The organism is Nocardia jejuensis NBRC 103114 (assembly GCF_001613145.1).
Lineage (GTDB): Bacteria > Actinomycetota > Actinomycetes > Mycobacteriales > Mycobacteriaceae > Nocardia > Nocardia jejuensis.
The window spans coordinates 57,672-111,752 of the sequence record NZ_BDBU01000018.1; the positions used below are offsets into that span (position 1 = coordinate 57,672).

The 54,081-nt window shown below is 66.4% G+C and carries 61 protein-coding genes (2 of these 61 running past the window's edge); 21 read left to right on the forward strand and 40 right to left on the reverse strand.

Annotation, left to right across the window (positions count from 1 at the left end; all coding sequences use genetic code 11):
- Both NJ1_RS13880 and NJ1_RS13885 read right to left on the reverse strand, forming a co-directional pair.
- Nucleotides 1–422, reverse strand: partial view of a hypothetical protein gene (locus tag NJ1_RS13880; protein WP_157573948.1) — the 5' portion only. The gene continues 160 nt to the left of window position 1, outside the view; 422 of the gene's 582 nt are visible here — the first part of the coding sequence; its start codon is at nucleotides 420–422; its stop codon lies beyond the left edge, outside the window.
- Nucleotides 423–536: 114 nt separating this feature from the next.
- Complete coding sequence (locus tag NJ1_RS13885) at nucleotides 537–1,187, reverse strand: TetR/AcrR family transcriptional regulator (RefSeq protein ID WP_067693098.1); 651 nt, start codon at nucleotides 1,185–1,187, stop codon at nucleotides 537–539.
- Between the two features lie 108 nt (nucleotides 1,188–1,295).
- On the opposite strand from NJ1_RS13885, the gene NJ1_RS13890 reads away from it, so the two are divergent.
- Entirely contained in the window at nucleotides 1,296–2,441 is a 1,146-nt protein-coding gene (locus tag NJ1_RS13890; protein ID WP_067693101.1) for an acyl-CoA dehydrogenase family protein, read from the forward strand.
- A gap of 68 nt (nucleotides 2,442–2,509) precedes the next feature.
- Here NJ1_RS13890 and NJ1_RS13895 read toward each other — a convergent pair whose 3' ends face one another.
- Nucleotides 2,510–3,253: an AAA family ATPase gene (locus NJ1_RS13895; RefSeq protein ID WP_067693103.1), complete on the reverse strand. Its 744-nt coding sequence runs from the start codon at nucleotides 3,251–3,253 to the stop codon at nucleotides 2,510–2,512.
- A gap of 192 nt (nucleotides 3,254–3,445) precedes the next feature.
- The gene (locus NJ1_RS13900; RefSeq protein WP_169813136.1) at nucleotides 3,446–4,465 is read right to left on the reverse strand and encodes an FAS1-like dehydratase domain-containing protein; all 1,020 of its coding nucleotides are present in this window, start codon (nucleotides 4,463–4,465) and stop codon (nucleotides 3,446–3,448) included.
- A gap of 284 nt (nucleotides 4,466–4,749) precedes the next feature.
- Between NJ1_RS13900 and NJ1_RS13905 the strand changes: the two genes are divergently transcribed.
- Nucleotides 4,750–5,889 carry a lipase family protein gene (locus NJ1_RS13905; protein WP_067693872.1) on the forward strand — a complete coding sequence of 380 codons (1,140 nt, stop codon included), beginning with the start codon at nucleotides 4,750–4,752 and terminating at the stop codon, nucleotides 5,887–5,889.
- A gap of 115 nt (nucleotides 5,890–6,004) precedes the next feature.
- Here NJ1_RS13905 and NJ1_RS13910 read toward each other — a convergent pair whose 3' ends face one another.
- Nucleotides 6,005–6,613, reverse strand: coding sequence for a TetR/AcrR family transcriptional regulator (locus tag NJ1_RS13910; protein ID WP_067693109.1), 609 nt, complete (start codon nucleotides 6,611–6,613; stop codon nucleotides 6,005–6,007).
- A 167-nt stretch (nucleotides 6,614–6,780) separates the two neighbouring features.
- On the opposite strand from NJ1_RS13910, the gene NJ1_RS13915 reads away from it, so the two are divergent.
- A complete protein-coding gene (locus NJ1_RS13915) occupies nucleotides 6,781–7,797 on the forward strand; it encodes a DUF6670 family protein (RefSeq protein WP_067693112.1) in 1,017 nt (338 codons plus the stop codon).
- 124 nt (nucleotides 7,798–7,921) lie between these two features.
- Here the strand turns inward: NJ1_RS13915 and NJ1_RS13920 are convergent, their stop codons facing one another.
- From NJ1_RS13920 to NJ1_RS13930, 3 genes are all read right to left on the reverse strand, one after another.
- Entirely contained in the window at nucleotides 7,922–8,497 is a 576-nt protein-coding gene (locus NJ1_RS13920; RefSeq protein WP_067693114.1) for a dihydrofolate reductase family protein, read from the reverse strand.
- Between the two features lie 62 nt (nucleotides 8,498–8,559).
- Nucleotides 8,560–9,768 carry an alanine--tRNA ligase-related protein gene (locus tag NJ1_RS13925; protein WP_084478166.1) on the reverse strand — a complete coding sequence of 403 codons (1,209 nt, stop codon included), beginning with the start codon at nucleotides 9,766–9,768 and terminating at the stop codon, nucleotides 8,560–8,562.
- 304 nt (nucleotides 9,769–10,072) lie between these two features.
- Entirely contained in the window at nucleotides 10,073–10,279 is a 207-nt protein-coding gene (locus NJ1_RS13930; protein ID WP_067693117.1) for a hypothetical protein, read from the reverse strand.
- Nucleotides 10,280–10,558: 279 nt separating this feature from the next.
- On the opposite strand from NJ1_RS13930, the gene NJ1_RS13935 reads away from it, so the two are divergent.
- From NJ1_RS13935 to NJ1_RS13945, 3 genes are all read left to right on the forward strand, one after another.
- Complete coding sequence (locus tag NJ1_RS13935; RefSeq protein ID WP_067693120.1) at nucleotides 10,559–11,020, forward strand: DUF4189 domain-containing protein; 462 nt, start codon at nucleotides 10,559–10,561, stop codon at nucleotides 11,018–11,020.
- A gap of 186 nt (nucleotides 11,021–11,206) precedes the next feature.
- Nucleotides 11,207–11,656 (forward strand): DUF6924 domain-containing protein, encoded by a 450-nt coding sequence (locus NJ1_RS13940; RefSeq protein WP_084478168.1) that lies wholly within the window; start codon nucleotides 11,207–11,209, stop codon nucleotides 11,654–11,656.
- Between the two features lie 123 nt (nucleotides 11,657–11,779).
- Nucleotides 11,780–12,259 (forward strand): DinB family protein, encoded by a 480-nt coding sequence (locus tag NJ1_RS13945; protein ID WP_067693123.1) that lies wholly within the window; start codon nucleotides 11,780–11,782, stop codon nucleotides 12,257–12,259.
- Here the strand turns inward: NJ1_RS13945 and NJ1_RS13950 are convergent.
- On the reverse strand, nucleotides 12,249–13,136 hold the full coding sequence (locus NJ1_RS13950; RefSeq protein WP_218025191.1) for an EamA family transporter: 888 nt from the start codon (nucleotides 13,134–13,136) through the stop codon (nucleotides 12,249–12,251). The genes NJ1_RS13945 and NJ1_RS13950 overlap by 11 nt on opposite strands.
- 113 nt (nucleotides 13,137–13,249) lie before the next feature.
- Here NJ1_RS13950 and NJ1_RS13955 point away from each other — a divergent pair, with 113 nt between their 5' ends.
- On the forward strand, nucleotides 13,250–14,083 hold the full coding sequence (locus NJ1_RS13955; RefSeq protein ID WP_084478170.1) for an ATP-grasp domain-containing protein: 834 nt from the start codon (nucleotides 13,250–13,252) through the stop codon (nucleotides 14,081–14,083).
- 11 nt (nucleotides 14,084–14,094) lie between these two features.
- Here the strand turns inward: NJ1_RS13955 and NJ1_RS13960 are convergent, their stop codons facing one another.
- The 4 genes from NJ1_RS13960 to NJ1_RS13975 are packed head-to-tail and all read right to left on the reverse strand — an operon-like array spanning nucleotide 14,095 to nucleotide 16,863.
- On the reverse strand, nucleotides 14,095–15,009 hold the full coding sequence (locus NJ1_RS13960) for an alpha/beta fold hydrolase (protein WP_157573949.1): 915 nt from the start codon (nucleotides 15,007–15,009) through the stop codon (nucleotides 14,095–14,097).
- Between the two features lie 59 nt (nucleotides 15,010–15,068).
- A complete protein-coding gene (locus NJ1_RS13965) occupies nucleotides 15,069–15,779 on the reverse strand; it encodes an HAD family hydrolase (RefSeq protein ID WP_067693129.1) in 711 nt (236 codons plus the stop codon).
- A complete protein-coding gene (locus tag NJ1_RS13970) occupies nucleotides 15,779–15,988 on the reverse strand; it encodes a DUF397 domain-containing protein (RefSeq protein ID WP_067693132.1) in 210 nt (69 codons plus the stop codon). Before NJ1_RS13970 ends, NJ1_RS13965 begins: the two co-directional genes overlap by 1 nt.
- Nucleotides 15,985–16,863 (reverse strand): helix-turn-helix domain-containing protein, encoded by an 879-nt coding sequence (locus NJ1_RS13975; protein ID WP_067693135.1) that lies wholly within the window; start codon nucleotides 16,861–16,863, stop codon nucleotides 15,985–15,987. Before NJ1_RS13975 ends, NJ1_RS13970 begins: the two co-directional genes overlap by 4 nt.
- 427 nt (nucleotides 16,864–17,290) lie before the next feature.
- Between NJ1_RS13975 and NJ1_RS40190 the strand changes: the two genes are divergently transcribed.
- Both NJ1_RS40190 and NJ1_RS13985 read left to right on the forward strand, forming a co-directional pair.
- A complete protein-coding gene (locus NJ1_RS40190; protein ID WP_084478178.1) occupies nucleotides 17,291–17,473 on the forward strand; it encodes a hypothetical protein in 183 nt (60 codons plus the stop codon).
- Nucleotides 17,474–17,567: 94 nt separating this feature from the next.
- A complete protein-coding gene (locus tag NJ1_RS13985; RefSeq protein ID WP_067693141.1) occupies nucleotides 17,568–18,050 on the forward strand; it encodes a type 2 periplasmic-binding domain-containing protein in 483 nt (160 codons plus the stop codon).
- A 112-nt stretch (nucleotides 18,051–18,162) separates the two neighbouring features.
- Here NJ1_RS13985 and NJ1_RS13990 read toward each other — a convergent pair whose 3' ends face one another.
- The gene (locus NJ1_RS13990) at nucleotides 18,163–19,002 is read right to left on the reverse strand and encodes a LysR family transcriptional regulator (RefSeq protein WP_067693895.1); all 840 of its coding nucleotides are present in this window, start codon (nucleotides 19,000–19,002) and stop codon (nucleotides 18,163–18,165) included.
- A gap of 105 nt (nucleotides 19,003–19,107) precedes the next feature.
- On the opposite strand from NJ1_RS13990, the gene NJ1_RS13995 reads away from it, so the two are divergent.
- Together NJ1_RS13995 and NJ1_RS14000 are read left to right on the forward strand one after the other, a co-directional pair.
- A complete protein-coding gene (locus NJ1_RS13995; RefSeq protein WP_067693898.1) occupies nucleotides 19,108–19,833 on the forward strand; it encodes an SDR family oxidoreductase in 726 nt (241 codons plus the stop codon).
- 67 nt (nucleotides 19,834–19,900) lie between these two features.
- Nucleotides 19,901–20,824, forward strand: coding sequence for an NADP-dependent oxidoreductase (locus NJ1_RS14000; RefSeq protein ID WP_067693145.1), 924 nt, complete (start codon nucleotides 19,901–19,903; stop codon nucleotides 20,822–20,824).
- 107 nt (nucleotides 20,825–20,931) lie between these two features.
- On the opposite strand, the gene NJ1_RS14005 is transcribed toward NJ1_RS14000, so the two are convergent.
- Complete coding sequence (locus tag NJ1_RS14005; RefSeq protein ID WP_084478180.1) at nucleotides 20,932–21,834, reverse strand: AraC family transcriptional regulator; 903 nt, start codon at nucleotides 21,832–21,834, stop codon at nucleotides 20,932–20,934.
- A gap of 131 nt (nucleotides 21,835–21,965) precedes the next feature.
- Here NJ1_RS14005 and NJ1_RS14010 point away from each other — a divergent pair, with 131 nt between their 5' ends.
- Nucleotides 21,966–22,700, forward strand: coding sequence for an SDR family oxidoreductase (locus NJ1_RS14010; protein ID WP_067693148.1), 735 nt, complete (start codon nucleotides 21,966–21,968; stop codon nucleotides 22,698–22,700).
- 47 nt (nucleotides 22,701–22,747) lie between these two features.
- On the opposite strand, the gene NJ1_RS14015 is transcribed toward NJ1_RS14010, so the two are convergent.
- The 3 genes from NJ1_RS14015 to NJ1_RS14025 form a co-directional block, all read right to left on the reverse strand.
- Nucleotides 22,748–23,314: a hypothetical protein gene (locus NJ1_RS14015; protein WP_067693151.1), complete on the reverse strand. Its 567-nt coding sequence runs from the start codon at nucleotides 23,312–23,314 to the stop codon at nucleotides 22,748–22,750.
- Between the two features lie 280 nt (nucleotides 23,315–23,594).
- Entirely contained in the window at nucleotides 23,595–24,032 is a 438-nt protein-coding gene (locus tag NJ1_RS14020) for a DUF4267 domain-containing protein (protein ID WP_067693154.1), read from the reverse strand.
- A gap of 113 nt (nucleotides 24,033–24,145) precedes the next feature.
- On the reverse strand, nucleotides 24,146–24,526 hold the full coding sequence (locus NJ1_RS14025; protein ID WP_067693157.1) for an antibiotic biosynthesis monooxygenase family protein: 381 nt from the start codon (nucleotides 24,524–24,526) through the stop codon (nucleotides 24,146–24,148).
- A gap of 78 nt (nucleotides 24,527–24,604) precedes the next feature.
- Between NJ1_RS14025 and NJ1_RS14030 the strand changes: the two genes are divergently transcribed.
- Both NJ1_RS14030 and NJ1_RS14035 read left to right on the forward strand, forming a co-directional pair.
- Nucleotides 24,605–25,093: a MarR family winged helix-turn-helix transcriptional regulator gene (locus tag NJ1_RS14030; RefSeq protein ID WP_067693160.1), complete on the forward strand. Its 489-nt coding sequence runs from the start codon at nucleotides 24,605–24,607 to the stop codon at nucleotides 25,091–25,093.
- Between the two features lie 158 nt (nucleotides 25,094–25,251).
- The gene (locus tag NJ1_RS14035; protein ID WP_067693163.1) at nucleotides 25,252–25,857 is read left to right on the forward strand and encodes a dihydrofolate reductase family protein; all 606 of its coding nucleotides are present in this window, start codon (nucleotides 25,252–25,254) and stop codon (nucleotides 25,855–25,857) included.
- 209 nt (nucleotides 25,858–26,066) lie between these two features.
- Here NJ1_RS14035 and NJ1_RS14040 read toward each other — a convergent pair whose 3' ends face one another.
- On the reverse strand, nucleotides 26,067–26,663 hold the full coding sequence (locus NJ1_RS14040; protein WP_067693166.1) for an NADPH-dependent F420 reductase: 597 nt from the start codon (nucleotides 26,661–26,663) through the stop codon (nucleotides 26,067–26,069).
- Between the two features lie 31 nt (nucleotides 26,664–26,694).
- On the reverse strand, nucleotides 26,695–27,516 hold the full coding sequence (locus NJ1_RS14045; protein ID WP_067693169.1) for an inositol monophosphatase family protein: 822 nt from the start codon (nucleotides 27,514–27,516) through the stop codon (nucleotides 26,695–26,697).
- Between the two features lie 136 nt (nucleotides 27,517–27,652).
- Between NJ1_RS14045 and NJ1_RS14050 the strand changes: the two genes are divergently transcribed.
- Nucleotides 27,653–28,564, forward strand: coding sequence for a LysR family transcriptional regulator (locus NJ1_RS14050; RefSeq protein ID WP_067693173.1), 912 nt, complete (start codon nucleotides 27,653–27,655; stop codon nucleotides 28,562–28,564).
- A gap of 397 nt (nucleotides 28,565–28,961) precedes the next feature.
- Here NJ1_RS14050 and NJ1_RS14055 read toward each other — a convergent pair whose 3' ends face one another.
- Nucleotides 28,962–29,393: a hypothetical protein gene (locus tag NJ1_RS14055; RefSeq protein WP_157573951.1), complete on the reverse strand. Its 432-nt coding sequence runs from the start codon at nucleotides 29,391–29,393 to the stop codon at nucleotides 28,962–28,964.
- A 355-nt stretch (nucleotides 29,394–29,748) separates the two neighbouring features.
- On the opposite strand from NJ1_RS14055, the gene NJ1_RS14060 reads away from it, so the two are divergent.
- Entirely contained in the window at nucleotides 29,749–30,669 is a 921-nt protein-coding gene (locus NJ1_RS14060) for an NmrA family NAD(P)-binding protein (RefSeq protein ID WP_084478182.1), read from the forward strand.
- Here NJ1_RS14060 and NJ1_RS14065 read toward each other — a convergent pair.
- Nucleotides 30,641–31,057 (reverse strand): hypothetical protein, encoded by a 417-nt coding sequence (locus NJ1_RS14065; RefSeq protein WP_067693179.1) that lies wholly within the window; start codon nucleotides 31,055–31,057, stop codon nucleotides 30,641–30,643. The genes NJ1_RS14060 and NJ1_RS14065 overlap by 29 nt on opposite strands.
- A 364-nt stretch (nucleotides 31,058–31,421) precedes the next feature.
- Between NJ1_RS14065 and NJ1_RS14070 the strand changes: the two genes are divergently transcribed.
- A complete protein-coding gene (locus NJ1_RS14070; protein WP_157573952.1) occupies nucleotides 31,422–31,832 on the forward strand; it encodes a hypothetical protein in 411 nt (136 codons plus the stop codon).
- 492 nt (nucleotides 31,833–32,324) lie between these two features.
- On the opposite strand, the gene NJ1_RS14075 is transcribed toward NJ1_RS14070, so the two are convergent.
- The 4 genes from NJ1_RS14075 to NJ1_RS14090 all read right to left on the reverse strand — a co-directional run bounded on the left by NJ1_RS14075 (nucleotide 32,325) and on the right by NJ1_RS14090 (nucleotide 34,521).
- Nucleotides 32,325–32,777: a DUF4279 domain-containing protein gene (locus tag NJ1_RS14075; protein WP_157573953.1), complete on the reverse strand. Its 453-nt coding sequence runs from the start codon at nucleotides 32,775–32,777 to the stop codon at nucleotides 32,325–32,327.
- A gap of 4 nt (nucleotides 32,778–32,781) precedes the next feature.
- Nucleotides 32,782–33,345, reverse strand: coding sequence for a hypothetical protein (locus NJ1_RS14080; protein WP_157573954.1), 564 nt, complete (start codon nucleotides 33,343–33,345; stop codon nucleotides 32,782–32,784).
- 195 nt (nucleotides 33,346–33,540) lie between these two features.
- Nucleotides 33,541–33,741 (reverse strand): hypothetical protein, encoded by a 201-nt coding sequence (locus tag NJ1_RS14085; RefSeq protein WP_218025194.1) that lies wholly within the window; start codon nucleotides 33,739–33,741, stop codon nucleotides 33,541–33,543.
- A 318-nt stretch (nucleotides 33,742–34,059) separates the two neighbouring features.
- A complete protein-coding gene (locus NJ1_RS14090) occupies nucleotides 34,060–34,521 on the reverse strand; it encodes a MerR family transcriptional regulator (RefSeq protein WP_067693191.1) in 462 nt (153 codons plus the stop codon).
- A gap of 52 nt (nucleotides 34,522–34,573) precedes the next feature.
- Here NJ1_RS14090 and NJ1_RS14095 point away from each other — a divergent pair, with 52 nt between their 5' ends.
- Nucleotides 34,574–35,533 (forward strand): oxidoreductase, encoded by a 960-nt coding sequence (locus NJ1_RS14095; protein WP_067693194.1) that lies wholly within the window; start codon nucleotides 34,574–34,576, stop codon nucleotides 35,531–35,533.
- A 197-nt stretch (nucleotides 35,534–35,730) separates the two neighbouring features.
- On the opposite strand, the gene NJ1_RS14100 is transcribed toward NJ1_RS14095, so the two are convergent.
- From NJ1_RS14100 to NJ1_RS14150, 11 genes are all read right to left on the reverse strand, one after another.
- Nucleotides 35,731–36,357 (reverse strand): LysE family translocator, encoded by a 627-nt coding sequence (locus NJ1_RS14100; protein WP_067693196.1) that lies wholly within the window; start codon nucleotides 36,355–36,357, stop codon nucleotides 35,731–35,733.
- 68 nt (nucleotides 36,358–36,425) lie between these two features.
- Entirely contained in the window at nucleotides 36,426–36,905 is a 480-nt protein-coding gene (locus NJ1_RS14105) for a MarR family winged helix-turn-helix transcriptional regulator (protein ID WP_067693199.1), read from the reverse strand.
- A 4-nt stretch (nucleotides 36,906–36,909) separates the two neighbouring features.
- On the reverse strand, nucleotides 36,910–37,944 hold the full coding sequence (locus tag NJ1_RS14110) for an ABC transporter substrate-binding protein (protein WP_067693202.1): 1,035 nt from the start codon (nucleotides 37,942–37,944) through the stop codon (nucleotides 36,910–36,912).
- 131 nt (nucleotides 37,945–38,075) lie between these two features.
- Complete coding sequence (locus tag NJ1_RS14115) at nucleotides 38,076–42,368, reverse strand: non-ribosomal peptide synthetase (RefSeq protein WP_067693205.1); 4,293 nt, start codon at nucleotides 42,366–42,368, stop codon at nucleotides 38,076–38,078.
- Between the two features lie 150 nt (nucleotides 42,369–42,518).
- Nucleotides 42,519–44,135 carry an alkaline phosphatase D family protein gene (locus tag NJ1_RS14120; RefSeq protein WP_067693208.1) on the reverse strand — a complete coding sequence of 539 codons (1,617 nt, stop codon included), beginning with the start codon at nucleotides 44,133–44,135 and terminating at the stop codon, nucleotides 42,519–42,521.
- A 248-nt stretch (nucleotides 44,136–44,383) separates the two neighbouring features.
- Nucleotides 44,384–44,611, reverse strand: a complete 228-nt coding sequence (locus NJ1_RS14125; RefSeq protein ID WP_067693211.1) for an HP1242/YdcH family protein — start codon at nucleotides 44,609–44,611, stop codon at nucleotides 44,384–44,386.
- 46 nt (nucleotides 44,612–44,657) lie between these two features.
- Nucleotides 44,658–45,653: a glycine betaine ABC transporter substrate-binding protein gene (locus NJ1_RS14130; protein WP_067693214.1), complete on the reverse strand. Its 996-nt coding sequence runs from the start codon at nucleotides 45,651–45,653 to the stop codon at nucleotides 44,658–44,660.
- Nucleotides 45,650–46,387 carry an ABC transporter permease gene (locus NJ1_RS14135; RefSeq protein WP_157573955.1) on the reverse strand — a complete coding sequence of 246 codons (738 nt, stop codon included), beginning with the start codon at nucleotides 46,385–46,387 and terminating at the stop codon, nucleotides 45,650–45,652. Before NJ1_RS14135 ends, NJ1_RS14130 begins: the two co-directional genes overlap by 4 nt.
- On the reverse strand, nucleotides 46,384–47,694 hold the full coding sequence (locus NJ1_RS14140; protein ID WP_067693217.1) for an ATP-binding cassette domain-containing protein: 1,311 nt from the start codon (nucleotides 47,692–47,694) through the stop codon (nucleotides 46,384–46,386). The genes NJ1_RS14135 and NJ1_RS14140 overlap by 4 nt, the downstream gene beginning before the upstream one ends.
- Nucleotides 47,694–48,335: an ABC transporter permease gene (locus NJ1_RS14145; RefSeq protein ID WP_067693220.1), complete on the reverse strand. Its 642-nt coding sequence runs from the start codon at nucleotides 48,333–48,335 to the stop codon at nucleotides 47,694–47,696. The genes NJ1_RS14140 and NJ1_RS14145 overlap by 1 nt, the downstream gene beginning before the upstream one ends.
- A 143-nt stretch (nucleotides 48,336–48,478) precedes the next feature.
- Complete coding sequence (locus tag NJ1_RS14150) at nucleotides 48,479–49,426, reverse strand: TauD/TfdA dioxygenase family protein (protein ID WP_067693223.1); 948 nt, start codon at nucleotides 49,424–49,426, stop codon at nucleotides 48,479–48,481.
- Between the two features lie 201 nt (nucleotides 49,427–49,627).
- Between NJ1_RS14150 and NJ1_RS14155 the strand changes: the two genes are divergently transcribed.
- On the forward strand, nucleotides 49,628–51,640 hold the full coding sequence (locus NJ1_RS14155) for an FAD-dependent oxidoreductase (RefSeq protein WP_084478189.1): 2,013 nt from the start codon (nucleotides 49,628–49,630) through the stop codon (nucleotides 51,638–51,640).
- Between the two features lie 23 nt (nucleotides 51,641–51,663).
- Here the strand turns inward: NJ1_RS14155 and NJ1_RS40825 are convergent, their stop codons facing one another.
- Nucleotides 51,664–51,786: a DUF8730 family Cys-rich protein gene (locus NJ1_RS40825; protein ID WP_281202123.1), complete on the reverse strand. Its 123-nt coding sequence runs from the start codon at nucleotides 51,784–51,786 to the stop codon at nucleotides 51,664–51,666.
- A 107-nt stretch (nucleotides 51,787–51,893) separates the two neighbouring features.
- On the opposite strand from NJ1_RS40825, the gene NJ1_RS14160 reads away from it, so the two are divergent.
- On the forward strand, nucleotides 51,894–52,139 hold the full coding sequence (locus NJ1_RS14160) for a hypothetical protein (protein ID WP_157573956.1): 246 nt from the start codon (nucleotides 51,894–51,896) through the stop codon (nucleotides 52,137–52,139).
- On the opposite strand, the gene NJ1_RS14165 is transcribed toward NJ1_RS14160, so the two are convergent.
- Together NJ1_RS14165 and NJ1_RS14170 are read right to left on the reverse strand one after the other, a co-directional pair.
- Nucleotides 52,136–52,504, reverse strand: a complete 369-nt coding sequence (locus NJ1_RS14165; RefSeq protein WP_067693229.1) for a hypothetical protein — start codon at nucleotides 52,502–52,504, stop codon at nucleotides 52,136–52,138. The two genes, NJ1_RS14160 and NJ1_RS14165, sit on opposite strands and share 4 nt — an antisense overlap.
- 62 nt (nucleotides 52,505–52,566) lie before the next feature.
- A complete protein-coding gene (locus NJ1_RS14170) occupies nucleotides 52,567–53,046 on the reverse strand; it encodes an NUDIX hydrolase (RefSeq protein WP_169813137.1) in 480 nt (159 codons plus the stop codon).
- A 499-nt stretch (nucleotides 53,047–53,545) separates the two neighbouring features.
- Between NJ1_RS14170 and NJ1_RS14175 the strand changes: the two genes are divergently transcribed.
- Nucleotides 53,546–54,081, forward strand: partial view of an AAA family ATPase gene (locus tag NJ1_RS14175; RefSeq protein ID WP_067693232.1) — the 5' end (the start) only. The gene runs 697 nt beyond the window's last position; the window shows 536 of its 1,233 coding nt (coding positions 1–536); it begins with the start codon at nucleotides 53,546–53,548; its stop codon lies off the right edge, out of view.

Genomic DNA, 54,081 nt, shown 5'->3' on the forward strand with positions numbered 1-54,081 from the left:
CGGATGAGCAGGAGCCAGTCGGCGTCATCGGTGAGTTCTCCGTATGCGAACCACTCGAGAGTCCATGTGCACCTGTTCAGTTCGTCGCCGACCGCCACCGCGGCCGGACTGCCGAGCAGTTGGACCTCCTGCCATCGCTGGATACGCTCGCGCTCGAGTTCGCCGAGTTGAGTCACGCCGTCCTGCAGGGACATTCCCTGGGGGTCGGTCGAACCCGTGCGAATGCGCACGAGGCGAGCGGCCAACGTGTGCATCGCCCTGGTGACGATGAGGTACTCCGAGTAGATCTGTAGCCGGCGCTCGTCCCATCGTGCGGCCTGGGTGCGGTTCCACTTGGACCGCTCGTTGACGTAGGAGGCGAGGAAGGTGATCCCGCCGCCGATGACCACCCCGCTCAGCGTGCCGAGCAATTGAGACAACACAGCCGAATACTATTCGCGGCACCGGATTTGCCGTCCATCACCGGTCGCGATCACGCCGCAACGGCGCGCGCCCCGGGGTTCGTGGATCCCGTCGCGCCCCGCCACCGGTGCCGACTACCGGGTCGTGGCCGGTGAGGCTATGCCGGATTCGTCGAGTCGTTGGCGCAGCAGCAGCCAGGATTGGGTGGTGAGGCGGTCGATGAGTTGGTCGAGGGTGTCGCCCGGGTGGTCGAGCCACCACTGGATGGAGGCGTCGATCAGGCCGTGGACCGCGACGATGAAACCGTCGGCCTCGCCGCGCTGGTCGAAGAAGTCGGGGATGTATTGCTTTGCGGCCAAGGCGATTTCGAAGGCGAATCCGCTCTCGCTGCTGCCCGGCTGGTCGCTGCGCGCGTAGCGGCGGCTGACCAGGAACTGGAACAGATTCGGGTGCTCGTGCGCCCAGGTGACGTGGTGGGCGATGGGGCCGCGGATGGCGGCCATGGCGGTCTGGTGCTCGCGCATTCCGGCGCGGATGCGGGCCTTGTGTTCGCGGTAGAGGGTCAGGGTCACTTCCCGATCCAGCTCTTCCTTGCTCGAGAAATGCCGGTAGATGTGCGTCCGGTTGAGTCCCGCGCGGGTGGCGAAGTCGCCGGTGCTCGCGGCGGGTCCTTCGGTTTCGATCGCGGCGATCGCGGCGGTGATGATCTCCCGGCGGCGTTCTTCTCCCCGGTTGGCACGGCTCGCCTCGCGCCGTGCGCGCAAGCTGTCGTGAGTGTGCACCACCGCACCACCCTATCCCGGTGAGGGGTTGCGGAGGCCATCGAGGTTGGTACACCATGTACCCGAAATGGGTACATGGTGTACCAGTGCCCGGGTTGAGTCAGGAGAACCATGTCGACATACCGCTCCAGCTGGCACGACGAGGATCTGGACGCGCTGCGTGAACTCGCGCGTTCCTTCTGCGAGAAGGAGCTCGAGCCCAATCTGGCACGCTTCGCCGAACAGCATCACGTGGACCGCGACCTGTGGAACAAGGCGGGCGCGCTGGGGCTGTTGTGCATGTCGATCCCGGAGATCTACGGCGGTGGCGGCGGGACCTTCGCGCACGAGGCCGTGCTGATCGAGGAGCAGGCCCGCGTCGGCGATACGGCCTGGGGTGCGAGCCTGCACAGCGGAATCGTCGCGCACTACCTGTTCGCCTACGGGACCGAGGAGCAGAAGCGGCGCTGGCTTCCGGGCATGGCCTCGGGCGAGGTGGTCGGCGCGATCGCGATGACCGAACCCGGCACCGGGTCGGACCTGCAGAACGTCAAGACCAGGGCGCTGCGCGACGGCGACGAGTACGTCGTGAACGGCGCGAAGACCTTCATCACCAATGGCCAGCAGGCCGATCTGATCATCGTGGTGGCCAAGACCGACACCACCGCCAAGGCCGATGGCATCTCGCTGATCCTGGTGGAGGCCGACCGCGCCGGATTCCGTCGCGGCCGCGTGCTGGACAAGATCGGGCAGAAGGGCCAGGACACCTCGGAGCTGTTCTTCGAGGATGTCCGGATTCCGGTGAGCAATCTGCTCGGTGAGCAGGAGGGGCAGGGTTTCGTCCAGCTCATGCAGCAGCTGCCCCAGGAGCGGTTGATCATCGCGGTCGGCGGTGTGGCGGGCATGGAATCGGCACTGGCGCAGACCCTCGCGTACACCAAGGAGCGGCACGCGTTCGGCAAGCCGATCTTCGCGTTCCAGAACACCAAGTTCACCCTCGCCGAGGTCGCCACCGAATCCCGCGTCGCCCGGGTCTTCGTCGATGACTGCGTGTCACGGCACATCAAGGGCGAGTTGGATATTCAAACCGTGGCGATGGCGAAGTGGTGGGTCACCGACCGTGCCATGGTGGTCGCCGACGAGTGCCTCCAACTCTTCGGCGGCTACGGCTACATGACCGAATATCCGATCTCGCGCATGTGGACCGACGCTCGCGTGCAGAAGATCTACGCCGGGACCAACGAGATCATGAAGGAGATCATCGCGCGCACCCTCTGATCGAGTCCTGTTGTCCGAGAACAGGTCACGTGCTGTCACCGAGAACGCGGCGGCACGCGGCCGGCTCGTCAGTCGAGCAGTTCGTCGAGATATCTGCCGGGGTTCTCGAGGAACGAGCGGGTGATGCGGTAGTGCTCGGTGTCCTCGTAGTCCACGAGTTCGCAGCCGTCCTCGTCGATCTGGTAGATCCAGGCGTCGGGGTAGGACATGAGGATGGGCGAGTGGGTGGCGATGAGGAACTGGGACCGGGCGCGGACCAATTCGTGCATGCGGGCGATCATGGCCAGCTGGCGGCTCGGGGACAGGGCGGCTTCGGGCTCGTCCAGGACATAGAAGCCGTGGCCGCCGAAGCGGTGCATCATGAGCGCGAAGAACGACTCGCCGTGCGATTGCTCGTGGAGTGAGACGCCGCCGTAGGAGTCGAGCAGGGGTGGGCCGCCGAGCGCCTCGCGGTCGAGGTCCTCGATGGCGGTGGCGACATTGAAGAAGCTCTCCGCGCGCAGGAAGAATCCGTCGCGCGGTTTGTCGATCGACTTCACCAGTCGCAGATGATCGTTCAGTTCCGAATGCGATCCCCGGGTGGAGAAGGTGAAGTTCTTGGTGCCGCCTTCGGGATTGAACCCCCAGGCCGTGGCGATCGCCTCCAGAAGCGTCGACTTGCCGCTGCCGTTCTCGCCCACGAGGAAGGTGACCCGAGGATGCAATTCCAACTCGGACAACCCGCGGATCACCGGCAGGGAGAACGGATAGTCCTCGAACGAGGGCACGCTGGGCCGGTCGAGAACGGCTCGCCGAAGGTACGAGGAATTCACCGGCGGGTGTCCCCGGCGGGATGGTGCCGACCCGGTGCACGCTCGCGGACCGTCCGCGGAACAGGGTCTGCGGACGGGCCGCTCACCGGATGCGGAATCGCCATCCGGCAAGTTTGCCGGAAATCAACCGACCTGAGTCTCAGGGCGGTGAGGCCGGCCGCGAAGGTCCGGGGGATCGCGGCCGGCGGTCGCTCAGTGGGTCGTGGAGTTCGTGGCGACGATCGCGGTGGCCCGGCCGAAGACGCGGCGGCCGCCGTGCGTGGCGGTGAGGCTGATCGTGGCCGACTCGCCGTCCACCGCGGTGACCGATCCGATGAGCTCGACCGTGCTGCGCTCGCCCGGGGTGAGCAGGACGGGGTTGGTCATGCGAACGCTGAAGTGGCGCAACGCGGTCGGGTCGCCGATCGCGTTCGACACGAAGTCCGCGCCGAGTCCGATCGAGAGCATGCCGTGCACGACGATGCCCGAGTCGAAGCCCGCGCGGGCGGCCAGGGGAGCGTGCCAGTGGATCGGGTTCGGATCGCCGGACACCCCGGCGTAGTGCACGATGTCGCCGAAGGTGAGCGAGTACGTCCGCGCGGGCAGGATGTCACCGACGCGCAGGTGTGACGGGTAGTCCGTCCGGGAGTTCGGCGATGCGGAGGCGTCGGGGGCGGGAACCTCGCACGGCTCCAGACGTGCAGGGGCGGTGTCGAGTCCACTGCGGATCACGCTGGTGCCGATATCGGTGAGCTCCCGGGTCAGGTCGTTGCCGGTGCTGCGAGCGATGAGTCCGGTGTGACTGGCGACGACCAGGTGCCCGTGCTGGTTGGTGACGTAGTTGGTGACCGTCATCAGATCCCCGCCGAAGGCCTGCCGGAACGATTCGAGGCCGATATTGCTGCTGAGCCGGTCTCCGGCCACGATCGGGTGGTGGTAGTCGAGGATCTGGCTGGTCTGCACGGCGCTGGTCAGATCCAGGGACGGCATCATGGCGGTGAGCGCGGACTGCGCGGAGCTGCCGAGCAGTGCGACGAAGGTCGGGGGAGCCAGCAGTCCGGGGTAGCCGTGCGCGCGGGACCACGCATCGTCGAGGTGAGCGGGATGGGAATTGGCTGTGGCACGGGCGAATTCACGGATCTTCTCGCGCCCCACCTCGTAGTAGTCGGGGATGCGGAACGTGTGCCCGATCAGCGCGTCCAGCTCGGCGTGACGATCGATGAGAGCGACCATCCTCATGCTCCTTCGGTGTAGGCGTGGGTGTGCGGGCGCCAGAGCTTCGCTGTGCAATTGCTGTTGGATTGGCGGACCGCAGAGTACAGGGTGCGCGGGCGGGTTCCAGGTGGGAAAACGCGTCGCAGATGTGATTCATGTCACTTGATTGGACCAATCGCTGGCTGTTGTCTACGCGAACTGTTGGTGGCGAGGTGATCGTCCGATTCCGAATCGAAGGAGGCTCTGTGCGCACGTCCAGGTCGAGGTTGATCGCGAATGTCTTGGGTATCGGTGTGGCGATCATGACCATGGTGGGGACCGTTCCCTGCACCGCGCACGCGGGTGCGATCTTCCCCGTGGCGGACAAGGACGGGTTCTATTACGGCCCAGCCGATCTCGGTGCTTTCGCACCGGGCGACGTGCTGCGTTCACGACCGGTCGCGGCGCATCCGTGGCCCGGGTCGACGGTGTGGCAGCTGGCGTATCGGTCCGCCGATTCCTCGGGCGCGCCGATCTCGGCGGTGACCACGCTGATCGTGCCCCCGGGCGCTGCCGGGCGTCCGGTGGTGTCGTATCAGCCGTTCGTGAATTCGCTGGGTCTGCAGTGCGCGCCCTCGCACGCGCTGTTCGACGGCGGCCTGAAGGAGTCCGCGGCACTGAACATGCTGCTCGCGCGGGGCTGGGCGGTGGCGGTTCCGGATCACCTGGGCCCGACCAGCGCTTACGGTGCGGCCCGGATGGGCGGGCAGATCACGCTCGACGGCATTCGGGCGGTCAAGCGGTTCGCTCCCGCGGGCCTCGCGGATTCACCGGTCGGCATGGCCGGCTACTCCGGCGGCGCGATGTCGACCGGTTTCGCGGCCGCGCTGGCTCCCGATTACGCACCGGAACTGTCCATCGTGGGTTCCGCGGTCGGCGGCGTGCCGGTCAACCCGGGAAAGATGGCCCTGCAGATCGGTGACACCCCGCATCCGCTGTTCGGTCTCGGCTTCGCTGTCGCGGTCGGCCTCGAACGCGAATACCCGGCGGCCCTGCCGTTGGACCGGGCATTGACCCCGGCCGGATTCGCGATGCGTGAGCGGATTGCGAATTCCTGTGTGGACGACATCATTTCCGCCGGTGCGGGTCACTCGATCGGTGAGATGTTCAACCGTGGCATGGAGAACGATCCGGCGATGATCGCCGCGATGCATGAGAATTCGCTCGAGATCGCCCCCGAGGTACCCCGTGTGCCGGTCTACGAGTGGCACGGCGGCAACGACCAGGTCCCGCTGGACCTCGCCCGCGCCACCGCCGGAAGGTATTGCGCCGCGGGAACTCCCGTCCAATTCGACGTCATTCCCGGGACTGATCACGCCACGGCCATCGCCCCCGGTGCGATGAATGCGGTGGGCTACCTCGCGGACCGGTTCGCGGGCCGTCCCGCCCCGTCGAATTGCTGAATTCGTAGCGCGGTGACTCGCTGACACGGTGCCCGGACGGTGTGGCGAAAGCGCACTGTCCGGGCGCCGTCGTGTGGCGGGGCCGCGACGATTCGATGTGCCCCGGCCACGCGGCTCACTGTGCGGCGGTGAGAGCGAGCAGCACCCGGTGTGCGCGAGCGCTCATCTGCGCGGCCGTCTGATCGGGATTGTCCAGCCACCACGACACGACCGCGCTCACACTGTTCATCCAGACGCGCGTGAGCACGGCGAGATCACGCGGATCGGTGAGTTCGGCCGTCGCGAACGCGGATCCGACTCCGGTGGCGGCCTGTTCGGCGATGGTCGCGCGATGGCGGCGTGCGGTGACGGCGGCGTCCGAGTCGCGGGGAACGCTGCGGTCGTAGAGCACGTTCCAGTCGTGGGGGCGTGGTTCCAGCGCGGTGAAGATGGCATCGAGCACCGCCGTCGCGGCGCTGCGGAAGCTCGGGTCCGATGTCGCCATGGCGTCGGCGATCCCGGCGGACAAGGCCGATCCGGCCCGCTCCGCGCACGCCGCGAACAGGCCGTCCTTCGATGAGAAATATTGGTATACAAGCGGTTTGGACACCCCCGCGCGTGCGGCGACATCGGCGACAAGGACCGCGGCATAGCCCCTGGTCCCGAATTCCACGGCGGCCGCGTCCAGGATCTGCGCCTCCCGCTCGTCGCGCGGCATGCCTTTGCTGCCGGATCTGCTCGCCATCTGCTCACCGCCTCCTGTCCGGGAACCTCGATCGACGGTAGTGGTTCGTACGTTCGAACCTCGATCTCGCCCGCCGGGTAAAGCATGACACATCAAATGACTCGTAGGTCAATTCTGTCTGCTACCGTCGGTAACGTATACAATGCTGTAGCGAGAGGAATCCCGAGATGGGCTGGAAAGACGCTGTACTCCACACTCTTCAACGCGGCGCGTCCGCGTCCTACGGATTGCGTGGCACGCCGTTCGACCCGGAGACCGCGTTCCATCCGCCTCGCGGCCGATACGCCACCGCGCACTACGGCCTGATGCTGCCGAATCTTCCCGCGCCCCTGAACTTCCTCGATGTGATCGCGGTGATCGGTCAACCTCGGATCACGTTGTGGCGCAACGATCATCTGGTCGAGACCACCGATGCCGACACCGCGAACCTGCTCATCGGCTCCGCTGTGCGTTTCCCCGGTCAGTTCCGGGGCTACCGGGTCGGACGTGATCTCGAGCTGGCTCCCGACGCGAGCGTGATCCGCTTCGGTGACGACTTCGAGCTCTCGGGCACCCACCCCCATTTCACGGTCGCCTACCGAAACCCCGAGTTCGAACTCGACCTGCGTGTGCACGCCACCGACAAGATCTCCCACTTCGCCAAGCTGCGCGGCGGCCTGTACGACCACTGGTCGCTGCTGTGCACGTACGAGGGGACCGTCGTGTTCGGCGGCCGCACGATCGAGCTGTCCGGACTCAACACTCTGGAATATGCACGCGGCGTTGCCGTTCCGCTGCCGTTCACGTTCTTCACCTACCACGTCATCAATATCGACGACACCACCCAGGTGCTCATGACGGAGGTGCGCGGGCCGTTCGGCCTGCCCGTTCAGCAGGCGGTCTACGTCCGCTCGCTCACCGATCACGGCGGCACCTACGAGAACAATTTCGCCCTCGATATCCACCGGCTCGAACCCACCGCCCGCGAGACTCCCAACGGGCTGTCGATGCGCTTGGCACAGGAGTTCACCTGGAGCGTCGATGACACGAACGGCAACGCGCTCATCGAGATTCACGGCACCGGCAACGACGACTACGTCTACGGAATGGCCGGCGGATACGTCGGCAGCTACTGGTACACCGGCCGGTTCCGCGGCAAAGCGGTCACCGGAACCGGGTACATCGAATACATCGGCACACGCTGAGCCCTGAATCCGGAACGAACTCGGGCCTGCGCCGAGCAACGCCAGATCCGCTGCGACGGTACGCCGGGCGCACCGCGCAGCGGCTACGCGAGGGGCGTGATGGCGGGATCGCGTCCGATTCCGCTCAGCGCACGACCTCGTACACGAGCTTGGCGACGCCGTTGGAGTAGGTCTCCGACTCCCGCAGGCGCAATTGCCGCTTGTCCCGGTCCGCGCGGCTGAACAGGCTCTTGCCCTCGCCCAGCAGCACCGGGAACACCAGCAGGTTGTACCGGTCGATCAGATCGGCGTCGGACAGGCTCCGGGCCAGCTCGGCGCTGCCGTGCACGAAGATCGCGCCGCCCTCGGTCTGCTTGAGTGCGGCGATGTCGTCGACGGAGCGCAGGATCGTGGTGGAACCCCAGCCCTCGAGCAGATCGCTGTCGTTCAATCCGGTCGAGAGCACGTACTTGGGCAGCTCTTTGTACACGGAGTGCTCGGGCGAATCGCGCCAGACCGGCGCGAACGCCTCGTAACTGCGGCGGCCGAACAGCAGCGCCGTGGTATCGGCGAGCTCCTCGCCCTTGAGCGAGTAGGCCTCGGGCACGAACTCGGTCTCGCGCACCCAGCCGCCGCTGCGGTGCCCCTCCACCTTCCCGCCCGGTGAATCCACGACGCCGTCCACCGACATGAAGCCCGTGTAGACGAGTTCGCGTGTCATGTAGTCCTCCTGAGGTCGAATGGTGGAGGTCGCCCGACCGCCGCTTGCCGCAAGCCTATCGGTCAGTCGATATCGCGGTCTCGGACAGCGACGACATCGTCCCCGGTACGCAGAAACTCCACGAGACCACGGGGAAGTCCGTGCGTGTCGTGCAGGTATCGGTAGTCGTCCTCATCGAGAGGGCCGGTGAATCGGCGGTGGGAGAGCACCTGTTCTCCGCGCCGGAGCAGCGACCGGAATTTGTGTTCCTCGTGCAGCAGAACGGTGCGCACCCGGTGTGGATCGCGTAGCTGGCGGAAGTGGTCGAGGGTGTGCCGCACGAGGTCCACCGGCAGATCGGACAGGGTTCGGGTGGGGTCCTCGCGCCACAGGGTGGTCAGCATCCGGCGGATCAATCGGCGCAGGATGTGGCCGCGTCCGTTCGGGGACGGCATCACCTCGTCGCCGAGAATGACGACGCCGGAACGCAGGTGATCCGACAGCACCCGCGACGTCGGCTCGTCCAGCGGTCCCCAGAGCTCGGTGAGGCCGGTCGTCCACGGCTCGAAGACATCGATCTCGAATACGGACGGCATGCCCTGCAGGATTCGCACCAGCCGCTCGACCCCGAGCCCGGTGTCGATACAGGGCCTGCGCAGCGGTTCGAGGCTGCCGTCCGGATGCCGGAGGTAGCGCATCATGACGTGATTCCACACCTCCACCCATCGATCGTCGGAAGTCGGTGTGCCGCGCGGCTTTTCGGGGCCGGTCCAGAGGAAGATCTCGGTATCGGGACCGCACAGTCCGGTGGGTCCGTTGGACCACCAGTTCTCGTGTGTGGTCGGTTCGACCGGTATCCCCAGTTCGTCCCAGACCCGCCACGATTCGTGATCCGGCGGCACTTGATCGTCTCCGCCGAAAACCGTGACGTGCAGGCGATCGGGCTCGATACCGAACCCGTCGCGCAGCAGCTCATGGCCCCACCGCACGCTCTGTGGGCAGTCGTAGTCGTCGAACGACCACGACCCGAGCATCTCGAAGACGGTGAGGTGGGTGCTGTCGCCGACCTCGTCGAGATCGGTGGTGCGCAGGCAGCGTTGCAGTCCGGTCAGGCGGCGGCCCAGCGGATGTCGGCCGACGCTCAGATGCGGGGTGAGCGGATGCATTCCGGAGGTGGTGAACAGCACCGGGTCCCCGGGCGGGGGCACGAGTGATCCACCCGGCGTGCGCCGGTGCCCGCGCTCGTGGAAGAAGTCGAGGAAGGTGCTGATGGTCTGATCGGTGGTGATCATGGTGGGTGCTCCGTCGAATCGATATCGACCGGAAGCGACCGCACAGGGCAAGTCGGGCAACGAGACTCGGCGCACCGGCGGACGTTTCCGGTCGCCGGTGGGGAGAAGAGGTCAGGCAGCGGCGGCCGGGGAGCTGATAGCTCGCGCGGCAGCGGCGGTGAATCGCGAAGGGACTCGCATGACGGCACGGTAGCAATGACGCCGCGGCGGGCGCGAGCGATTATCTAGCAGGCCACTGGTGCGCCGGTCGATACGCTCCCCATGGTTCGCCTGCGTCTGGGCTGAAGTTCGGAAGCGGTACCACTCAGCGCCCGGGTTCGAGCCAATGGCTCGGCGGCACCGTGCTCGTGGGCCACGGCTTGGTGATCGGTCCCACTTCGACCCCCGCCGGCTGCATTTCCGGCCGGCTGACATGCTGCTGCAGCGCTAGGCCCCCGAGGCACAGGGCCAGCGCTGTCATCGCACCGACCACCGGCCGAACCAATTCCCGCAGCGGTCGCAGTCCATTCATTCGGCAATCCCGTCATTGTCCCGCCCCGACTGAATCGCGCTGGAACGCATCATGTTACGAGCCGTCGAGGGTCACGCAGGCCGAAACCGCGCCGGAAGATGAACGGGTGGTATCCATCGGCGGGTTCAGACCGGCGGGGCGCGTGCGGCAGTGATTTCACGCCCATCGTGATAGCTCGGAGTGGCCGGAGTGATCCTGGGCGTTGATTGCGCGAATCCGGCAGTGTTCGGCGAAGATTCGTCGAGTTCGAATCTGCGTGTTCACAGGAGAAAGTGCTTGATGAGTGTCATTGGTAAGGTCGTCGTCGCGGTCGCTGCGGCGGGTTTCGCGGCGGGGTCGATGATCGGGGCCGGTACGGCGGATGCTGTTGTCACTCCGGACGGGTCCGACCTGTTCGCCGCGATCGCCTTCAGCCTGGACGGGTGGAATTACGGCACCAGTGTCGATGTGGCGAATCCGGAGCTGGCGATAAACCAGGCGCTGGACAACTGCGCCTGGGACGGCGCCACCGATTGTGTTGTGCTGGCGCACTGGGCGAACGGGTGTGGCGCGCTGGTGTACACCGACAACGACACCAGCTACGGCGTCGGAACCGGTGTGGGGCCCGATCGAGAATCTGCGTTGCGGGGCGCCTATTCGAGTCTTTCCCGCTATTACCCGCCCTCCATTCTCGCCAATGTCGGGTCCGCGGAACTCTCTCAGACCCACGTCAGTGAGGTGGTCTGCACAGCCGACGTGTGACTGGCTGGGGCGTGCCGCCGACGGTGAGGACTGTCGGCGGCGCGTGCTACAACTCGAGTTCCGACTGGAGGTGTGATGATCAGATTGCTTCGCGCGATGCTCGCGGTACTGGCGATCGTGCCTGGGGCGGTGGGGTGCGCCGGTGAACCCGATGAGAGTCGTTCGACAGTGAGGACTTCGCCTTCCATGCAGAGCAATTCACCGAAGTCGGTGCTACCCGGCGAGGAATCGCTGTTGGTGCGAACGGATTTCACCGACGACGCCGCGTGGCGCGCGACGCTCGAGGCGGTGAATCGGTCGTACGAGCCGGACGGACTCGATGTGATGTACGGACTCACCGTCGTCGACGAGCCCGCCCTGACCGCCGTCACGGTCGAGGGTCTCGAGAAGCTGCTGACACCGCAGTCCTACTACATCTACATCGTCGATGAACGGGCCATCCGCGATCCCGAGCATCCGATCCTGGTCGTCGATCACAGCGGCGGCGGTGAGCCTGGTCCGACCCTGCCGACCTTCCGGATTCTTCCGCGCGAGGTGTGTCTGGTCGAAGTCAATCTCACGCAGGCGAACATGGACTTCGAAGACTTTGCGGGAGCGGTCGATTCGGACGGAGTGTTCCGCGGCTTCGGGGATTGAGGACCACTGTCGCGAAGACGGCTGACGGGCCGTAAGAGGGATCCGATAGCGTGAAGTGCCGGGCGGCGCAGCCTCCCGTGCGAGAGGGTGCATGCTCGGCCTGCGAGACGACGGGAGACTCCGATGGGTTCGTTCGATGTACCGCTGCAGGACGAACGCACCCAGCTCGATGCGTTCATCGAGGAGTACCGCACGGCCATGGAGAAGACTCTCGACGGCCTCACCGAGGAGCAGGCCCGCCGCCGGCTCGTCCCCTCCGCGACCACCTTGCTCGGTCTGCTCAAGCACGTCACCTGGATGCAACGGGTGTGGTTCGAGGAGTGCGTCGGCGGCACGACCCGCCGCGAGCTCGGCCTGGTGCAGAGTCCGGACGATTCCTTCCGCCTCTCCGACGACGACACCATCGCCTCGGTGACCGCTGCGCACCGAGCGGCCTGCGCCACCGCCCGCGCAACCGTCGCCGACCTCCCCCTGACCGCCATCGCGACGGGCCACCGCTCCGGCCCGCGCACCCTCCACTGGGTCTACCTGCAGGTACTGCGTGAACTCGCCCACCACTGCGGCCACGCCGACATCCTCCGCGAACAGATTCTCACCGACTGAGTCGAACGGGATCGGGCATCGTCAGCTGCACCAGGATCGCGCCGCACAGCATCACCGCCGCGCCGAGCAACTGTGCTGGACGCAGCGATTGGCCGAGCAACAGCCATGCGAGTGCGGCGGCGACGAGTGGTTCCACCACGGCCAGCACACCGGCCAGCGTGGCGGGCAGGGTACGCAAGGCATGAAGCCCGGCCACGTAGGGCAATACCGTCCCGGCCACAGCCAATACCAGCAGCACCAGCCATATCGGTGTGCGCAGATCGCCGAGTATCGCTGGGGCGGTGAGCAAGTCGGTCGGCACGGGCCATACCCGGGCGAACACCGTGATCACCACCGCGCCGACGGCCAACCCGATCGCGGTCAGTCCGACGGGGTCGTGCGTGCGCGCGCCGTGCTCGCCGAGGATGAAGAATCCAGCCGAGCAGACCGCCGCGCCCAGACCTGCCGCGATGCCCAGCACGTCCAGCCGTGTGCTCTCCCAGACCTGCGCGACGAGGACGAGTCCGACCATCGTCGATCCGATTCCCAGCCACACCGGTCCGGGGAGTCGGACGCGTCGCACGAGCTGCACCCACAGCGCGATCAGCGCCGGTGCGAGATTGACCAGAACCATCGCCACCCCCACCGGAACCCGCTCCACCGCAACGAAAAACAGGAGCTGCACCCCGGCCACGCCGACGACCCCGCTGCCCAGCAACAGCCACACGTCACCCCACCCGAACCTCAGTGCCCACGGCCTGACCACGGCGACCACGGGCACGAGAACCACCGCCGCCAGCGTGATGCGCGCCGCTGTCACCGCGGCCGCCGACCAGCCCGCCATCATCACCGCCTTCGCCAGCGGCCCCGAACTCGCGAACAGCACCCACGACGTCACACTCCACCCGGTAGCCCGGCTCCGGACCGACACCCACCCATCGCTTCTCGTCACCCCTGCACTGTGGGCACGCCGATCCTGGGTGTCCACAGAATTACCCGTGGTCAGCCGATGTGCGGCAGGCCACCGCCCCGAACACCGCACACCGTGCCGCGGAGCTCGGCGCGCGGTCGGGCATGATCGGCCTCACCATGATCACCACGGCGTTTCTCCAGTACTCGGGCAAAGGTCCCATGCGTGATGAGGAGACGCTGCTACAGCAGGGTCTCGGTCGCCTCGGGATTCCTGTGCGGTACTACACGATCAAGCGAATTCACCGGCGGCAGTTGCCGTTGGGAGCGGATACGTTCATCGCCGGTGACATGGACGCGATGCACGGCGCAATGGGGCAACTCGGGATCGCTGTACCACCACCGGACGATTACCCGGAGGCGTTGAACGAATTCCTCGGGCGTCGAGTATGGAACTCGACACTCACGGACGTGGAGCGGGGACTCGAAATCGGCTCCATGCCTGCGGTATTCGTGAAGCCCGCGGAGCGGCGGAAGTATTTCACCGGGGCTGTCTGCTATTCGGAACGAGATATCGCCGCACTGGGCAATGTGAGTCGCAGACAGCGGGTCTGGTGTTCGCAGGTGGTCCAGTGGGTTACGGAGTATCGGATCTATGTGATCGAAGATCGCGTTGTGTCGATCGGCCACTACGACGGCGACGCGTCGATGGCGCTCGATATGAATGTGGTCGAGGCAGCGGTCGCCGCGTATCGCGGCTCGGGAACCGCACCAGCGGCCTACGGTATCGACTTCGGAGTGCTGGTGAACGGTGTGACCGCGCTCGTGGAGGCGAATGATGGGTATGCGCTCGGCGCGTACGGCATCGGTGCGGACCTGTACACGGAATTGGTGATGCGGCGGTGGGACGAGCTGTTGGCGGCCGCGATGCCGTAGCGCGGGCTTTCTCAGTGTCCGATCATGTCGCGGATCGTCTCGGCGATCGCGTCCGGGCGGAGCCAGGCGATAGTCGAATGTCCGACGTCGTGCAGGTGGCGGATCTCGGCCTGGGGGAGGGCGGTGGTCAGGTCGGTGTACAGGCGGTTCTTGGTGTGGGTGGACTCGGCCAGGGAGGCGTGCGCCTCGGGCGGAGTGAGTTCCTCGGCGATGGTGTCGGTGCCCATCGCGGCTATGACGGTGAGGGGCACATCCGGGTCGGGACCGGCGGCGCGGACCTCGTCGAAGAGGCGAGGCAGGTTCATCGGTTCGCGCAGGGATTGTCGAAAGCCGTTGTGGCTGAACCCCTGATCCAGCAGCGGCTCACGGAGGTCGGCGGGCCATTCGGCCAGGGCTTGGCCGAAGGCGGCGCGGTAGGTGGCGCGCATCGCGTCGAGCCGGTCGGGTGGGAGCGGGTCGGCGGTACTCGGGTTGCTCAGTAGTCGCGCCTTCTCCTCGGAGAGGTAGTCGACGATCTGCTCGTGTGTGGGGTCGAGCAGCACCATGCCGACTACGTCGCCGGGAAACCGCTTCGCGTAGAGGCGTGCGTACAAGCCGCCGAGCGAATGCCCGACCAGGACGTACGGGCCGGGCACGTTCGCGACGCGCAGCAATTCGCGCAGATCATCGGTCACCTGTATGCCGCTGCGCGGCAACTCCGCCGACGAACTCCAGCCCAGACCCCGGCGGTCGTAGAGCACGCTCGTGGTGAACCCGGCCACGAGTTCGTGCACCTTCCAGTAGTACAGCCCTGACATCCCGCCGCCGGCCAGGAACACCACGGGTGGTCCGCCGATGCCGGAGCGATGCAGCAGCAGTGCCCCGTCCGCGAGTTCGTGGAGCGTTCCCCTCGGAGCGTTCGCCGTATGTGCGGTGTCTTCCACCATGCCGGAGCGCTCCTGTCGTCGGGAACTGTCGATGTCGTGCTGCCGCAACGCGTGCGTCGCTAACTCTCGATCGCCGCGAGGAGTGCGTCGGTGTGCAGGAGGTCGGGCAGGACGAGATGTGCTCCGGCGTCGGAGAGTTCGGCGGGGGAGTAGCGGCCGGTGGCCACCGCGATGGCGAGGGCGTCGTGGGCGGCTGCGGCCGCTATGTCCAGCGGGGTGTCGCCGATCAGAACTATTGCGCGGCCGGTGAATTGGGCGTTGTACTTCTTCTCGGCCAGTTCACGGGCCACGACGACGAGGTCGGCCCGGATCGCGTGATCGTCGCCGAAGGCGGCTACCTCCAGGTCCAAGTGGTCGTCGGCCTGGATCTCGGCGAGTTTGAGCCTGCCGATTCGCTCGAGGTTTCCGGTGAGGACGGATTGGACGACATCGGGGTTTCGAGCAAGGGCCGCAATGGATTCCAATGCTCCGGGCAGGGCTCTGCCGCCGCCGGAGCGGAAGAGAGCGCGGGAGTCTTCGGCGACGTCGGCGGCGAGCCGGTGGAGCTCGTCCTGGCGATGCGCGTGCGCCGGCACGGCAGCGGCGATCAGGTCCCGGAGAATGGCGCGGTCGGTCCGGCCGGCGAAGGAGATGCCGGTCGGAGCGTCCACGCCGAACAGTCGCAGGAAGGCGGAACCCATCACGTGCAGGCCGAAACCGGCGGGATGCAGCAGAGTGCCGTCCAGATCCCAGAGCACGAGCTTGCGAGGTGCAACGTCGCTGGGTGCCACTACGAGAGGTCGAACTTTCCCGACTGCACAGCCCCGGTGAAGGTGTCCCATTCGGCCGGTCCGAAGACCAGTACGGGGCTGCGTGTGCCCAGTGTGGAGTCGCGCACGCCGATCGAGCCCTCGCTCAGGTGAGCAGCCTCGACACAGTCTTGGTTCGGGCCGCTGCGGCTGCTCTTGAACCAATCCGCCTTGGACAGCTCGGTACTCACTCGTGCTCCTTCGCGATGCTCAGCACCAGTTGCCTGGTTTTCTGCTCGCTCAGCGCCGTGGCGTTGAGCGTCTTGCAAGCTGCCCGGTACTGGTCCAGCTCTGTGGGCTTGTCCAGGTACAGTGCGCCCGTGTACCCCTCCACGTAAACCAACGGGGGTTCCGTCAGACGGGTGTCCGCGTACGCCGGGAACTCCATCAATGTGAACGTACCAACTATGAGCGGCAACGGCGTAGTAGTTCCCATGGGCACCACGCGAATTGACGTCGTGGCCAGCTTCGATGCCTCCACGATGTGATGCAGTTGTTCGGCCATCACGGCGGGGCCTCCGATCGGCCAGCGCAGGGCTGACTCGCAGAGGTACGCGGTGACGCTGAAGTCGGCCGGATCCTCGGTCAGCCGTTCCTGCCGTTTGGCCGAGATCTCGATGCGCTGTTCGACTTCCACCGTCGGCATGCCCGGAATCGCGGCCCAGATCACCGCGCGCCGATAGCCGGGCGTCTGGAGCAAGCCCGGCAGTAGAGACCCGTGGAGGGTGGTCAGCTTCCGGGCAGCCTCCTCCATGCCCAGGTAGAGATCGAAGTAGCTCGGTACGGCGGCTCCGTAGTCATGCCACCATCCTGGACTCTTGGTTTCCGCGACCAAGCCGATCAGCGCGGAGATGGTGTCGTCATCGGCGCCGTACAGCCTGCACAGCGCGTCGACGTCGATCTCGCGGATCTTCGGGCCGGGCTGCCCGGTCTCGATTCGCCACAGTGTCTGCGGTGACACGTCGATGAGTTTGTACGCCTTGACCTGTGGCACGCCGGATTGCTCGCGGAGCTGCTTGAGCGTCCGCCCGATCAGGCGACGTGGAACAGTGGAACCTGTGGCCATCGCTTAGCCTCGCTATCGGTCTTATGCAATTCAGGAATGATTATCCGTGCGTATCTGGAACCTGGAATTGTTTTGGCGCACTTTGCTTCATGGAACATTCCAAAGGCGTCGCGAGGCAGGTAGACCTGTAGTTACCTCGCGTCGTGCGATGTACTCGCGACCGGGCGACAACCAATCAGTCGACCACCTCGAGGATGTGACCGAAGATGCTCGGCCTTCCACCGATCGACCACGAATCCGTTCCGGAAGAGACGATGAGCTCCGTGCGAGCGCATCGAATCATGCAGGAACACAAGGCATGTCCGATCTCCGTCTGTGCGGCGAAGTCCCAGGCTCGACGCACACTGATCGAGGCCGGGCGCATCGTTCCGGCGGGCGCGGCGTCGATACCCGCACACCGCGCCACGGCGACGTCCGAGAGGTCGTTGTGACCACCCGCGCCGAAGTCGACCATCCGATGCCGAGCGAGCCTGTGCTGAGGCTCGAAGTGGCGGAGGAACTCATGCGCGCGCACGTGGATTGCCCGCAGGCGTGCGAGGCGAAGCACTATCTGACCGCGATCCTGTATTGGCTACGGGCCAAGTCGGATTCGGAATTCTCGGGTGGATGACGAGCCGAGATCCGGGGTGTCGGCGAGCGGGCCGGGCGGCGGCGCAGTGCGTGGCGGTATGCGCCCGTCGCCGATATCCGGGTATAGAGGGGGGATGACTCGCATCGGTGTCACCGGGCACATGAACATCACGCCGGATTCGGTTCCTTTGATTCGCGATGGGATCGTGCGGATTCTGGTGGCGGCGGGGGATCCGGCAGACCTGGTGGGTGTGAGCTGTCTGGCGCGCGGCGCGGACAGTGTGTTCGCGCGCGCGGTGCTGGATGTGGGCGGCCGGTTGGAGGTCGTCCTGCCGACCCGGGGCTACCGGGAACGGAAGGTCGAGCCCGACCACGTCGAGCTGTTCGACGAGCTGATCGCGCGCGCGACGCAGGTGCGGACCATGGACTTCGACGAGGCCGGTGCCCCGGCCTACGAAGCCGCGAACGAGGCCGTGCTGTCCTGTGTGGAGCGCTTGATCGCGGTGTGGGACGGCGAATCCGGCGAGCGCAGCGGAACCGGGACCGTCGTCGCGCTGGCCGATGCACGCGGTCTGCCCATCGATGTCATCTGGCCCGAGGGCGCGCAGCGCGACTGATCGGGCCGTCACATGCCGACCTGTGGTCGTCGATCCGCACGCCTTCCACCGCGATGCTCACCGTCGTCTCGGGGATCACCCAACGTCGGCCGTGCTCGACCCTGAGGTGCCGCTAGAGACGCGTGGCGGTATGGACAAGGTGGGCAACGGCTTTGGACCTGCTGTGTGGTGGCCAGGCGATGACGGTCGTGACGGCTGGTGCGTCCGGGACGGGGACGATGGCATGGTCGTCGCGCAACTGGGCTCGAAGGGACTCGGGCACGAGCGCGCACGCGAGTCCGAGCGCGATCAGTTGGAACAGTTGGGTATGGTCGCGCACCTTCGGGCCGGGACCGGCCGGGTAGCTGCCATCCGGTCCCGGCCAGCGTGGCAGGGGCAGGTTCGTCAGGGTTTTGACCTCGGCCATCGGCACATACGCCCGGGTGGCGAGGGGGTGACCGGAGGGCAGGACCACGACCTGCTGCTCGGTGCACAGGTCCTCGGTGTCGAATCCGGCTGTCGCGTCCCAGGGCCGGTGCAGCAGAGCGACATCCGCGTGTCCGGTGCGCAGCAGGGTTTCCGGTTGGCCCGGCGCGCACAGCATCACCTCGACCGCCACGGCGTCCGGTTCGGCGGCGTAGGCGTGCAGCAGTTTGGACAGCAGTTCGCTGGAGGCTCCGGCCTTGGCGGCCAACACCATCCCGGGATGGTCGGGCGCGGCCCGGCGGGTTCGCCGCTCGGCGGCCTCGACCGCTTCGAGTGCGAGCCGGGCCTCGCGCAGCAGCACCGATCCGGCCTCGGTCAATCCGATCGCGCGCGAAGTGCGGTGCAGCAGAACGACTCCGAGCCGTCGTTCGAGCTGCTGGATCGCCCGCGACAGCGGTGGTTGCGCCATCGCGAGCCGCTGTGCCGCCCGCCCGAAGTGCAACTCCTCGGCGACGGCGACGAAGTATCGCATCTCCCGTGTCTCCACGATGCCATCATATTCGGCGCTCACCACGGCCGATACCCGTGCGGTATCCCCGAGCACTCGATCGGTCTTGGACGCCGCATCCGAGTCGGCAACATGATCGACGGCATGAGTGAACGGACGATCGCGCTGGTGACCGGCGCGAACAAAGGAATCGGATACGAGATCGCCGCGGGCCTGGGCGCGCTCGGCTGGCGAGTCGGTGTGGGCGCGAGGGATCGGGAACGCCGCGACACCGCGGTGGAGAAGCTGCGCGCGGCCGGGGCCGATGCGTTCGGTGTGCCGCTCGACGTGACCGACGACGCGAGCGTCGCCGCCGCGGCCGAGCTGATCGCCGAGCATGCCGGAGGGCTCGACGTGCTGGTCAACAATGCCGCGATCGCCGGCGCCATGCCGCAGATACCCACCACGCTCGATCCCGTGACCGTGCGAGATGTCGTGGAAACCAACGTGATCGGCGTCCTGCGTGTCACCAACGCCATGCTGCCGATGCTGCGCGACTCGGCCTCACCGCGAATCGTCAACATGTCCAGCAGTGTGGCCTCGCTCGCCCTGCAGAGCACGCCCGGCATCGATATGGGCCAGGTCCCCGCTGCCTACCTCGCGTCGAAGACCTTCCTCAACGCCCTCACCATCCAGTACGCCAAGGAACTGAGCGACACGAATATCCTGATCAACTCCGGCTGCCCCGGTTACACCGCCACCGACCTCAACGGCTTCCAAGGCGTCCGCACACCGGAGCAGGGGGCGGCGATCGCGATTCACCTCGCGACTCTGCGGGCGGACGGACCGACGGGCGGATTCTTCGACGATGCCGGAACGGTGCACTGGTGACGGGCACGCCGGTGCGAACCGTTCCCGACCTCAGCCTGCCATCGCGCGCCGAAGGAGAAGCAAGACAATGACGAAGGCTGTCAGGTACGACGAATTCGGCGGAATCGACGTCCTGCGGATCGACGAGGTCGACCGCCCCGTGCCCGCGGGCACACAGGTCCTGGTGCAGGTGCGAGCGACCGGTATCAACCCCGGAGAGGCGGCCGTACGCACGGGTGCGATGAGGGACATTTTTCCCTCGACATTTCCGTCCGGGCAGGGCAGCGATCTGGCCGGAGTGGTCGTCGAACTCGGTCCCGATGTCGACCGATTCTCGGTGGGCGACGAGGTGATCGGATTCTCCGAGCTGCGGGCCGCTCATGCCGAACTCGTCCTGGTCGAGATCGACAACCTCACCCCCAAACCGGAGAACATCTCATGGGAGGTGGCGGGCGCTCTCTACATCGCCGGCACGACGGCATGGGGAGCAGTGCATTCGATACAGCTCGAGAAGGGCGAGACCGTCGTCGTCTCCGGAGCGGCCGGAGGAGTCGGCTCCTTCGCCGTCCAGCTCGCGCGCCGCGCCGGGGCCACGGTCATCGGCCTGGCGAGCGAGCGCAATCACGAGTGGCTGCGCAGCCACGGCGTGATCCCCGTCGCCTATGGTGACGGCGTCGGTGAACGGATCGAGGCCAACGCGCCCAACGGCATTCATGCCTTCATCGACGCCTACGGCGGCGGGTACGTCGAACTGGCGCTCGCCCTCGGTGTCCCAGCCGAGTGGGTCGACACGACCATCGATTTCGCGGCGGCGGCGAAGTACGGGGTCAAGACCGAGCCCGGAACCGAGGGCAGGGCGGGCGCCGAGGTGCTCGCCGAACTGGCCGAGTTGATCGCCGACGGACAACTCGAAGTCCCGATCGCGAACGTCTACCCGTTGACGCAGGTTCGCCGGGCGTACGCCGAACTCGAACGCAGGCACACCCACGGAAAGATCGTGCTGATGCCCTGAGGTGAACCGCCACAACGTAACTCGCTGCCGACGGGATCACCGGAGGGCTGGTGGCGACGAAATGTTCAGGCGGTCGGTTGGGTCTGCTCGCGAGCCCGGGGTGTGTCCTACGGCAGCGATTCTCGATGCTCGCGTCGATAGGCGCCCGGCGCGAGCTGGTATTCCCGTTTGAACGCCTTGGCGAAGGCGAATTCCGAGGTGTAGCCCACCTGGTGGGCGACGACCGCCAGCGGTGCCGGATCGCGGCGCAGCAGGCGGGCCGCCGTGATCATCCGCCAGCGAGTCAGGTAGGTCAGCGGTGGTTCACCGACCAGCCTTGTGAACCTCCGGATGAAAGTGGCTCGCGCCAAGCCGATCTCGCTTGCCAGTCGGTCCACGGTCCATGGTTCGGCGGGGTTCGCGTGCATCATGTGCAGGGTGCGGCCGATCGCCGGATCGGTCATCGCCGCGGTCCACCCGGTGGTTCTCCCGTCGTGCCACGCTCGCAGGATGTAGATCAGCAGCGCGTCCACCAATGCGGTGACGATCGCGTCGCCGCCGGGGTCCCGCGCCTCGATCTCGGCGCTCAGCAATTCGACAGCGCCGTACAGGCGAGAATGTGCGTGGCCGGACAGGTGAACCACATCGGGAAGGCCGGTGAGCAGTGGATGCCGTGCGCCTGTCTCGATCTGATACGCCCCCGACACCACGGTGGTTTCTGCGCCGTCGCCGCCGACGGCGATTCTTCCGACGCGGCGGTCCACAACCAGATCGGCGGGCGCGGTATCGGGGCTGTCGGCAAGCCAGTGCACCACCCCGCTGGGCATCAGCACGACGTCCCGGGCTCGTAGCGCAAGCGGCTCGGTGCCCTGACGGAGCAGCCAGCAATCACCGTGCACGATCACGTGGAAGCCGAATCCCCTCCGTCCTCCGAACCGCAATCCCCAGGGAGCGCGGGCGCTGGTGTGCACCGACAGGGCGGGTGCCGTTGTCAGCGCGGCCACCGCATCGCTCAGAACGTCGATCGCCATCGCCTCTCCCCGGTGATCCGATTGAGCATGTTTCGAGCATAACTGGCCATGGTTCGGATCATTGTCGAGCAATAGCGTCAGTGCGGCACAGCATTTCGCAAGCCATCTCGAATCATCGACAGGAGAGCGCTATGTCGCACACCCCGACCGTCATCGTCACCGGTGCCGCACACGGCATCGGCCGTGCCATCGCCGAGCGACTCGGTTCCCCGGGCGCGGGCATCATCGTCAACTACCGTTCCGATGCCGCGGCGGCCGAGTCCGTCGTGGCCGCCATCCGCGCGGGTGGCGGTGACGCCACGGCAGTGCGTGCCGATGTCGCTGTGCCCGAACAGGTCAGCCGCATGTTCGAGGTCGCGCGCACACAGTACGGCGACCCGAATATCGTGGTGCACTGCGCGGCCGTCACCCACTTCACGCCGATGGCCCAGGCCACCGATGCCGACTACGACCGAGTATTCGACGCCAACGCCAGAGCCACGTTCGCCACCCTGCGCGCGGCCGCGACCCATGTGGTGGACGACGGACGAATCATCGTCATTTCCAGTGGCGCGGCGGTGGTTCCGCGCGCCGATGCGGGCCTGTACGCCGCCAGCAAAGCCGCAGGCGATCAGCTCGTTCGGGTATTGGCAACCGAGCTCGCGTCCCGCCGCATCACCGTGAACAGTGTGCGCCCCGGCCCCACCCGCACCGAAAAAGTCGCCGCGACAGTGCAGCCCGATCAGATCGCCGCTATCGCCGCCGGAATTCCACTCGGCAGGCTCGCCGAACCCGCTGACATCGCGGATGTGGTCGCCTTCCTGGCCTCGGATGGTGGCCGGTGGATCACCGGCCAAACTCTCCACGCCGGTGGTGGGATGTTCTGAACGGTGGGTGGGCCGCAGGCAGCGCGACGGTCCAAGGCCAGTCGGTCTCAGTACGCGGCATCGTCCATGGCTGCCCGGATCGCTTCGCACAGCGTATAACTCAGCGCTCGTGGCGCGAGTAGGGAGTCGGCTTGGGCCAGAACGGCTTCGGCTTGGGCGGGGACGTCCGCGGAAGGATATTCGCCGTCGGCTTCCTTGACACCCATGGCCCGCCACAGAAGCCTCATGCCGAGGCAGCGTTCATCGTCGGGCAGCCCTCGAAGATGGAAGCAGACGTGATCCATCCGCCACATCGCCAAGGTTTCGTCGAGCAGCCCGAATCGCCAGGCACGTCCATAGATTCCGGCGACCACATCCCAGGGGTCTGCGATCGGGCCATCTGCGAGATCTCGCTCTGTCTGCGCGGCAAGGTCTTTCAATATCAGCAGAACCCGGTACTCGGTCGGCTCGTCGCGCGCGGCGAGAGCGCGGATGGCCGGCCATCGGAACCCCTGATCGAGAAGGATTCGCGCGATACCGGGCCAGCACTCCTCGTCGAGCATGCCCTTGTCCGCCAGTACAGCCAGAGCGTGTATCACCTGCGCGGTCGCACGGTCATCCGCGTTCGTGATCATCGACCCAGGCTGCGTACGGTCGGTATTTCAGCAAGCACCCCATCGAGATACGGCCGAAGGCCCGCTCGACGCAGCCGACCTCCGGTCATCCACACTCACCGATCCGAACGCACTACTTTGCTGTGACCCGCGCGTTCGGGAACGGTGAAATTGGTGGATTTCGGTGAGTTCGCGGTAGAGCAGGCCTGACGGCAAACCCAGTGCGGTGTAGCCGACAGCGGTTCAGTAGAGGTGTTCTATCGCGTCCCCATAGGTGAAATATGTTGTGGGCGTGCCGATTTCAGGCGAGTTGCGCGCCGGATGCGGGGGTGGCCAACTGCTGGGTCTCGGGCGCGGCGCTGGTTTCGCGGAGGAGCAGTATGCCGGTGGCGGCGATCAGCGCTGCGGTCAGGCCGTGGACGCCGAGCGCGGTGGCCGTGGAGCCGTGGTGCGCCAGGACGTTGATCATGTCGCCGACCGGGGCGGCGGCAGTCATCAGCATGACCCAGCCCAGGGCGCGGCGCTGGCCGGTCACCAGCAGGACCCCCGTCCCCAGGCCCATCGCGAGTTCGCGGCAGCCTTTCACGATGAGGAAGCCGCCGCCATCGCCGGCGGGAATGTTCGGCAGCCCGAACCCTTGGGCGGCGCTCTCGGGAGTCAGGAGGAATGAGATCGCGAGGTAGAAGGTGAATAGAACGACGGCGGTGGCCAGAGCGGTGTTGAGGGTCTTTCGTGACATGGTTGTGCTCCTGCGGGATTCAGACATGTTGTCCGGCAAGGCATTCGGCCCTGCTGAGAGGTTTGCTCGGCTGGTTCCGCGTGTGCGGACCGGCCGGGGGGTGAATCGTCGAGTCAGCTTCCGGTGGTCGGTATTTCGCCGGGTGTCAGCTCGAGGGTGAGGTGGTAGATCATCGGTCGTGCGGTGAGGTCGAGGCCGTCCTGCATCCGCAGTGTCAGCTCACGCCATTCCGGCGTGCCGAGGGCTTTGCCCAGCGCAGTGCCGCTGTCCCAGTCTCCGACGTTGACGAACACCGCCTCTGCCGCGTCACCGGCTGCTTGGAACATCCGGGTGCGGCGGAACCCGGGCGCGGCCGCCATGTACTGGGCGGTGCCGAGCCAGCGTTGCAGGAACAGGTCCCGCTGTGCCGCAGGGACGGACATCGTATTGATCACCGTGACGGGCGCTTCGGTGTCCAGGTCGACGGGCTGGGGGGAGTTGGTTGCGTTCGACATATTGTCACGTTAAATGACAATACGATTACCTGTCAATCCTGTTATGTGACAGTCTTGTTGAGTCGCTAATATGAGGTCATGGTGAACCAGCCGTTGGACTCGCGCGCGGTCTTCTTGTTGTCGCAGATCGGCCATCACGTGGCGTACCGGTTCACCGAGCAGCTGACGCGGTTGGATCTGGACCCGGCACACTTCGCGGTCTTGGGTCATCTCGCGGCAGCGGATGGTCGCAGTCAGCAGGAACTCGCGGATCTACTTCGGGTGCACCGCAACGCGATGGTCGGACTCGTCGACGAGCTGGAGCAGCGCGCCCTGGTCACCCGGCGCACGCACCCGGTTGACCGTCGCGCACACGCGGTCCACCTCACCGATCAGGCCCGCGAGGCTCTCGCGGCGATTCAATCCGAGGCCGACGCACTGGAAGCGGAAATCCTCGCACCACTCGACGGCCCCGAGCGAGCGCTGCTCCTTCCGTTGCTCCATCGCATCGCCGCGCACGCCGAACTCCCTGCAGGCATCCACCCCGGCCTGCAACGACGGCGCCGCGCGCGTCGAGAACCGCAATGAACACAGTCCGCTGATGGCCGGCTTCAGCACGGTCGACGAATCGAGATCGTTCCTGACGCGGCAGGAACTTTCCGATCCCTTCTCCTGATCCGATCGGCCGATGAGTTTGCGGCTCCCGGTCGGTCAAAGCTCATGACACCCTACGAAAGGACACCGCCATGTCGGAGCTTCTCGTCGACTTCATCACCTCGCTCGACGGTTACGCGTCGGGGGAGGGATGGCCCGGGTTCTGGGGCCTCGAGGGTCCGGAGTATCTCGCATGGCTCGGGGAGCAGCCCGAGGCCACCCACCTGATGGGGGCGAACACCTATCGCCTGATGTCGGGCTTCGCGACCGGCCAGGTCCCCGATGGCCAAGACGAGTTCAGGCCGGAAGAGGAGGCGTCCGTCGACGGGCTCACGAAAGCGTCGAAGGTGGTGTTCTCCTCCTCGCTCGAGGAGCCGCTGACGTGGGCCAACTCCACGCTCGTCCGTGACGACGCCGTCGAGGCCGTCCGCGCCATGAAGTCGAGTGGTTCGGGGCTCCTCACCACGATCGGCAGCTTGAGCCTGTGCCGGTCCCTGCTACGAGCCGGACTCGTCGACCGATTCCGGGTCGTGATGTTCCCGGTCATCACCGGTGCCACGGGCGCGGAACGTATCTACGACGGCTATCCGGACGTTGCCCTCGAGATGATCGAGCACCGCACCTTCGACGGCCGCACTCAGCTGGTCGAGTACAAGCCCCGCGTCCTCGCGCACCCCCCGCTCGGGGCCCCCGCGTAACGTCGCCTGCCCACCGGTCCGGACCGGTGGACTCCGGGTATCGGTGGTGGCTGGACCGAAGCGACGCTGAACTCGTGCACCGAGCCGACACCTGTCATGTGGCGCGCTGTTCGCAATGCAGCGGAAGATCAACCAGCCCTGGCCATTCGAGGTCTCGCCCACGAGAAGCCCGCGGGCGACGCAGCCGGAGTGGACGCGCCTGGTGTGGATCAGCGAGCGATCGAGATCGCGAAGGGTGCGAATCCGGTGGATCGGATTACGGGCGGTACGAACAAGATCGCGGCTTCGGGTGCGCGTGCGGTCGCGATACCTCCGAGGTCCGTGATCCATTCCCGATGCCAGCCGAGGTCCGCGAGCAGCGTTGCGACGACCTGCTTGGCCTGCGGGTCCTCGCCGGAGAGGAACGCGGTCGGCGGCTGGGTGAGCGTGGCGGGCGCGGTCATCACCGAGAACAGCATCGTGTTGAGCGTCTTGACGACCTGCGTCTCGGGGAGCGCTTCCTGGAGTTGCTCCGCGAGGCTCGATCCGGGGTAGATGAGCGCAGCGGGCAGGCCGTCCGGTCCGTCGACGGTGGCGTTGGAAACGTCCACGAGGATCTTGCCGCGCAGGTGGTCTCGCAGCGCGGTGAGCCGCTCCAGCGATCCGTCGCCCGGCGTGGCGTTGATGACGATCTGTGCTGTCCGGGCGGCGTCGGCCGCAGCGCCCGGCGAGCGGTCCGCCACGGTTACCGTGTGCCCGGCCCGGGTGAGGGCGGTGGCCAGGCCGCCGCCGACGCGGCCGCTGCCGAGAATGGCGATCTTGCTCATGGTGAAAGTCCTTCTGGTTGTTGGGTTCTGGTCAGCGGGAGAGTGTGGCGACCGCATCGGCGTGCATGCCGGGCGCCGCGGCCAGGAAGCTCTCGCTCCCCAGGGTCCAGGGGCGGCCCTCGGCGTCGGAGATCCGTCCGCCGGCCTCGGCGACGAGCAGCGCGCCGGGCAGCAAATCCGCACGGCCCCCGGCGAACTGCCAGAAGGCGTCGATCCGGCCCGCCGCCACATTCACCAGATGCAGGGTGGCGGGCACGGCCACGCGCACCACGAGCGCGGCGAGGAGCATCTCGGTGATCGAGGAGCCGACGCGCCGCACGACCTTCTCGTCCTCGTCCGGCCTGGCCTGGCTCGTGGCCACGATGCTCAGCCCGAGGTCCTCGGTTCCCGACACGTGCAGCGGCCGCCCGTCGAGGTGGGCGCCGCCTCCGGCGAGCGCGGTATAGGTCTCGCCGGTCAGCGGTAGGTGGATCGCGGTGAGCACCGGCTGGTTGTCACGCACGAGGGTGGCGGTCACCGCCCACTCCGGCAGGGCGTGCAGGTGATCGACGTTGCCTTCGACCGGATCCACGACCCACCATTCACCGGCAGGAAGAGCGCCGCCCTCCAGCTCTTCCGTCACCCAGCGGGCATCCGGGCGCAGCGCTTCGAGGCGGGGACGCAGGATGTCGAGCACCGAATCGTCGTTGGCGGCAAGCGCTTCCATCAGCTCTTCGCGGGTCCGGTACCGGACCACATCGCCGAAGCGCTCCCGCAGGACCGAACTCGCCGCGCGTACGGCGATCGCGGTCTCTGCGAGCAGTTCGGCGTCGGAAGACGTTGCGACACTGGTGTTCTGAGTTGTTTCGAGCATGACGGGTGCTCCGATCCGGGCAAGGAGAATGAGATCAACCGGGCGAGGAATCGTGGATTCTTGCGCCGCACCTCGAACATTAGGAGCGGCAATGATTAACATCAAGTGCATGTAAAGCACGGCTAGCATGACTCTCATGCAATTGGATTTGAATCTGCTCGCCGCGCTCGACGCTCTCCTGGAGGAAGGCAGTGTGGCCGGGGCGGCCGAGCGCCTGTACGTCACCGCCCCCGCGATGAGCCGCAGCCTCGGCCGAATCCGGCGCTCGACGGGCGATCAGATCCTGGTGCGCACCGGGCGAACGATGACCCCGACGCCCTACGCGCTCGCCGTCCGGGAACAGGTGCACGACCTGTTGATGCAGGTCCAGGGCGTGCTCGCGCCGAGCCGCGAACTCGACCTCGCGACGCTCGACCGCACCTTCGCGCTGCGCTGGCATGACGCGCTGGTCGCACTCGGTGGCCCCGCGCTGCTCACCGCGGTGCGCGAGCAAGCGCCGGGAGTACGTTTGCGCTTCATCGCGGAATCGAGCATCGATACCCCCGAGCTGCGCCGCGGCGAAGTCGACCTCGCCGCGAACGCGGACCGCCCGACCGCACCCGAGATTCGCTCGGAGCAGGTGGCCGAGACCCGGCACGTCATCGTCGTACGGCAGGGTCACCCGCTCACCCGTATCGAGACCGTCACCGCCGCGCGGTACGCCGCGGCCGAGCACATCGCCGTCTCGCGGCGCGGCAAACTCACCAACAACCTCGACGAGGAACTGGCGCGACTCGACCTCACCCGACGCGTGGTGGCGACCGCACCCACCGAACGAGCCGCCCTCGAGTTCGTGCGAAACTCCGACCTCCTCGTCACAGCCCCCGAATCCACAGCGCGCGCGGTCGCCGCCGATCTCGCCCTGGCCCTGCTTCCACTTCCATTCGACCTGCCGCCGGCCCGTGCGTACCTCTCTTGGCATCAGCGCTACGACACCGACCCCGCGCATATCTGGTTGCGCGACCTGGCGCGGACCGCGTTGACCGCTGCGATGAGGGGGCAGGACTAGCGTTCCGGCGATCCCGGACTCGAGAGTTTGTCGGCGAGGGAACGTTCGTCGGCCAGAGACGGCAGTCGCACCGTGTGCAGGACCTTCATCGCCAAAGCGGTTGCGATACCGCCTTTCTCGACCCGAGGCGGAGTCGGATGTCCGTCACCGCCGAAACCTGAGCGATCCGGGACGTCTTGTACTGCCGCGATGTTCGCGGTTCGAAACGGACACGGCGGAGGTCGATCGGGAGGCAGCTGGTAGGCAATCGACTGTGTCGGCCGCCGCGGAGATTCAGCGGGTAGCGACGTCAGAATTCGGCTCGGAACGATCTCCGACGACCGGACCGCGCACGGTCTTCGAGACCCGGGCGGACGAGCGGTGGCCCGTCGCGCCCGTCTCGGCGGCGAAGCGGAAGTCAGAAGCTGCCGGTGCCGGGCTTTTCGGCGTGGGGGTTTCCGGTATCGTTGCAGCCGTTGGCGTTCGGATCATCGGGCGGTGGCGGCGGTGCGCCGACCGGCGGCGCGACGGTGTTCACCGTGAGGGTTGCGGTCGCCTCGTTCGCGGTCGCGACGATGGTGTGCGCGCCCGTGGTCGTCGGAACCCATCTGACCGATTTCTCCACCGCGGGGAATACCCGGCTCGAGCCGGTGGAATCCTTGCCGCCCACCCGCCAGTAGGCGGCGAAGCACCGACCGTTGTCGGTGAAGACGACCCGGTTGTCGGAGTCGGCGCCACCCTGGCCCGGTATGGAGGTGATGTGGTACTCGGCCCCGGTCACATAGCCGCCGGGCGGGGGCGCCTCGAGGCTCATGTCGATTTGGGTGGCGGCGGCTGCGGACGGAGCCATTGCGACCACCACCGTGGCCATGAAAGCTGTTGTGCCCCAGCCTATTCGTCGCGTCGGCGAACAGTTCGAACTCATCTCTCACTCCAGTTCCCCCCTGAGATCAGGGTCGCCGAACGCTAACACCCGGAATTAGTGAAATGTAGCGACTTCAGATAGGCGTGTTGGGTGATTGTCGGGGACGGCGGTGTTTTCGACTCCACCTGCGCGATCGTCGGCGGTGTTCTGGTCGTCAGCGAGATCGAAATGCCCACCGCCGCCTCGGCATCACCGATGAGAGGCTTCTGGGCCAACTCTTGATCTTGACCTCGAGCGCGGTTGAGCTTCTAGCGTCGATGTCGACGATAGGAGTTCGACCATGACAACACTGGTTACCGGCGCTACCGGCAACACCGGCCGGCACGTGGTGAGGGAGTTGATGCGCCGAGGGGATCGGGTTCGCGCTCTGACGCGCAATCCTGCTGCGGCCTCAGGGCTTTTCGTGCCGGAGGTGGAGTTGGTGGCGGGCACGCACACCGCTCCGGAAACTCTGGGGCCTGCCCTCGAAGGGGTCAGCCGATTGCATATCACCGTGACGTCGGGGCTCGCCGAGGTCGGTCCCGAGCTGGTGCGTCGGGCGGTCGATGCGGGCGTGCGGCGTATCACCGTGGTGTGGGGTGGCACGGTCGGGCCTGTCGAGCAGGCAGTGGCGAATTCTGGTGTGGAGTGGACGCGGCTGGAGCCGCAAGAATTCATGTCGAACACGTTGAACTGGATCGACAGTGTGCGGGCCGAGGGCGTCGTGCGCGAACCGTTCGACTTCCCCGGTGCTGTGGTGCACGAGGCCGACGTTGCGGCCGTGGCGGCGGTGGCACTGCTCGACGACGGCCATGCGGGACGTGCTTACAACCTCACCGGTCCGCAGTCGCTCACGCCGAGGGAGCGGATCGCGATCCTGTCTCGAGCTGTCGGTCGTGATATCGCCTTCGTCCCGATCACTCATGAGCAGGCCGTCGACCGGTTGATAGCCGCCGGTGTACCTCGAGCGGATGCCGAATATGTGATCGGCTGGCACGCCGCAGCCCACGACGCCTCGACGACCGTCGTCGACACCGTCGAGAAGGTCACGGGTCGTCCAGCGCGGACTTTCGACCAATGGGTCGACGAGCACACGGAACGTTTCCAGAAGCCTGAGGTCACCGATCCGGTGACGCCGCGCGGGTCGGCTTCGGATGCGGGCAAGACGAATCGGCACGGTGAACCCGACGACCTCAACGATCGAGGCGCCGGCGAATTATGAACGTCACGGCTGCTACGGCCGACAGCAGCGCCCCGGCAGGCCACGATCCATGGCCGACGACGACGACCGCCAGGATCGACGTGGCCAAGCCCAGGAATTGGAGCTGTTTCGAGAACCATGCCCGGCCGCCCTGCCCGGGAACCCATCCCAGCGCGACCAACTCCGTCCAAATCTGGTTTCCGACCTGATCCTCGTCGCGATCCCTCGGCAGAGGAACGGCATCTCGCTCCCTGGGCCAGTAGTACGGAAATACCTCGACGCGACTGATGGCATGGTTGAGGTGGATTTCGTAGCGGAAGGGTGTGGTGGTCTGGTACCCGCGGTAGGGACGTTCCACCACCAACCCGAAATCTGCCGAGCTCACTGTGAACAGTCGCTCATCCAGCACGCTCCGGAGTCGGCGTTCCAGCTCGTCGGCCGTGGTGTTGTCGGAGAACTCACAAGATCACCGTACGGTCGCCGAGATGAGTTGCGTAGCAGCAATATCGACTCCGGTGCTCGGACACGGATCTATGCAGCGGCAACGGGTGGAGGTCGGTATCGAAATCCGCTCATGGCGCGTGGCGCGCTGACCGAACCGGCCACCGCGGGCGGGGCGTAGGTTCGCGGGCCGAGCTGATCTGGCGTCGGCCGAATGCGCCAAGTTGCTGAATTCCGGTCGATTGGCTGTGTCCGCACGAACCTGATCCGGCGATGATTCTGCACGGATCGCTCTGGGGGAGTGTGAGAGTCGGCCTATCTACACTCGAACCGTGGATAGGGAAATCGGTGCTGTCTGGGAATTGCGAAGGCAGAAAACGGTACTCGCGCGTATCACGGTCACCGGTGAGGACGAGCAAGCACTTCTCGGAACATTCGCCGCCGAGCCCGAGTTCGGTGAGGTAGCGCCGTTGTTCTTGACCCAGTCCGTACTCGGACTGTTGAGCCACGCCGAGATAACCGACAGCATCGCTCGTGTCTGGGAGGGGCTGTACGACACGATCTGCCGGTCGATGGTTCTCATCGGCCCCTCCGGTCCGTTGCAGGACTTCGAGCTGAGCATCTACGACACCGAAGGTGAGTTCGCGCAGCCGGGACGAGAAGCCACAGCCGAGTTCGACTGGGGTTATCGTGATCGGTTCGCATGGTGGGCTGATCGGCGGAACCGATTTCACCGCGGCTAGCCCGACCCACAGCAGCGGCCAACCATCCCACGCACTCGGCTCCGTGCCGGGTGCCCCGCGGTTCGGAACGACTCCGTGGCTCGGCCGAAGGCGAGAGGGGCGGCACAGTCTCGGGCCGCTGAAAGTCTGACCGGGTCGGATCCGCCTGCTTTGCGACTCGGGCCGACTTCAGGACGGCTGGCTATCCAGGGCTGGACAATTCGCTTGGTCGCCACCATGATCTCCAGAGCGCAAACGTTCGACATCGGGGGGTTGGGGAATATGGAGAAGTCGCGGAAAGTTATGGCGGCCAGCGTGATTCCAGTCGCCGCTCAGTCGTTGTGTCCCCGTCGTTGCGTACAACAACGGACACTCACCATCGCTCTGTCCTAACCGGTCAGTGATGAATGCGGCGAGACTGACTGCTAGGCAGGCACATTCACCCCGGTCGAGTCCTGGTCGATGGACGCCCATCGGCCAGCTGCCGTTACCACCCGCGACGGTTCACCGATCTCAGTAATCCTCCACCGCTCCAGGCGGATACAGATCGAGCACAATGTCGAGGCCGAACGCACCCAGTTCGGCGAGCAGATCGGCAGGCAGCACGCAGCCGCCCTGACCGTTCTGACTGCCGAAGCCGAGAAACAAGTCTATCTCGCACTCGATGGACAAGCGAGCCAACTCCTCACGACACCCATCCACCAAATCGATCAGCGCCCGGACATGGTCCGCGAGGTCGCTGTCGTTGGCCAATCCGCTGTGCCGGATCCAGAGGCTGCTCTCGCGTCGAGATCCGGCCGTATTCCGGGGATTCACAAGGCTGCCCCGCTCGAACTGCCGGTCAGCCGTGATGCCCAGCCGAGCTGAGATCTCGCTCGCGCTGACTGTCTGACTAAGGATGCGGATCGAACCTGTCGACCACTTCATGTCCTCTGACGGCGGCTGTATCTTCACATCTGCTGACACGCCTTCACCATCGCAGACGGGGTTGTGGAATTCGCTTTTCAAGCCGCATCAGGACCGGCTCGACCGATTGCAGCAGGCCCCAATCGAACAATGCGCAGTAGGGGCGCCTGCGCCCGGATCCCGGGTCGACGGCGTCGAATTCGATTCGGTGTCCGCTCGATCCGAGGTCGATGTCTTCGGCGAACGGACCCAGACCGGAGTCCAGAAATTCTTCCTCCGTGCACGACCACGGAGTCAGGTCCGCGATCGAATCCCACTGCGGCGCACGAAGGTCCGGGCTTCTGAGCAGCCGATGGAGGAGATGACAGGGTCCCACCGCCCTGAATTCGAACTGCATGCCGGGCCAGAACGACAGGTCCCATCGCGCCGATCGGATCTCTCGGTTGCCGTGAATTTCGATGTGTTCGGAATCCGCAGCGCCCCACGCGGCTACATACTCGGCGAGGGTCGTGAAGTTGTTGGTGGCGTCGCCGTACCACCACCGCGCCTCGGCGGTCGCGGTGTCGGCGCGGGTCGCGCCTACCCGCTCGAGCAGTTCCTCGGCCTGTGACGGGGCACTCCGGCACATCGGGTGAAGCATCGACAACTGAAAGTCGTACAGTGTTGTCACAGGTTCGCCGGCCATCTTGCCCTCCCCGTTGGCGCGATCGGAATCGAACGTACCAGCTCAAGGAATCAGGCTGTTCTCATCAATCGGCCTCGGCCGATCTAGCGACGGAACCGTCTCGCGCTGACCACATTTGGTCAGCGCGGCAGCCGCTCATCAGGTGTAGACGTTGCGGCCGTACTCATCAGGCGGAAGCGTGAAATCGTCGGGTCGCTCGATACGCAGCCGGTTGTACCGTCGCCCGAACTCGGTGATGGCCTCGCCGAGGCCGCAGCCCGTTTCGGTCCTGATGCCCTGGAGCGCCTCGATAGCATTCTCGGTGAGAATCAGGTCGTCGACCGAGGTCTCGTCATTCACCAGTTCAGTCTGTCGGGGGCGCTTCAAGATCGGCAACCGAAATCCGTGCGGCCTTGCTGCGAGAAGGAAACGGTAGAACCCACTTGCCGCCAGGGTGACGTGCGCAGTTCTGTTCTGCGACAAGAACACCGGGTGGATAGGGTGAAGCGATGTATCTTGGGTTTGCGTCGATCCTGAAATGCCTCGCTCACCGAGCGTGCATGCCATGTCGCGGCGCAGGGGATTCGAGTCGGCTGCAATTGGACCGTTGGCTGGAAAGCGTTAGACCGCTGTGAGCGTGCAGTCACCCGAATGACCTCGATACATGGCGCGGAAGCGCTATGGGAGCTGCTGAGCGAGTGTCTCGCGCGCGGCGTGGGGTGTTTCCACCGGCAGAGCGGGCGACCAGATCCCAGTCGCGGTGCCCTTCTCGACATGCTCACGGTACGTAGTGACCTTGCCGTGAATGATTTCCAGGCTTTCCGTCAGCTGGTTGATCTTGTCCCGCACTGCCTTCTCGTGGGATTCCAACAGCGCGAGGCGCTCTCGCTCGTTACCCGGTCCCGACCGCACCAGCTGAGCGAACGCCTTCAATGTCGCGATGGGCATGCCGGAACCGCGCAGGCGATTGCACAGCAAAAGCCATTGGACATCGACCGCGTCGAAGGCTCGCTGTCCGCCGGCGGTGCGTGGGATCGGGCGCAGGAACAACTCTTCACGCTCGAAGAACCGCAGGGCGTGTACGCCGAGACCCGTGGCCTTCGCTACGTCGCCGATGGACAGACCGCCCGGTGGTGTCATCACCGCTCCTTGGCTTGACCTAGATTGCACTCTAGATTTTAGGTTGTACCGCATGTCAATCACACGGCAGTACCCGATCGACTCGGGCTTGGGTGCAGGCAGTACCACGGACGAAGTCCTCGCCGGTATCGACCTGACCGGCAAGAACATCCTGATCACCGGCGGCTATTCCGGTCTGGGCAAGGAAGCGACGGTAGCGCTCGCGCGCGCCGGAGCGCGAGTGATCGTACCCGCGCGCCGCCCCGACGTCGCTCGCGACGCGCTCGGCGGTGTCGCCCGCGCGGAGGTCGGCGAACTCGACCTGGCTGACCTCGGCAGCATCCGGATCTTCAGCGAGCGGTTGCTCGAAACCGGCACGACACTCGACATCATCATCAACAACGCGGGTGTCATGGCCTACCCGCACCGAAACGTCTCTTCCGGCTGGGAAGCGCACCTGGCCATCAATCACCTCGGGCACTTCGCACTGATCAACCGGCTGCGGCCCGCGCTGGCGCACACCGGAGCCCGAGTGGTATCGGTCGCGTCGTCGGGGCACTTTCTCAGCGATATCCGGTGGGATGACCCACATTTCGCGCACGGCTACGATCACTGGCTCGCGTACGGACAGTCCAAGACCGCCAACTCTCTCTTCGCCATTCATCTCGACGCCCTCGGCGGGGGACTGGGCGTGCGCGCCTTCGCTGTCCACCCGGGCAGCATCCTTACCCCTCTGCAGCGCAACATCTCTCCGAGCGAACATCGTGCGCAGGGGTGGATCACCGCCGAGGGGCGCCACGCAGAGGGCTTCAAAACACCTGTTCAGGGTGCGGCAACGGGGGTATGGGCGGCCACCTCCCCGCGATTGGACGGCTACGGCGGCGTCTACTGCCAGGACTGTGACATCGCGAGTCCGGCGACCACCGACGACCTACTCATCGGCGGCGTCAAACCGTGGGCCGTCGATCCCGAATCCGCAGCCCGCCTGTGGAACCTGTCGGCCGATCTCACCGGGCTCGACAACTTCTCCTGACCGCGATCACGCGGTCTTCACCGGCCCCAGAATGGTTGCAGCGCAAGCCTGTCCGGATCTCGAAGCTCACTGCCACGCTCGCGAAGTGACTTTCGCTGATGAAACCGTGCCCTGCGCTATCCCGCGTTCGACTGAACCGGGACGAGTGCTGGTCGCAGGAAGCGTTGCGATACAACGACGTTTGCTATCGCCGATACTCAGGATTCGATGGCGAGTCGAAGGCCGAAGGCGATGAGTACGGATCCGGTCAGGGCCTCGAGGCGGCGGCGGATGCGCGGGGCTCGCATCCAGTTCGAGATCGTTCCCGAGGCGGCGACGAGGGCGGCGCAGTACAGGGCGGTCAGGAGCACGTAGACCAGGCCGAGGCCGATCGTCGTCCACATCACCGGGTAGTTGTCGGGGACGAAACCGGGTAGGAAGGTCACGAACAGGATGCCGATCTTCGGATTGAGAACGTCGGTGAGCAGGCCGGCGCCGAAGCTGCCGAGGCGGTCGAGGGGTGAGGTCGCGACAGTCGGGGCGGCATCGCTCGCGGGTGGGCGTCGCAGAGTGCGCAACGATTGCACGCCGATCCAGATGAGGTAGCACGCTCCCACGATCTGGAGCAGCTCGTAGCCGATCTCGCTGGCCTGCAACAGCGCGGACAGCCCGAGTGCGGCGGCGATCACCCACACCATCAGTCCGCACAGCACGCCCGCCGACGTGCGGATCCCGGCGGTGCGTCCACCTCGAACGAGGCTGCGCACCACGACGAGGGTGTCGGGTCCGGGGAGCAGTACGAGAACGACCGCGGCCAGCGTGAACGACAGGAGTGCGACGACCATCGACCCATGGTAAACAGTGGCCGGTTTTGCTCCGGACGGCCATTCCCTGGACGGCCTCGGCCGGACGGCTATCGGGCCGGGGCGGGTGAGTTCGCGCTGTCCTGCGGTGAGTGCGTGGATGCTCCGACGAGATCCTGCGCCGCTGTGATCATGAGCTGCCTGCGCTCGGCGGGCAGCCGATCCAGGAGCGTGGTGAAGGCCTGCGCGCGTTCGGTGAGCACCCGTGCGACCACCGCCTCGCCCGCCGGGGTCACCGTGAGATAGACCCGGCTGCGATGGGACGAATCGCGCTCTCTCGCAAGATATCCCTGCGATTCGAGGCGGTCGCCGAGCCGCGTGACCGACGACGGATCCGCCCCGAGCGCGCGAGCCAGTCGCGTCGAGGGCGTCGGCCCCAGCGAGGCGAGCGTCAGCAGCAGCCGCATCTGCGGGAAACTCACCCCGGCCGGAGCCGCGTGAGCGCTGTTCCAGGCTATGCCGACGAGCAGGCGGGTGAGCGCCTCCATCGCCGCGATCTCGGCGGCGACGGAGGACTCGGTCGGCGTCATCGGCCTATCCGGCCTTCTGCGGCACCAGCGAATTGAATTTGTTGGTGTAGAACTTGCCGGCGTCGAGGTTGCCGTGAATCGCGCCGGTGTCCTGCAGCCAGCTTTCCCAGCGGGTGAAGTCCTGATCGGAGATCTCACCGTGCGGAGTGGGGATGCCGACCGAGAGCCAGTACTGCAGCGTCGTGGTCTTCTCGCCGTTTCGGTGACGACCCTCGATGATCTGGGTGAACTTGGCGATCACCTGATCGCGAGGTGTGGTGCGCTCCCATTCGATGGCCTTGGCGATGCCGGTGGTGAAGGCGCGCACCGTATCGGGGTTCTTGTCGATGAAGTCGTTCCGGAACACGTACGGACCGCCGTTGAACGGCCCGTACTGATCGATCTCGGTGAACACCGGGCGCAATCCGCCGACGGCGAGCGCGCGCTGCTGGAACTGACCACCGAGCGCGGCCGCGTCGATCTGCCCCTTGCGCAGCGCGTCCTCGGTGTTCGGCGGTGGCAGGGCCACCAACTGCACCGAATGGATCTGATCGAGGGTCGCGCCCGCCTTCTTCAGCGCATCGTGGATATCGGCCTCGTTCTGGCCGCCGAGGGTATTGACGCCGACCTTCTTGCCGATCAGATCCAGCACCGAATGAATGGCACTGTCCTCGGGCACGTAATACCCGATGAACGATTTCTCGTCCGCGCCGTATTCGTTGACCACCGCGGTGACCGGTGATCCCGCGCTGATCAATTTCGCGACCGCTCCGGCGAACGCGCCGCCGAAATCGACCTGACCGGTGGCCGCGGATTGAATCTCCTGCGGACCGCTGATCGTATTACCGACCCACTCCAGCTTGACTTTTCCGTCGAAGAAGCCGAGATCCTCCGCCACCTCGGGCAGCGTCACCTGATCCGACCAGCCGAGATAGCGCAAAACGGCCGCACCGTTCTCGACGCGCACATCGTCGCTCTTACCGCAGCCGACTACAGCCGTGCAGCCGATGGCAGTTATTGCCGACCACACCAGGGCATTGCGAAAACGACGCGATCTCATGGGATTTCCTCTCCGAATGACGCGATGTCCCGCCGGGCAGAACATCCGCCGCCGATCGTAAGTGAGTCCCGCGAATACTTGACCTCTTCAACTCTTGCTGATTGCAACTCCTTTGGCGGCCGGCGATGGAGTCAACGAGTGGAGGATTGCGGGGTGGGCGGCAGGAGCCCGGTCTCGAGGAAGTGAACGAGGTAGCTGTCGATGATCGCCGGGGTGATCGGCGGGCAGGTGATCCGCAAGGGGGACAGCGCTTTTCGCGCGTTCGAATCGTCGATGATGACATCGGCGACACCGGAGTCGCCGATATCGGCGAAGTTGCCGAGCAGCAGCGCGGCGCGCGCGAGATCCTGGCTGGTGGTGGCCCGCTCGAGCAGGCGCTCGCGAGCCTGCTGGGCATCCACGCGGTCGATCACATAGCCCATTCGGGTCAGACCCGCGAGTAACTCGCTGATCCGGGTGGGCTGGGTGTTCACGAGGTGATAGCGACGGCCGGTGGGCAGGGCATCGGTGATGATGGCGACGATGCCGCGGGCGACGTAGTCGACGGGGGCCAGGGCGACGGCCGTCTCGCCGGTGTCGGGTGCCAGGCCCAGCAGGGCGGCCGTGCGCACCAGCGTCCAGAGCGAATCGTCGGCGCTGATCACTCCGGTGTCGATCGCACCGCAGATCAGGCCGGGCCGGTGCACGGCGGCGGGGATGCCGCGCGCCGCGGCCTCGAGGACCAGTTGTTCGGCGACCCACTTGGTGGCGATGTAGCCCTGCGCGGGGACCTCGGCGGCGGGAATGTCGTTGTCCTCGAGCACGATGCCGTTCGTCTCGGTGCCCAGGGCGGCGCTGAGGGTCGAGACGAAGTGGACCGCCTTGAGGCGGGTGGTGGTGGCCAGACGCAGCACCTCGACGGTGCCGCCGACATTCGCGGGGCGTAGATCGGAGTAGGTCTCGAGGTGATTGACCCGCGCCCCGTTGTGCACGATGGTCGCGACGCGGGCTGCGAGCGTGGAGAACTGCTCGCCCGTCACGCCCAGGCTCGGGGCGGCGAGATCGCCGGGGATGGCGGTCACGCGGTCGGCGAGGTCGGCGGCGGGGAGCCGGTAGCGCTCGAACATCGTTGCCAGGCGGGACAATCCGTCGACGTGATCCCGGGCGCGGACGATGCAGTGCACGTGCGAGTCGGTGCGGTCCAGCAGCTCGCGCAGCAGGTGAACGCCGAGGAATCCGGTGGCACCGGTGAGCAAGACGTCGCCGTCCGAACCCGCGGGCGCCAGCTCGGGGGAGGGAGCGAGCGCCGGATCCAGACGTGCGTCGGAGATCAGGCGGGCGATGCGCTGCTCGTCGCCGGACACCACGTGCAGCGCGGCCAGTTCCCGCACGGTCGGGCGGTCGATGATGGTGCGGGCGTCGATGTCCGTGCCGAGCGTCTCGGCCAGCTTGGCGCGCAGCGGGAAAACCAGCAGCGAGGTGCCGCCGAGCTCGAAGAAGGTGTCGTCGCGACCGAGGGACTCGATGCCGAGCACCTCGGCGAAGACGGCGGCGATCGCCCGCTCCCGCGGACCGACCGGAGGGTTCTCGCCGTGCCGGGCGCCGGCCCGGTTGCTCGCGGTCGGGGCGGGCAGCGCGCGCACATCCAGCTTTCCGTTGGTGGTCAGCGGAAGGGCCTCGAGCACAACGTAAGCGCTGGGGCGCAGAGCGGACGGCAACCCATCGGCCATGGATGCGCGCACGGCGTCGAGATCGATCCCGTTCCCGACGAGGTAGGCGATCAGAGCTGCTCCGGTGTGCGGATCCTCGTGCACGACGACCGCGGCGCGGGTGATGCCCGGCAGCCTCGTGAGCGCGGCCTCCACCTCGCCCGGCTCGATGCGGTGACCACGAATCTTGACCTGGAAATCGGTGCGGCCGTGATAGCGCAGCGCGTACTCGGGTTCGTCGCCGATCGTGACGAGATCGCCTGTCCGGTAGAGCCGTTCGCCCGGTGTGAACGGGTCGGCGACGAAGCGGGCGGCGGTCGATGCGATGCGGTCGTGGTAGCCGCGCGCCAGTGCGGGGCCGCCGATGTACAGCTCGCCCGGTCTGCCCGGGGCGACCGGCCGCAGCCGGGCATCGAGCACCACGGCCCGAAATCCGCGCAGCGGGGCGCCGATGGTGACCGGAGCGCCGGCCCGCAGCACGCCGATGGTCGCGATATCGGTGGCCTCGGTCGGGCCGTATCCGTTGCGCATCAGGCGATTCGGAGCCCAGGCTGCGACCAGATCCGCGCTGATCGCCTCCCCGCCCACGCCCAGCACCCGCAGGTCCGCGAGCTCGTGCGGGTTCAGTGTCGCGAGCACGCCCGGTGTGATGATCGCGTTGCTCACCCGCTCCTCGCGCATGAGCCGCGCCAGCTCCGGCCCCGCGACGACATCATGCGGCGCGACGACCAGCGCGCACGCTCCGGCCAGCGCGCAAAGCTGTTCTCCCACTGCCATATCGAATCCCGGCGAGGCGTGATGCAGTGCGATCGACGCCGGGTTCAGGTCGTACCGGTCCCGGCGTTCGGCGGCGAGGTTGGCCAGCCCGCCGTGTGTGACGAGCACGCCCTTGGGCGCGCCGGTCGATCCCGAGGTGTAGATCAGATAGGCCGGATGCTCCGGCCGCAGCGATGTGGTGCGTTCGGCATCCAGAATTCGATCCGCGAAACGATGTGCGCCGGACCGATCGGACTCGCTGACCAGCATCCATGTGACGTCGGAGGGAAGGGTGGGGCGGTGAGCGAGGGTGGTGAGTCCGAGAGTGGCTCCGCAGTCCTCGAGAATGTAGGCCATGCGCTCGGCGGGGACCGCGGGGTCGATCGGCACGAAGGCGGCGCCGGTCTTGCTGATTGCCCAGGTCGCCGCGACCGATTCGGCGGAGCGTTCCAGAACCATGGCGACGCGGGCTTCCGGGCCCGCTCCCGCCGCGATCAGCGTGCGGGCCAGACGGTTCGTCCAGGCGTCGAATTGCCGGTAGGTCCAGCGGTATCCGTTGTGGGAGACGGCCAGGCCGTCGGGGTTGCGGCGGACCGCGTCGGCGAGGAGGTCCGCCATCGTCGAGACGGGCGCGGAAGGTGTTCCGCGCCATGGCATCAGAACCGAGCGCTCGTGGGAGTCCAGGACGTCCAGGTGATGCACCACGGTATCGGGTGCGTGTGTGATCGTTTCCAGGAGGCGAACGAATCGCTGGAAATGCGCGCCGAGTTCGGCGCGGGAGTAGCGGTTCGGGTTGCCCTCGAACTCGACCCGCAGGCTGTGCTCACCCGGGTAGATATTGAGTGCCGCATCCGCGACGGGGCCGGTGGATATCACGCGCAGGGTGGCGCGCGCCGGGCCGAACTCGACGCCGGATCGGAAGTTCATGATGTTGATCGCGGGGCCGAAACCGTCTGCGCCGGAACCGTGTTCGGTCAGGCGCGCGATGTCCTCGCCGCGGAAGCGCTGATGTCGCAGGGCTCTGCTGATCTCGCTGCGGACGCGGGTGATGATCTGCGCGGCGGTGGTGTCCGCCGTGACCGGGACGCGGAGCGGGACGACGGTGGCGACGGTGCCGCCACCTCGCCGCAGTATCGCGGTGGTGCGCGCTGTCAGCGGCAGGCTCAGGGTGATCTCGTCGGTGTCGGTCAGGCGCGCCAGGTATCCGGCCATCGCGCCGACAAGTACCCCGGCGGTCCCCGTGCCGTCGGCGCGGGCATCGATCGCCGCCACGAGTTCCGCCGGGAGTTCGCCGCCGACGGTCACCGTGTGTGCGGCGGGTGCTCCCGGGCGAACGGCCAGCGGTGTGGCATCCGGCAGTCCGGCCACGTGCTCGGCCCAGTACGCGCGGTCGGTCTCGTAGCGAGTCGAGTCCCGGTACGCCGCGTCGGCCTCGACGAGCGCCTCGACCGGTTGCGATACGCCGTCGGGTACCGGAACACCCTGCACCAGAGCGGTATAGATCTCTCCGGTCCGCTGCTGTAGACGAGCGGCCGCGTATCCGTCGAGCACGATGTGGTGCACGCTCGCGTAGACGAAGTGCCGCTCGTCCCGTACGCGCAGCACGGTCGAGCGAATCAGCGGTGCGTCGAGCAGCACGACCGGCCGCCGATGATCCCTCGCCATCCATGCCCGGGCGGACGCGATCGCATCGGGACGCTCACGCAGATCCAGGAACCCCACGTCGTAGGCGTGCCCGTCGTCGACCGACACCAGCGGTTCCCCATCGGGTCCGAGCGAGAGCCGCAGCAGCGCACCCATCTCGCCCACGGCCCTGCGCGCGGCGGTCGTGTACGCGGACACCTCGAACGGCCCTGTCACATCCAGGTACTGGGTGGTGCTGATCGGAACGTCGCCCAGCAGCTGCTGGGCTATCCACAGCTCTCGCTGTGCCGAGGTCATCGGCAGGAGTTTGTCGGCCTCACCGGATGTTCTCGTCATTCCTACCTCGATGCTCGGGAAAAATACCGAGCTTAGGTTAGCCTAACCTTGTACGATTCGCGTGGTTTGTGACAGTAGCCACTGTATTGCTATTTCGGGAGATCTTGCGGTGTCGCGGCCTTGATTCCGGTCCCGGACATGGCCGTTCGATCAGTTCCGTTCGTTCCCGTCGTCCAGGAGCAGGTTCAGATCCGCGACCTGGACGAGCCCGCGGCCGGGGTGCGCGGTCTCCAGGGTGAATCCGGCTGCGCGGCCGTCGAAACGCAGGGCGGCGATCGAATTGCCGAAGTGGGGGCCGCTGACCTTGCGCCAGCGAATCGGGTCGGGGGAGATGCCGCGATGGTCGGCCAGCCGGCGCAGGGCGGTGGCGAGTGGGCGGGCCCAGGACAGGGCGAACATGGCGCGGAAGATCTTGGGTGGGTCGTTGTGCACCGGCGAGCAGACCAGTTGCAGGACTTCGGAATCGGTGGGGTCGGCGTAGTCGGCGCGGGCGGCGTAGCTGTGGTGGACGTCGCCGGACAGGACCGAGATGGTGCTGGGCGCACCGGGGGCGGCGCCGAGCCGGTGGATCAGGCGCGCCAGCTCCTCGAAGGAGGCGCGGAAGGCCGGCCAGTGCTCGAGATCGGCGGCCTGCCTGAGCTTTTCGCCGAGGCGGCCTCGCCATCCCGGCAGGCCCGCCGCGCGCTCGTTGAGCGATTGCAGGTGGCTCAGGGCGTGCGGCATCAGCCACGGCAGGGACGAGCCGATCAGCAGGTGGTCGATGTCGCCCGCGGCATTGCGTTCGATCCAGTCCAGCTCCTCCGCGCTCACCATGAGTCGCTGACCGTCGAGGATGCGGCCGCTGCGGGAGTCGATCACGAGCAGGCGGACGCGGCCGAAGTCGCGGCGATAACTCCAGCGCACGGGCTTGCGGCCGTCGACCTCCCGATCGGCGCGCTCGGCGAAATCCTCGAGCAGCGGCTGCACGTCCTCGCCGGATTTGGTGATCTCGCGGTAGAGCTCGTCGTTCTCCAGGTCGTCGGGGCTGAGATTGCCCAGGTGCTGATACACCCAGTACGAGGCCAGCCCCGCGCGAATGCGGGTGCGCCACCACGGTTTCCGGGCCATCTGCGCACGCCAGGCGCGGGAGGTGTTCCAGTCGTCGCGGATATCGTGGTCGTCGAAGATCATCGAGGTCGGGACGGTCGACATGAGCCAGCGGATCTCCGGATCGGACCAGGATTCGTGGTACAGCTGCGCGTACTCGCGCAGGGACACCACCTCGTGCGCGGGTTCCTGCCCGGCGCGGCGTTCGTCGAGCCACTGCTGCACCGCGGGCGTGGGCTGGTCGGCGTACACCTGATCGCCGAGCAGTACCAGCGCGTGCGGCCACTGCCGTTCGGGTCGATCCTTCATGCGCAGCGCGTAGGCGTCCAGCGCGTCGGGACCGACCTTGTCCGCCTCCAGGACCCCGGGCGTGGCCTTGGCCGCGCGGCACGAACCGAACAGGATCGTCTCGACCCGCCCGGTTCTGATCCGGGACGGTGGAAAATCGGAATCCGTTTGCGGCCAGACGATTTCGCCGTCCAGTCGGACCTGGTACGGAATGGATGCGTTCGATTCCAGTCCGTCGATCACGACCAGCGCGAAATGCAGCTCTCCCACCTGGAAGGTGCGGGCGTGCCGGCCCAGAACGTCTACGACACAGGGACTGTCGGTCTCCACCCACACGGTCGCGGAATTCGCATCGACGTGCCGCAGCACCGGGCCCAGGACTAGCTCTGCCATGCCTTCCGACGGTACGCGTTGACCGCCAACGAGGTTGGGGACGAAGACGGAAACCCGCGGGCGGACCGCGCCGATGCGGGTGCGCGGCCGCTCCGACCGATCCCGCCGTGGCCGCGAGAACTCGGGCCAGGCGGGCTTCCGGGTCGAACGGTGCCGTTCGAGCGTCGATATCTCGCGGCACGGACCGAGCTGCTTTCAGCGGTTGAGCGACAAAGCGCCGACCGCCGGTCGGTAGCGTATCCGGACGGTCAGGGATTCAAATGAGCAACGATCTCGTCCTTGACCGCCAGGCGCTGTTTACGCAGGGCGGTCAATTCCTCCTCGTCGGCGTAACCGGCTTCGACCTCGACAACCTGGCGGTCGATCTCGTTGTATTTCTCGTGCAGGGCGTTCAATCGTGCGTCGGATTGTTCGGCGGTCGCGAGTTCCTCGGCGGTGATATTCAGATCGGCGAGCAGGTTGTGCTTGGCTGACATCTGGTTGCCCCTCTCCTCGGCACTGTAGGTGGCAGAAGGCGGGCTGTCACTCGATCAACTTCTCGCTCTTCAGCCAGTCGTAGGCTACGTCGGAAGGGTCCTCGCCGTCGATATCGACGCGTCCGTTGAGCTCCTGCATGAGCTGGTCGGTCAGGCGTTCGGAGATCGTTCCCAGCAGCTCGCGCAGGGCGGGATAGCGCTCGATGATCGCACCGCGCACGACCGCTGTGCCACTGTAGGGGAGAAAGAATTTCTTGTCGTCCTCCAACACGGCGAGGTTCAGGTTCTTGACCCGGCCGTCGGTGGTGTAGACCATGCCGAAATTGCAGGGCGAGCTCTTCGCGGTCGCCGGATAGACGACGCCGGCGTCCATTCGGGTCACATTGCCCGAGGGAACTCCGTTGGCATCGTTGTAGGGAATTCCGTATTTCTGCAGCATCGGAATGAAACCGTCCGAGCGGCTGAAGAATTCGTCGTCGACACAGAAAGTCCGGTCGGCGACAGGAAGAGCGGCGACGTCGGTCAGGGTCTTCACCTTCAGGCGTTCCGCGGTCGGTGTGGAGGCGGCGAAAGCGTAGGTGTCGTTGAAGTTCGAGGGCGGCAGCCATTCCAGGTCGTGGTCGCTCTTCTCGACATCGTGGACTCTCTGCCACAATTCGTGCGGGTCGGCGATGGTCTCGGTTTCGTTGTGGTAGTTGACCCATCCGGTTCCGGTGTACTCCCACAGGATGTCGGCGTCACCGTTGAGCTGAGCCTGACGCGAGGAGGCCGAACCGGGCGCGCCGGTCAGGTCCGTCACGGAGGCCCCGGCGGCCGCCAGATAGGTCGCGGTGATCTTGCCCAGCAGCACGCCCTCGGTGAAGCTCTTGGAGGTGACGACCAGCTTCGCGCCGTCCAGGGGCTGCGCACCGCCGGGCAGGCTCGCGGAGTGGAAGGTTCCCGACGAGCTCACCAGACCGCACCCGGACAGCAGCGCCGCCAGCAGTGCGCAGATGAGCGTAACGCGCTGCGCGCGTGCGGATTTCACGAGACGGCTGCTCATGCGATACCTCGCGGGGTCGCGGCCAGCTCCACGAGCCGGCCGAGCCAGTCGATGATCAGCGCCAGCAGACCCACCAGGATCGCGCCGGAGATGAGCAGCTTGGGCAGGAACAGCGTGACGCCGGTGGTGATGAGCGTGCCCAGGCTGGTCGCGCCGATGAAGGTGCTCAGCGTCGCGGTGCCCACCAGGATGACCAGGGCGGTGCGCACGCCGTTCAAGATGACCGGCACCGCCAGGGGCAGCTCGACCTGCACCAGTGTCCGCGCGGCCGAGAAACCGATGCCGCGCGAGGCCTCGATCGTGCGCTGATCGACCTGACGCAACCCGACGATGGTGTTCTGCAGAATCGGCAGGATCGCGTAGACGACCAGACCGATCACGGCGGTGCGGAACCCGGTGCCGAGCCAGAAGGTGAACAGCACCAGCAGGCCGACCGCGGGCGCGGCCTGCCCGATATTGGCGACATTGACCGCGAGGGGTTCCAGCCGCGCGAGGGCGGGCCGGGTCAGGGCGATGCCCAGCGGGATCGCCACCACGACCACGATCAGCGTGGCCACCACCGTGAGCTTGATGTGCGAGAGGATCGTGGTCTGCAGGTTGTCCCACCCCAGGGACGCCTTCTCGGTCGGGGTGAAGGTGGTCGAGCGGTACCAGAGCACGTAGCCGATCCCGATGACGAGAATGATGATCGGCTCGAACCACACATCGATCGGCGTGCGCCGCAGGCGATTCATGACGGCTCGTCCGTCGGCACATCCGAACCCGGTGTGGGAGCGAGTGATCCGGGCTCGTCCGAGGCAGCGACGATCGGTGTGGGCGCGGGATCGGTTCCGTCGACGTAGGTTTCGTACGACGGCTCCTCCTCCTCGGGATGTCCCTCGGCCAGCTTGTCGCGGATCACCGCGGTCACCGCGTCGATGCTGAGCGAGCCGACCACCGCGCCGCGGCCGTCGGTGACCAGGGTCGCGCCCTGGCTGGTGGCGAGCATGGCGTCGAGAGCGTCGTTGAGCGTCGAGGAGCGCGCGACCACGGGCAGTCGCCGATCCAGGAAGTCCGACACCTCGGATTTGGAAGCCACTTCCGTCAGCGACGGCCACGAGCGCGGCCGCCCGAACTCGTCCACGACCACGATCCAGGTCTGCCCGGCGGCCTTCGCCCGCCGGATCACGGTGTCCGCGGATTCGCCGACCCGTGCGGTGATCACCTTGTCGTAGCTGACATCTCGCACTCGCGACACGGTCAGGTACGCCAGCTTCGCGCCGGAGCCGATGAACTCCTCCACGAACGGCGTCGCCGGATCGGTGAGGATCTCCTCGGGGGTCGCGTACTGCTCGATATGCCCGCCCTCGGACAGGATGAGCACCTTGTCGCCGAGTTTGGTGGCCTCCTCGAAATCGTGCGTGACGATCACGACGGTCTTGCCGAGTTCGTGCTGGATCGCGATCAGGCTGTCCTGCAAGCGAACCCGCGTGATCGGATCGACCGCGCCGAACGGCTCGTCCATGAGCAGGACGGGCGGATCCGCGGCCAGCGCGCGGGCCACGCCGACGCGCTGCTGCTGTCCGCCGGACATGTCCTTGGGCAGCCGGTCGGCGAACTGGCCGGGATCGAGGCCGACCAGATCCAGCAGGTAGTCGGTGCGATCGGCGATGCGCTTCTTGTCCCAGCCCAGCACGCGGGGAATCGCGCCGATGTTCTTGGCCACGGACCAGTGCGGGAAGAGCCCGCCCGATTGGATGACGTACCCGATCGACTGGCGCAGCTTGTCCGGATCCTCGCGGGTGACGTCGCGCCCGCCGATGAAGATGCGGCCCTGCGTCGGCTCGATCAGCCGGTTGATCATCTTGAGCGTGGTGGTCTTACCGCAGCCGGACGGTCCGACGAAGGCCACGATCTGCCCGGCCTCGATCTCGAGGTCCAGGCTCTTCACCGCCGGAGTGTCCTGGCCTCGATAGCGCTTGACGACCGAGTCCAGCGTGATGGACGCACCCGTCACATTGCGGTCGCCGGACACGGGCCGACTGGTCACGTCATCGGTCATCAGAGTCCCTTTGCGATCGTGAGGCGTCCGAGCAGGACGAGGAGCGCGTCGAACACCAACGCGATGAGAACGATGAGCAGGGTGCCGGTCAGCGCCATCTCCAGCGCGTTCGCGCCACCGAGGCGGGAGAGGCCGTTGAAGATCAGCGAGCCGAGGCCCGGGCCCAGCACGTAGGCCACGATGGCCGCGACGCCGACGATCATCTGGGTGGAGACCCGGATGCCGGTCAGGATCACCGGCCACGCGATCGGCAGTTCGATCGTCAGCAGAATGCGCCAGCGCGAGAATCCGATGCCCTGCGCGGATTCGATGACCGAGGCGGGCACCGAACGCAGCCCCACGATGGCGTTGCCGATCACCGGAAGCGCCGCGAAGAACGCCAGCATGATGAACGAGGGCACCACGCCCAGGCCGAACGGAACCAGCAGCAGCGCCAGCAGGGCCAGCGAGGGGATCGTCAGCGCGACCCGGCTGGAGGTGAGTGTGAGTGCGGACAGCAGTGGGAGGCGGTAGACCGCGATCGCGATCAGGACCGCGACGATCGTTCCGACCAGCACGGTCTGAAAGGCAAGGGACGCATGCTGATACGTGAGGAACGTCAGGGTCTCTCCCCGTCCTCGGATATAGCTCCACAAGTGCACGGGATTCCCATCGTCGGTCCAAGACCGGTCGTCGGTACCTGGCGGTGTGTCGTCACCGGACGCGCGAGCGAGCCGTCGAAGACTACTCGACGGCGCGGGTCAGGTCCGGGACCCCGGACGGCTCGTCCGGTCACGATGCGGAATCAGGCGGCCCGCGGGAGGGATTCGGCGGCCGAGTAGTCCTGGGCATCGCCCGCGATCACCGTGCTGGACGCGCCGTCGATCCCGACCGGGATGCCGCCCGCGAGGGTGATGCGGGTGAGCTTGCGGTGCTCGCTGCCGTCGTAGTCGTCGATGGCGTAGTGCTGGGTGGCCCGGTTGTCCCAGATCGCGACATCCCCGAGCGACCAGTTCCAGCGGGTGGTGTTCTCGAGCCGGGTTACCCGCTGCTGGAACAGCTGGAACAGGGCCCGGGACTCGGTGGCGGACAGGCCGACGAATTCCTTGACGAACGAGCCCAGCAGCAGCGCGCGCTCGCCCGTTTCCGGATGCACCTCCACCACGGGGTGCTCGGTCTCGAAGTAGGTCGACTCGAATTCGCGCCGGTACTCCTGATCGAGGTGGTCCTCGGCGGCGGTGACGGCGTAGTCGTAGCGATTGGTGTGCCGCGCGCGCAGGCTCTCGGCCAGTCGCTTGAGCGGCTCGGGCAGCGAGTCGTAGGCCGCGACGGTCGAGGCCCAGGTGGTCGAGCCGCCGTAGCTGGGCAGGGTCACCGCGCGCAGGATCGAGGCGCTCGGGACGCGATCGACGAAGGTGACATCGGTGTGCCACACATTGGAGCGCCCGTGGCGCGAATCGATGGCCAGGCTCTTGACGCCGGTGGAGGTGAGGGTCGGATGCGGGGTGGTCGGGTGGCCGAGCAGTTCGGCGAACTCGTACTGCCCGTCCTCGCTCAGGTGCTGCTGATCGCGGAAGAAGATCACCCGGTGCTCGTTCAGCGCCGCGCGGATGCCCGCGACCGTCGCCGCGTCCAGGTCGCCCCCGAGCCGGACCCCGTTGATCTGGGCGCCGATCCGGGCACCGAGTTTGACCACGTCCAGACCGGACGACGTCTCGACGGTGGTGCCTGCGGCGGTGGTATCGGAGGGCATGCGAGGGCCTTTCGCTCGAACCTGACGACTGGCTCGAATGACACCACCCTCGCGAAGGCCGAACCAGTATTACGGTCACCCGGAATTAATTGATCGAGACCGGTCGGCACGCTATTCGCGCAGGTCACGGGCATGATCATGGTCAACTGGTCTAATCCGATTTCGGCTACTCGCCCGCAAATTGTCCCCGATACTGCAGACATGAACGAGCCGAGTGGAATTCGATCGAACGGCAACTCGGGGCCCACGGCAGCGGGGCATTCTTCGGTGAACGGAACGAACGGCGCGAGTTCGGCGCGACTGTTCAACATACTCGTGGTGGGGGCGGGCATAGCGGGACTCGCCGCCGCACAGGCACTTCGCAGAATCGGGCACACGGTGCGGGTGCTCGAGGCCCGCGATCGAATCGGCGGGCGGATCTGGACCGATGCGGCCGGAGTGGATCTGGGTGCGCACTGGGTGCACGGCACCGAGGGCAATCCACTCACCGAATTGATCGAACGGCTGGAGATTCCGTTCAGCTATGTCGGCGGGGACAGCTCGTACACGGGCGGATTCGACAGCCTCACCCTGTACGGACCGGATCGGCAGCTCACGACCGCCGCGATGAAGAATCGCACCCTCGAATTGGCGGACGCGGTGCTGCACGAGCTCGAACGCCGCGCGGAACTGGCACGGCGGCACGGCCATCCGGACAGATCGCTGGCACAGGTGATCGGCGAGATCATCGCCGAGGGCGGGCACGAGCCGAACGACGAGCAGGCGATTCGGTATCACCTCAATGTGATCCTGCGCGAGGATGTCGCGGAGGACGCGGACAAACTGTCGTTCAAATTCTGGGAGGACGGGTACCGGGTCTACGGGTACGGCGACAGCATCCTGCACGGGGGCTATCGAGCGGTCGTCGAATCGCTCGCGGCGGGCGTGGATATCGAGCTGGGGCAGGCGGTCGGCCTGATCGAGACGGTCGGGGAGTCCGGGCCGGTGCGCGTCACCACCGGCAGCGGCGTGCGCGAAGCGGACAAGGTACTGGTCACCGTGCCGCTCGGGGTGCTGAAAACCGATGCGGTGCGGTTCGATCCGCCGCTGCCGCAGGCCAAACGGCAGGCGATCGAACGGCTCGGCTTCGGCACGCTGAACAAGATCGCGCTGCATTACGACCAGCGGTTCTGGTCGGCGGAGCAGTACGTGTACGGCTATCTGTGCCGCGAGACCGACCGCTATCCGACGGTCGTGATCAGCATGTGGAAGTCGCACGGCAAGCCGATTCTGGTGCTGCTGCTGGGCGCCTCGCTCGGGCGCGAGATGGAGACCTGGTCCGACGCCGAGGTCGAGACCTACGCGACCACCGTGGTCGCCGATATCTTCGGGCCGAATGCGCCTGCGCCGGAACAGGTCTCACGCACCGCCTGGTCCTCGGATCCGTTCGCGGGTGGTTCCTACACCTGCATCGGGGTGGACGCCACGCCCCGGGATCTGGACATTCTGGCCGAGCCGGTGGGGGAGCGGCTGTTCTTCGCCGGTGAGGCGACCAACAGCTATCACTGGGGGTGCGTGCACAGCGCGTACGAATCGGGATTGCGCGAGGCGGCCCGGATCGCGGACGATCCGTCGCTGTTCAGCCCGCCCGCCACCGAGACCTCACGCCGGCAGCGCCGCGATATCGATCGGATGAAACGGTTCGCGCGAATGCGGATGGGCCATCTGAGTTTCGGCGAACTGCGCGACCGGGTGTCCTGCCTGGCCGAGAGCGTCGATCCGTTCGGGGTGCGGCTGTTCGAACCGCTGGTGGATTCCGAACGCGAGACCCTGGCCTCGATGCTCGACGAGCTCACCTACGGGCCGGGCGACGGCATCTGCCGCGAGGACGACACCGCACACGGCATCTACGTCATCGCGGACGGTGAGGTCCAGGTGGACTTCGGCGGGATCTACGAGCGCACGACGCTGACCCGCGGGGCGGTGCTGGGCAGTCACGACCTGTTCTTCAACGCGCGCACGACCAGCGTGGTCGCGGTCGGCGCGGTGCGGCTGTACTACCTGGACCACTACCGGTACAAGACGTTTCTGTACGCGTTCCCCGACGTCATGATGATGATGCTCGCGGATCTGATCACGCGCTGGGAGCAATTGGAGGACGTGCTGGGCGCGGCCGCCCTCACGGGTGCGGTGCGAATCCCGCCGCGCCGGTCCGCCCGGACGTCGGAGATGTAGGGGTACTCGGTAGGCGGACGTGCTCAGTCGTCGTGCCCGGCGCACCACTGGTCGGCGGGCACGATGGCGCGCACGTCCTCGATGTGTTCGCCGCAGCCGGCCCAGGTGGTCTTCGCGCAGATGGTGCAGGGTGCGGGTTGGCACATGGGGTAGTCCCTTTCCTGGTGATTGAAGTACACCGATCGATGTAATACGCTCCGAGTACTAGAACGATCGGTGTACTGAACGTCTCGACAAAGGAGTCGGTGATGGTGTGTCACGTCAATTTTCCGGGGGTGACCCGGACATGCTGCTGATGATGGTACTCGCGGGCGTCGTGCTGCTCGCCCTGGTACTGCTGCGTGGGGGAACGGACATCGATTTCCGCCAACGTGAGATCGCGGAGTTCTACGACAGGCAGGCTTCGGTGGCTCGGCGCGAATCGCGCAGGCGGCATTACAGCGCCGTGCACGCGGAGCTGTGCCCGCTCGGCGGCGGACGCCGGGATACGCTCGGCTAGTCCTCGGGGTGAGCGGGCTTGTCCGGCCCCAACGCCTTGCGCGCCGCGGCGAACCACGCCTGAGTCTCGACGAGTCCGGCCTGGATGTCCTTGCGCGCACCGTGAAATCCGAAGAGTTCGCCCGCGTACCGGGTCAGCACCGAACCTTCCGGTTCCTCGAGTTCCTCCAGGAAGGCGGCGTCCTGCAGCAGGTACGCGATCCCGGCCAGCTCACCGTTCGTCCAGACCTGGCGATACTCGCTCCAGCCGTGCCGTCGGACGTCTCGGGCGCGGTCGAGCAGACTCGACTGCAGGGCCTTGCGGTCCTGGTCGGTCGGCTGCTGCCGCGTGCGCTTGTTCCACGGGGTCGGTTCGGCGTCGGGCATGCCGACAGTCTGTCAGAGCCCTGCGCCGAACCGGTCCGCCGTCGCCGTCAGTGTGCCTGCCGTCAGTGTGCCTGTTCGCCCTCGCTGTAGGTGGCGATGATCTGACGAATCGAGGAGGTGACCGTCAGATCCGAGTCGAGCGGGACCCAGCGATAGGTCGAGTAGTTGGTCAGGTGGATCGGGCCGACGCCGGCGACCCGGACCGCGAAATGTTCGCGCCGGACCGGCTTTCCGGCATTGGACAGATAATCGAAACCGCCCAGGTGTCGCAGCACGTCGATCACGGTGAGCCCGGTTTCCTCCCGGACCGCACGCGCCACGGCCACGGCCAGCGGCTCGCCGAGACGCACCGTGGTGCCGGGTAGGGCGAGTGGGCCGCGTGCTCCCGCCCATTCGTCGCGTGCCAGTAGCAGCACCGCGCCATTGTGTTCCAGTACGACCCCGATTCGCAGCGCGACACCGTCGTCCGCGGCACGCTGTTCCAATTCGGCCAGTACCGATTCACCGATCGAGAGACTCGGTGAAATTTCGTATTCCCTCACGTCACACCACACATCCCGTACCTTCGGACTCCCTCGTCCGATGCTGTCAACGCTACCGACTGAGAAACACTGGGTGGCAGGGAGATTCACAAGAATCGGTGCATCTCCACTGTACCGGCGAGTAGGCCGGAAACTTTCGCGATCGGCCCGCGCGCAGCCGCGTGGAACTCGTTGCAGTCCTGTCGTGGCGAATCGCTCGCATTCGGCTCGCCCGGCGTCCGGGCGGTCGCCACCGACGCACTCCCTCCCCGTTCGCGATCACAGCGTTCCCGCCGGCAATTCTACGACCGGCGACTCTGACCTGCGGAGAAGTATGCACCTCGGTCAAGTCACGGCCGTCGGAACAGCACAATTAGGGCACGGCTGCGCGATGTCGGGCGGCGAATCCTCAGGTAGGTGAGGTAAGACTTGGACATCTGTTCCTTACCGGGTGCGGCAATCGTGGCGGATACCTGGAATAGTTGGTGCCGCACGCACAGAGACCAAGGCGAAAGCGGGGATGTTGGTGACTTCGACTGATGGTGTGAGCGGGGTAAAGACGGTGAAGGAGCCGGCTCCGGCAACGAGCACCCTCGAGCGCGATGTCCAGACCCTGGAAAAGGCGATCTACGAAGTCAAACGGGTGATCGTCGGCCAGGATCGGCTGGTCGAGCGACTGCTCGTCGGCGTTCTCGCGCGGGGCCACGTCCTGCTCGAGGGTGTGCCGGGCATCGCCAAGACGCTTGCGGTGGAGACCTTCGCGAAAGTGGTGGGCGGCAGCTTCTCCCGCGTCCAGTTCACCCCCGACCTGGTGCCGACCGACCTCGTCGGTACCCGTATCTACCGGCAGGGCCGCGAGGAGTTCGACACCGAACTCGGTCCCGTGGTCGCGAACTTCGTTCTCGCGGACGAGATCAACCGCGCCCCGGCCAAGGTGCAGTCGGCGCTGCTCGAGGTGATGGCCGAGCGCCACGTCTCCATCGGCGGCAAGACCTACCCGATGCCGAATCCGTTCCTGGTCATGGCGACTCAGAACCCGATCGAGAGCGAAGGCGT

Excerpts from the sequence above, each read along its gene's own strand:
- NJ1_RS14015 (WP_067693151.1), bottom strand. The coding sequence starts at position 23,314 with ATGATCACGAACGCGGATGACCGTGCGACCGCGCAGGTGATACACGCT.
- NJ1_RS13915 (WP_067693112.1), top strand. The coding sequence starts at position 6,781 with ATGGGCTGGAAAGACGCTGTACTCCACACTCTTCAACGCGGCGCGTCC.
- NJ1_RS13985 (WP_067693141.1), top strand. The coding sequence starts at position 17,568 with ATGACTCGCATCGGTGTCACCGGGCACATGAACATCACGCCGGATTCG.
- NJ1_RS14110 (WP_067693202.1), bottom strand. The coding sequence starts at position 37,944 with ATGAGATCGCGTCGTTTTCGCAATGCCCTGGTGTGGTCGGCAATAACT.
- NJ1_RS14090 (WP_067693191.1), bottom strand. The coding sequence starts at position 34,521 with ATGACACCACCGGGCGGTCTGTCCATCGGCGACGTAGCGAAGGCCACG.
- NJ1_RS13995 (WP_067693898.1), top strand. The coding sequence starts at position 19,108 with ATGAGTGAACGGACGATCGCGCTGGTGACCGGCGCGAACAAAGGAATC.
- NJ1_RS13920 (WP_067693114.1), bottom strand. The coding sequence starts at position 8,497 with ATGACACGCGAACTCGTCTACACGGGCTTCATGTCGGTGGACGGCGTC.
- NJ1_RS14025 (WP_067693157.1), bottom strand. The coding sequence starts at position 24,526 with ATGTCGAACGCAACCAACTCCCCCCAGCCCGTCGACCTGGACACCGAA.
- NJ1_RS14115 (WP_067693205.1), bottom strand. The coding sequence starts at position 42,368 with ATGACGAGAACATCCGGTGAGGCCGACAAACTCCTGCCGATGACCTCG.
- NJ1_RS13940 (WP_084478168.1), top strand. The coding sequence starts at position 11,207 with ATGCAGAGCAATTCACCGAAGTCGGTGCTACCCGGCGAGGAATCGCTG.
- NJ1_RS14020 (WP_067693154.1), bottom strand. The coding sequence starts at position 24,032 with ATGTCACGAAAGACCCTCAACACCGCTCTGGCCACCGCCGTCGTTCTA.
- NJ1_RS14055 (WP_157573951.1), bottom strand. The coding sequence starts at position 29,393 with ATGGCTCCGTCCGCAGCCGCCGCCACCCAAATCGACATGAGCCTCGAG.
- NJ1_RS13910 (WP_067693109.1), bottom strand. The coding sequence starts at position 6,613 with ATGGCGAGCAGATCCGGCAGCAAAGGCATGCCGCGCGACGAGCGGGAG.
- NJ1_RS14135 (WP_157573955.1), bottom strand. The coding sequence starts at position 46,387 with ATGAATCGCCTGCGGCGCACGCCGATCGATGTGTGGTTCGAGCCGATC.
- NJ1_RS14000 (WP_067693145.1), top strand. The coding sequence starts at position 19,901 with ATGACGAAGGCTGTCAGGTACGACGAATTCGGCGGAATCGACGTCCTG.
- NJ1_RS14155 (WP_084478189.1), top strand. The coding sequence starts at position 49,628 with ATGAACGAGCCGAGTGGAATTCGATCGAACGGCAACTCGGGGCCCACG.
- NJ1_RS14140 (WP_067693217.1), bottom strand. The coding sequence starts at position 47,694 with ATGACCGATGACGTGACCAGTCGGCCCGTGTCCGGCGACCGCAATGTG.
- NJ1_RS14060 (WP_084478182.1), top strand. The coding sequence starts at position 29,749 with ATGACAACACTGGTTACCGGCGCTACCGGCAACACCGGCCGGCACGTG.
- NJ1_RS13935 (WP_067693120.1), top strand. The coding sequence starts at position 10,559 with ATGAGTGTCATTGGTAAGGTCGTCGTCGCGGTCGCTGCGGCGGGTTTC.
- NJ1_RS14095 (WP_067693194.1), top strand. The coding sequence starts at position 34,574 with ATGTCAATCACACGGCAGTACCCGATCGACTCGGGCTTGGGTGCAGGC.
- NJ1_RS14120 (WP_067693208.1), bottom strand. The coding sequence starts at position 44,135 with ATGGCAGAGCTAGTCCTGGGCCCGGTGCTGCGGCACGTCGATGCGAAT.
- NJ1_RS14105 (WP_067693199.1), bottom strand. The coding sequence starts at position 36,905 with ATGACGCCGACCGAGTCCTCCGTCGCCGCCGAGATCGCGGCGATGGAG.
- NJ1_RS13900 (WP_169813136.1), bottom strand. The coding sequence starts at position 4,465 with ATGGTCGCTCTCATCGATCGTCACGCCGAGCTGGACGCGCTGATCGGG.
- NJ1_RS14130 (WP_067693214.1), bottom strand. The coding sequence starts at position 45,653 with ATGAGCAGCCGTCTCGTGAAATCCGCACGCGCGCAGCGCGTTACGCTC.
- NJ1_RS13975 (WP_067693135.1), bottom strand. The coding sequence starts at position 16,863 with ATGGCCACAGGTTCCACTGTTCCACGTCGCCTGATCGGGCGGACGCTC.
- NJ1_RS14045 (WP_067693169.1), bottom strand. The coding sequence starts at position 27,516 with ATGCTCGAAACAACTCAGAACACCAGTGTCGCAACGTCTTCCGACGCC.
- NJ1_RS14080 (WP_157573954.1), bottom strand. The coding sequence starts at position 33,345 with ATGTGCCGGAGTGCCCCGTCACAGGCCGAGGAACTGCTCGAGCGGGTA.
- NJ1_RS14125 (WP_067693211.1), bottom strand. The coding sequence starts at position 44,611 with ATGTCAGCCAAGCACAACCTGCTCGCCGATCTGAATATCACCGCCGAG.
- NJ1_RS13930 (WP_067693117.1), bottom strand. The coding sequence starts at position 10,279 with ATGAATGGACTGCGACCGCTGCGGGAATTGGTTCGGCCGGTGGTCGGT.
- NJ1_RS13960 (WP_157573949.1), bottom strand. The coding sequence starts at position 15,009 with ATGGTGGAAGACACCGCACATACGGCGAACGCTCCGAGGGGAACGCTC.
- NJ1_RS14005 (WP_084478180.1), bottom strand. The coding sequence starts at position 21,834 with ATGGCGATCGACGTTCTGAGCGATGCGGTGGCCGCGCTGACAACGGCA.
- NJ1_RS14050 (WP_067693173.1), top strand. The coding sequence starts at position 27,653 with ATGCAATTGGATTTGAATCTGCTCGCCGCGCTCGACGCTCTCCTGGAG.
- NJ1_RS14030 (WP_067693160.1), top strand. The coding sequence starts at position 24,605 with ATGGTGAACCAGCCGTTGGACTCGCGCGCGGTCTTCTTGTTGTCGCAG.
- NJ1_RS14165 (WP_067693229.1), bottom strand. The coding sequence starts at position 52,504 with ATGCCCGACGCCGAACCGACCCCGTGGAACAAGCGCACGCGGCAGCAG.
- NJ1_RS13905 (WP_067693872.1), top strand. The coding sequence starts at position 4,750 with ATGACCATGGTGGGGACCGTTCCCTGCACCGCGCACGCGGGTGCGATC.
- NJ1_RS14040 (WP_067693166.1), bottom strand. The coding sequence starts at position 26,663 with ATGAGCAAGATCGCCATTCTCGGCAGCGGCCGCGTCGGCGGCGGCCTG.
- NJ1_RS40825 (WP_281202123.1), bottom strand. The coding sequence starts at position 51,786 with ATGTGCCAACCCGCACCCTGCACCATCTGCGCGAAGACCACCTGGGCC.
- NJ1_RS14100 (WP_067693196.1), bottom strand. The coding sequence starts at position 36,357 with ATGGTCGTCGCACTCCTGTCGTTCACGCTGGCCGCGGTCGTTCTCGTA.
- NJ1_RS13925 (WP_084478166.1), bottom strand. The coding sequence starts at position 9,768 with ATGATCACCACCGATCAGACCATCAGCACCTTCCTCGACTTCTTCCAC.
- NJ1_RS13945 (WP_067693123.1), top strand. The coding sequence starts at position 11,780 with ATGGGTTCGTTCGATGTACCGCTGCAGGACGAACGCACCCAGCTCGAT.
- NJ1_RS14010 (WP_067693148.1), top strand. The coding sequence starts at position 21,966 with ATGTCGCACACCCCGACCGTCATCGTCACCGGTGCCGCACACGGCATC.
- NJ1_RS14035 (WP_067693163.1), top strand. The coding sequence starts at position 25,252 with ATGTCGGAGCTTCTCGTCGACTTCATCACCTCGCTCGACGGTTACGCG.
- NJ1_RS14150 (WP_067693223.1), bottom strand. The coding sequence starts at position 49,426 with ATGCCCTCCGATACCACCGCCGCAGGCACCACCGTCGAGACGTCGTCC.
- NJ1_RS13890 (WP_067693101.1), top strand. The coding sequence starts at position 1,296 with ATGTCGACATACCGCTCCAGCTGGCACGACGAGGATCTGGACGCGCTG.